This window comes from Streptomyces sp. NPDC047108, from assembly GCF_040643575.1.
Classification (GTDB): domain Bacteria; phylum Actinomycetota; class Actinomycetes; order Streptomycetales; family Streptomycetaceae; genus Streptomyces.
On record NZ_JBEYUP010000020.1, the window covers coordinates 57,672 to 111,491 of the forward strand.

Consider the following 53,820-nt stretch of genomic DNA (forward strand, 5'->3'; position numbering starts at 1 on the left):
GCGCCACCACCCGGGTGCCCTCCGCGATCCCGTCCCCCGTGACCTCGGCCATCCCCTTGGCGATCAGCCCGGTCTCGACGGCGACCACCCGCCCTCCCGCGATCTGCACCCCGTAGCCGCCCTCGCGGAGCGCGAGCAGCGCGGTGACCGGAACGGCGAGCACCCCGTCCCGGGACTCCGAGACGAAGTCCACCTGGACCGGGCCCGAGTCGAGCTTCCTCACCTGGTCCGGGTCCGTGAACGAGACGGTGACGGTCACCTTCGGCTCTCCGGGGCCGTCGTCCTCCTGCGCTTCGGCTCCGGTGCCGACGCCGGTCACCTTGCCGGCGGCCGAGTCGCCGTCCGGGAGTCGTACGGTCACCGGGTCGCCGCGTTCGACGGAGCCCCGCTCCGAGACGTCCACCGGTACGGTCACGGCCTTGGCGGTCGAGGTCACCCGCAGCAGCGGCTCGGAGACCGGGTCGCCCACCTGGGCACTGGCGCCGTCCACCCGGACCGCGCCCCTGGTGACCGCCACGTCACCGGGTTCGATCACACCGGTGGCCCGCACGCCGCGGGAGGTCTGCCAGCGTTCGATCGCGCGTTTCAGAGCGGAAGTGAGGACACCGTCACCGGACTTGACCTTCACCTGCTCGCTCACAGCGGCCTTGCGTGCCGGAGTCCCGGCACCCTCCGCCCCGTTCCCCTCCCCGGCCGGGTCACGCTCCGATCCGCTTGCGGAGGCCTGAGGGTCAGGGCTTCCTTCGCCGGATGTTCCCGCGTCGGCTCCGCGTGAAGTCCCTTGGGGCGAGGCGGGCTTGGACGGGACCGCGTCCTGGTCCTTCTCCCCGTCCGCCGGCCCCGCGCCTCCCTCCGGTCCCCCGTCTCCCGCCGGTCCTCCGCCGTCCGCCGGTCCTCCGCCGTCCGCCGGTCCCGCGCCGTCCGCCGGTTCCTCGCCGTCCTCCGGAGCGGTGACGCTGACGACCTGTCCCGGCGAGGGCTGGGCTCCGGTGTCGTACCCCAGCGCCCGTAGGTTGTCGACGATCACCTTCACGTCCCGCCCGACCGTGTTGCGGCCCGCGATACGCCGGTAGAGCGGCACGGTGCCGTAGAAGACCGGCACCTCGCGGTCGTCCACGCGGTACAGCGCCTTGCCCCGGGACACCGTGGTCCCCTCGGAGGCCAGCCACGTCACGATGCCGTCCCCGGAACCCTTGACGGTCCGCGGCTCGCCGTAGCCGAGTTGGCCGTCCAGCGTCCGGCTGTCGGACAGATCGGTCCGTACGACCTCGACCGTCTTCGCCTTCTGCTCCGCCTTGGAGGGAACCGAGCGGCCGCCCTCCCCCCACGGCACCCCCACCGCGATTCCGGCACCGGCCAGAGCCATCGCGAGCACGGCACCGGCGATCCGGACACGGCGCCCCTTCGGCGCACCGGCGTTGGCGACGGCGGGCTCCTCGTCCGTCCCCCTGACGGGCTCCCCTCCCGGGCGGATCACCGGGCGGATCACCGGGCGAACCCCGCGGCGGGCAGGCCAAGGGCCCCCGCTGCCGCGCCGCCGGAAGGGTGGCCGTCGACGCGTGCGCGGTCCCGGACGGGACGGCACACGACCGGCGCGGTGGTTCGAGACATGAGGCGGATCATGCAGACGACTCCAGAGTGACGCGGGCGGACCGCCGTGAACTCGTACGCATCCCGCGGTCGGAGGCGGTCACGGGCGAGCCCGGGGGCCCGACTTCGGGTACGGCCCCGACGATGCCGCACCGGCATCAGAGCGCTTTCAGCGAGATGTATCGGGATTGTCAGGACGGCGGGCCCGCCCGGAACACCGGCTTATAGTCGCCGCCATGAGCGCACAGATCCTGGTCGCCGAGGACGACGTCAGACAGGCACAAGTCCTGCGGATGTATCTGGAGTCGGAGGGTCACGACGCGGTGGTCGTGCACGACGGACGCTCGGCGATCGACGCCGTCCGCCGGCTCCGCCCGGACCTGCTCGTCCTGGACGTGATGATGCCGAAGGTCGACGGCCTCGACGTGTGCCGGATCCTGCGTCAGGAGTCGGCCGTTCCGGTCCTGATGCTCACCGCCAGCTCCAGCGAGGACGACCTCCTGCTCGGCCTCGACCTCGGCGCCGACGACTACATGACCAAGCCCTACAGCCCACGCGAGTTGATGGCCAGGGTCCGGACCCTGCTGCGCCGCATCGAACGCACCGCGCGACCGGACGACGGCGTCCTGCGCGTGGGCGCGATATCGGTGGACCCGCTCCGGCACGAGGTGCGGGGTGCGTCCGGGGAACTGGTCACCTGCACCCGTGGGGAGTTCACGATCCTGTCGGCCATGGCAGCCGAACCAGGCCGGGTGTTCACCCGCAAGCAGCTCCTGGAACGCACCCGCGGCTGGGACGTCTCCTCGACCGACCGCACCGTCGACATGTACGTCATGAACCTGCGCAAGAAGCTGGAACTCGACCCGCGCCGCCCCACGCATCTCCTCACCGTCTACGGGGTCGGCTACAAGCTGACGCCAGGACCCGACCCCGTCGGCACCTGACGTGCCCCGCTCCGGAGTTCCGCTGCGCACCAGCCTCTTCGCCCGGCTGCTCGCCGCGTCCCTGCTGGTCGCGCTCTGCTCCGTGGCCGCGACCACCTGGCTCGCCGTCACCACCACGACACGGGCGATCAGCACGGAACAGGGGCGGTCGTCGAAGGCCGATGCCCGCATCTACGACGCCCTCATCGGCTACGCGGCCACGCACACCGACTGGGGCGGGGTGCAGGACGTCGTGTCCGAGCTCGCGGAGGGGACCGGCAGGGCGATCACCCTCACCACCACCTCCCGTACCCGCATCGCGAGTTCGGAATCGACCATGCGCCTCCCGGCCAAGCCGTCCGCCTCCGTCGACCCGCTGCGACTCGACCCGGTCCTGTCCGACGAGAGCATCGGCCCGATCGACCCGCGGGCGGTGGGCCCGTTCCTCCTGGAGGCCAAGGACCGGGAGCTCATACGGGCGATGGCGCGCAGGACCAGCCACTGCCTCGCCACCAGGCACATTTCCACCAGGACCGTCCGCCTGCCCAGCGGGCGTACCACGGTCCAGGTCACCGGTGGTGCCGACGACGAGGACTCCGGAATGATCCCGGTCCCCACGCCGGAACCCGACGGCCGGCCGAGCATCGGGAACTGCGGTCTCGACCTGCTCAAGGAGCCCCTGCCGCAGGAGAAGCGACCCCTCTCCAAGGTTGCCGAACGGGCTTCGGAGTGCCTGAAGCAGCAGGCCAGACCGCCCGTCGTGGTCTTCGCCGACTTCTCCTGGCGCTTCCGTTCGGACGGAGCCTCGGAGAACTCCGACCGCGCCGCGCAGGAGTGCGTGAACGAGGGCCGCCGAGCACAACTGCGGCCCCATGTCTCCCCTTCCGCGCTGCTGTTCGTCTCCGATCGCGAACATCCGGACACGACGGCCATCGATCTCTCGACGGCGAACACCGCTCGGATCGCGGGCGCCGCGGGCATCGTCCTCACCGTCACCTGCGCCGTGACCGTCCTGCTGGGCATGCGGCTGGTCCGCCCGCTGCGCGCCCTGATCACGGCCGCCCGGCGCCCGGCGGACGAGACGGTACGGGTCCCGGTGCTGACCAAGGACGAGATCGGCAACGTCGCCGCGGCCTTCAACGACCTCGCCGAGCGCAGGGAGACGCTGGAGCGGCAGCGCAGGGCCATGGTCAGCGACGTGGCGCACGAGTTGAGGAGCCCGCTGACCAACATCCGCAGCTGGCTGGAGGCGGCCCAGGACGGCCTGACCCCGGCCGATGATCAGTTGCTCGCGCTCCTGCTGGACGAGGCGCTGCTGCTCCAGCACATCATCGACGATCTGCGCGACCTCGCCGCGGCCGAGGCCGGAAGCCTCGTCCTGCACCGCGAACCGCTGTCCGTCCGTCAGGTCCTGGAGCAGGTGGCGGTGGCGCACCACGGGGCCGCCGGGCCGGCCGGGGTCGAGCTGACCATCGAGGCCGCCGAGGAACTCGAGGTGCACGCCGACCCGGTGCGGCTGCGCCAGGTGATCAGCAACCTCGTCTCCAACGCGATCCGGCACACCCCGAACGGGGGTCGCGTCGTCCTCCGGTCCCGCGTGGAGGACGGCGAACTGCTCGTGGAGGTCGCCGACTCCGGAAGCGGCATCGAGCCGGAGGATCTGCCGTACGTCTTCGACCGCTTCTGGCGAGCGGACAAGTCCCGCAACCGCCAGACCGGCGGCAGCGGCCTCGGCCTGGCCATCACGCGCAAGCTGTCCGAGGCGCACGACGGATCGGTCTCGGTGATCAGCACGACGGGCACGGGCTCGGTGTTCACGGTCCGGCTGCCGCACGGCGATGCCGGATGAACCAGGCATCGCTGAACGGGCCCGGCGCCGCAGCATCCTCGTACGAATACGCAGCGAGTCGCCCTCAGGATGACGACCAGGGCAGCGGATCAGGACGCCTGAACCACCACCACCCGTGTGACGCGCACGCCGCCTTCTCGCCGAGCAGGAGTCTGATGACCAGTCCTTGGGTGTCCTCCACGGTGTGTGCGGCGAAGATGCTGTCCAGTTGCTGGAGAGCGGAGTGAAGGGCTTGAGCCGACTGAGGCGGCAGGTGACCGTGGAGCGCTTCGAGACCGTCCCTGGCCTCAAGCCGTTCCCGGTAGAGATCCGATGGGCACCAACCGGATCCGGACCAGCCGGAGGCGAGATGGTGTACGAGTTTCTCCCAGGCTGCGAGTCGGGTACGCGCGTACCAGGTGGGGCTCTCTGAACCCTCCCCTTGTGCTGGGATGTTCTGCTCGCCGACGACGGGCGGCACAGGGGCATCGAGCTGTGCAGCGATCCTGTCGGTCAACGGCGTGGCGATGCGCAGCTCGCGGACGACTTCCGGGATGCGCGTCACCTGAGCAGCGGGCAGTTGCTGTACGGGAGCTTCCACGGCTTCCACGGTGTACACGGGGTTCTCCTCGTCCGAGACGAGGAGCCGTGCGCGTGCGAACCGTCCCTCAGGTGTGGCGACCCAGTACGCGCTGGGCGGCTCTTCCTCGGCGGAGAAGAGGACAGCGGCGTGAGTCCAGGCGGCCAACTGTGCTGCCATGTCCGCTTCGGAGGGGTGCTGGGGCGCCTGGTCCTGGACGTAAACGTCCAGCGACCACACGAGGTCCCCTCGTACGGCGGTGTATTCGCACGAGACCAGGGCGTCCCAGTTACGCCCGTCTGGATCCCCGTACGCGTCGGCCACGTCCACCTCCGGCGCGGGAACGCCCAGAATGGCCGACAGCGCCGGCCCGAGCCGTTCGAGGGTGGCTTCGTGGGTCACCAGGATGTTGTAGGTCATGGGTGGATCCCGTGGTAGATCTTCAATGCCTTCTGGACTGCTTCGGGATTGTTCACGAATCTGGGATTCTTCGTGAGCTGCGGCGCCGCGGACAGATCGCCTTTGGCACGGGTCACCTGTTGGAGCGCGGCGTACTCGTTGCGGTCAAGGCTCACAATGCCAGGGCCACGGTCGGGGTAGACCGTCCCGTTTTCCTCCACACCATAGGAACGGCCATTGATCTCATAGCGCCCAGTCGCGTTGTTGTACGGGGCACGGCCGCGGGCGATGTCACTGATGTCTTGCGCCACCTGCCGCTCGTTCCCACGCAGAATGACGCTGTTCCGTGCCTTGACTTCACCGTGGCCAGACCCCGAGACCGTATGCCTCGAATGCGGGTAGCGCAGATTTTTTCCGGCCCCCGGCCCCGGAACATCTTCGGCTACCTGCCAGGGCCCCCTCCCGGGCCCGGTTCCAGAGGTCCCGCCGCTGGTCCCGGACGAATTCGACGAGTCGCTGCCGCTCGATTCGTTGCCACCATCACCGTGCTGGGCGCCCCGTGCCATGAGGAGAACACCAGCAGTGCCCAGTGCGGCGGCTTGGGCAGCTTCCACGGTCACCGCGCTTGCCACCATGCCGCCTCCGGCAAGGGCAAGTCCGCCGGGCGGGAACAGCATGATCAGGGCAGCGAGAGCGAGGAGGGTGAGAGCGATGCCCGCGTACAGTTCGAGGTTCTCCAGGGCTGCCAGGAGCATCGCCAGCGGTTCGACAGCTTCGCCGTCGAGCGGGGTGCCCCCGTGGTGGGCAACGAGGAGCAGAGCTGTGGTGAGGGCCGCTCCCACGGCGGCGAACACCCGTAGCCGGAGCAAGGCTTGAGGCTCCGCGAGTGGTTGGCGTGATGTGACCGACCAGGACCGCAGCAGGAGCACGAGTTGGACGAGCATCCACACGAGGCCGGCCATTCCGAACCAGAGGAGCAGGCGTGGGCCGTTGCCACTGGTGAAGATCTCCTGGAGGTCTTTGGTCGCGGTGAACGACCCGATGCCGAGGAAAACCAACGACGGCGCCATGAGGACGAGGGGCATGACCAGGAGCGGCCAGCGGCGGCGCCTCGGAGAGCATGCACGAGCTGCTTTGAGATCGGCTCGTATTCGCGCCGTGTCCCAGGCAGCCCCGTGGTTGCTCGCATCCATGCGCGTCGCGGTGTCGGCCACTGCCTGGTGGAGGGCCTCAAGCCGATCAGCGCGGGTACGTCCGGCGGCGTAGAGGAGTGCCCTGCGCATACGGGCGAAACGCAGCGCGATCAACATCGTCAACGGGAAGCACCACGTACCGAACCCAGCGAGAACCTCGCTCCCTGAGCGACCGGCTCGCTCGGCATGCAGGAGCACTGCGGGCATGGCCTGCTTACCCCGCCGCAAGTGACCGAAGTCGAGGGCCATGGCAAGAGCCAGGCAGCCCAAAGGCACATAGGCGACCATGTCGTCGGCGGTGCCGAGCAGGGAGGTTGCCCAGCCCGGTGGGTGGGCGCCCCGACGGCCAACGTAGTTCACCAGCGTGTGGTGACCCGTCGCGTACACGATCGGCAGCAAACCGACCAGCCGACGGTAGCTCCCGCCCCGCAGGAGCAGCCCGACACCGAACGCTCCGGTAGCGCCCCAGGCGAGGTGAAGGCTGGTGCCCAGACTCGGTTCGGTGAAACTGATGTCCAGGCTGCCCAGCGAGGCGGGCAGCCAGGTGGTCAGCACGGTGTGCCAGTCGGGTATGTAGGTGGAGTTCAAGCTCAGCCCACCCGACAGCATCCACCCGCCCCGCGGGTACTCGCTCGCCCGTTGGGCGTCCAGAAGATGACTCAGGAGGACTTCGTACAGTCCGAGTCCGGCGCCCGTGGCAGCCCCGAGGACGACATAGTCGGCGAGGCCCAGTTGGTAGCGGATCTTGATGTTGAGACCGGCGACTAACAGGGGCGCGAGCTTGGCCAGTTCCTCCACTGCGGGGACAAGGGTGTATGCCCCCTGTCCCATGGCCTCCGTCAGCGGTTGTGTGGCGCTCGACGCGATGGAATGGGCATAGCCAAGTTCGATGAGGGCGGCGACGACTCCGCTGCCGTAGACACCGACGGCGACGGCGAGAAGGACAGTCGACAGACGCAGCGATCGCACAGGAGTTGCGATCAAAGCCAGTTGCAGCACCCCGTAGATCGCCGCTGCAACCATGACGATCGACACACAAGCCCCCGCTTGGCCACGGCATCACGGACAGGAATCACGACACTACAAGGTGAGCCATTGAGTGCCGCCAAGAGGCTCAAGGGTGGCCGGCTGGACGAGGCACTGCTGCTCCAGCACGTCGTCGACCTCCGAGTTCACGGTCCGGCTGCCGCGCGGGGCGGCTGAGGCAGCCGGTTCTCACGGACCACCGCCCGCACGACGTCAGTCGCCCCGCCGCGCACTTCGACCGCGTCTGCTTCCGCTGCCCTACGGGCTCGGTGGAGTTGAGGAGGTTCTGGCTAGCGCGCCGGCCGGAAGCGGACGTCGAGCTCCGCGTTCGGAGGGCCGTCGTGGACGCGCTCGAGACGCACGGGTACGCCGCCGGGATTGTCGAACAGCCGGATTCCGTCGCCGAGCAGGACCGGCGCGATGTGCAGGTCGATCTCGTCGATCAGGCCGCGCTCGATCAGCTGGGCTCCGATCGAGGGCGAGTGCACCTCGACGTTCTTGCCGCCCGCGGCGTCCAGCGCGATCCGTACGGCCTCGGCGACGTCGCAGCTGAGGAATGTGACGTCGTCGGCCGGGACGGCGTCCTCCGGGTGGTGGGTGAGGATGAAGATCGCGCCCTGCCAGAGGTCGCCGCCGCCGTAGGGGCGGGCCCCGGGAAACGCGTCCCAGCCGTCGCGGCCTCCGAGCACGGCGCCGGTGGTCGCGGCGTACTCCTCGACCAGCCCGGGCCTGCCGGAGATCCCGGACATCCAGTCCATCGCGTGATGCGGCCCGGCGACGAAACCGTCGAGCGACATCGTGAAGTGCCAGAGCACCTTGCCGGCCGCGGTCTGCGGTTCTGGGTGCGGTGTCGTGTCCATACACGGTGAGACGACACCGGGCGGCGGAACTCATCGGTGCGTCCGCATCTGCGGCACCCGCAGATCGGCTGACCCTGGCGCGTATGCGAAAAGCCCAGCTCAGACACTGTCTGAGCTGGGCTTCGGTGGAGCCGCCTAGGGGAGTCGAACCCCTGACCTACGCATTACGAGTGCGTCGCTCTGGCCGACTGAGCTAAGGCGGCGGGCTGCGGATGCGCCTGGTCCCGCGGTGCGTGACCTGGTGCCGCAACGGCGCCAAGTCTACACATTCAGCCGGGGTGCCTCGCACCCCGGCCGGGGCGGTGAGGGCCACTGCAGGGCGGTATAGGAGCTATGTCCCGAATATCGCCCACGGCCCGCGCCGCACCCCCTACGTGCAGCGCGTGCCGTCCTTCGGAGCCTTGCCCTCCAGCAGATAGGTGTTGATCGTCGAGTCGACGCAGTCGCTGCCGCGCCCGTACGCCGTGTGCCCGTCGCCCTCGTAGGTCAGGAGCGTGCCCGAGCCGAGCTGCCCGGCCAGGGCCTGTGCCCAGCGGTACGGGGTCGCCGGGTCGCGGGTCGTGCCGACCACCACGATCGGGGCCGCGCCCTTCGCCTCGATGCGGCTCGGACGGCCGGTCGCCTCGACCGGCCAGTACGTGCAGTTCATCGCCGCCCACGCCAGGCCCGTGCCGAAGACCGGGGACGCCTTGCGGAAGGACGCCAGCGCCTTGCGCACATCGTCCGGACCGCCGAACGCGGCAGGCAGGTCCAGGCAGTTGACGGCCGGGTTGGCGAACATCAGGTTCTCGTAGGAGCCGTCGGCGTCGCGCTCGTAGTAGAGGTCGGCCAGGCGCAGCAGCCCGGCGCCGTCGCCGTCCATCGCCGACTGCAGGGCACTGCGCAGCTCGGTCCAGGCGCCCTCGTCGTACATCGCCGCGATCACGGCCGTCGTCGCCAGGGATTCGCCCAGCTTGCGGTCCTCGTCCGTGGGGACGGGCTCCTTGTCCAGCTCGGTGAAGAAAGCCTGCAGGCGCTTGCCTGCGTCCTTCGCCGTGCCCTTGCCGAGCGGGCAGTCCTCGCGGCGTACGCAGTCCTCCGCGAACGCCGTGAAGGCGGTCTCGAAGCCCGCCGTCTGGTCGCGGTTCATGGTCAGGGCGGGCAGGGAGGGGTCCATCGCCCCGTCCAGGACGAGACGGCCGGCGCGCGACGGATACAGCCCGGCGTACGTGGCGCCGAGGAACGTCCCGTACGAGGCGCCGACATACGTCAGCTTCTTGTCGCCGAGGGCGCCGCGCAGCACGTCCATGTCCCGGGCCGCCTCGATCGTCGAGACATGGCCGAGGACCGAGCCCGAGCGGTCCCGGCAGCCGGCCGCGAAGTCCTTGAAGGTCGAGACGAGTTCATCGACCTCCTTCCGGTCGTCGGGCGTCTGGTCGACCTGGGTGAAGGCGTCCATCTGCGAGTCGGACAGGCATGTGACGGGCGCGCTGCGGGCGACGCCGCGCGGGTCGACGGCCACCATGTCGTACCGCGCCCGCACCGGCTCCGGGTAGCCGATACCGGCGTAGCTCTGCAGGTACCCGATCGCGGAGCCGCCCGGTCCGCCCGGGTTCACCAGCAGGGAGCCGAGCCGCTTGCCCGGGCCGGTCGCCGTCCGGCGCGAGACGGCGAGCTTGACGTCCCGGCCCTCGCCCGGATTCACGTAGTCCATGGGCACCTTGAGGGTGCTGCACTCGAACCCTTCGATGCCGCATTCGCGCCAGCGCAGCTTCTGGTCGTAGTACGACGTGAGCCCGGCGGGCACGCCCGCGGGCAGCGGCTGCAGGACGGATACGGCGTCGGCCTTCTTCTGCGGCTGGCGGTTCGCCGCTTTGGGCGACGCGGACGAGCCCGACGACGAACTCCCGGAGGAACAGCCGGACATCAGAAGGCCCGCGACCGCGAGGACGGTCCAGGAGGTGCGGAGCAGACGACTGGGTTCCATGCGGCGATCCCTCGTTCAGTTCTTCGCGTGGGGTGTTCGGAGCGTATCCGTCCGGACACCGTCCATGCGTGGTCCGTCGTCCTCGTACGGGTGAGAGCGTGTCCGGGGCGCCACGGCGCGCGGGCGCCTGCCGTCCCGCACGCGTCATCCCTCGCGGAGGGCCATCGTCATGGCCTCCACCGCCAGCAGCGGCGCGACATTGCTGTCCAGCGCCTCGCGGCAGGCGAGCACCGCCTCGATGCGGCGGAGGCTGCGCTCCGGGGTGGACGAGCGGGCGATGCGCTGGAGGTCGTCACGCATTTCGGTGTTGGCGACGGCGACGGCGGAGCCGAGCTGGAGGGCGAGGACGTCGCGGTAGAAGCCGGTGAGATCGGTGAGCGCCAGGTCGAGGCTGTCGCGCTGGGTCCGGGTGGCGCGCCTCTTCTGCCGGTCCTGCAGTTCCTTCATCGCGCCCGCGGTGCCGCGCGGGAGGCGGCCGCCGGTCCCGGACGCCGCTCCCAGTGCCGCCCGCAGCTCCTCGGTCTCCTTCGCGTCGACCTCCTCCGCCATCTGCTTGGCGTCCTCGGCGGCGGCGTCGACCAGCTCCTGGGCAGCCTTCAGACAGGCGCCGACGTCATCGACGCGCAGCGGCAGGCGGAGCACGGAGGCGCGGCGGCTGCGCGCCCGCTCGTCCGTGGCGAGCCGGCGGGCCCGGCCGATGTGGCCCTGCGTGGCAGCCGCGGCGGCCCTGGCCACCTCGGGTTCGATGCCGTCGCGCCGCATCAGGACGTCGGCGACGGCCTCCACCGACGGCGTACGGAGCGTGAGATGGCGGCAGCGGGAGCGGATCGTGGGCAGCACGTCCTCGACGGAGGGCGCGCAGAGCAACCAGACCGTACGGGGCGCGGGCTCCTCAACGGCCTTCAGCAGCACATTGGCCGCGCCCTCGGTGAGACGGTCGGAGTCCTCGAGGACGATCACCTGCCAGCGGCCGTTCGCGGGCGAGAGCTGGGCGCGGCGTACGAGCTCGCGGGTCTCCTTCACACCGATCGACAGCACATCGGTCCTGACCACCTCGACGTCGGCATGGGTGCCGACGAGGGCGGTGTGGCAGCCCTCGCAGAACCCGCAGCCGGGGGCGCCGCCGAGCGCGCGGTCCGGGCTGACGCACTGCAGCGCGGCGGCGAAGGCCCTGGCGGCGGTCGGTCCGCCGGAGCCGGGCGGTCCGGTGAACAGCCAGGCGTGGGTCATCTTCGACGACCCGCGCTCCTCGGCGGAGTCGTCCTGCGGTGCGGGGGTCAGGTCGAGCGCCGTGCCGCTCTCCGCCTCCGCCTCGGCGGTGACGATGGCGTCGGCATCCCGGGCGGCGGCGGTGAGTTGCCCGGTCAGCCGCTCCTGCCCGACGACGTCGTCCCATACCGCCATGACTGCCCCTCGCCCCTGCCTGCCGATGCTGTCCGTGCCTGCGCTCGTGCCGTTACGCGCATGCGCTGTTGCATGCGTGTGCCGTTCCTCGTCCGGTGACGCGCGCGGTCGTCCCCGGCGGCACCCATTGTGGTCCACGGGACCGACAACCGGCGACGTCCGCCCCCGCCCCGCCGGTGACACGCCCGCCGGGATGTCACGCCCGCCGGGATGTCACGTCTGCCGGATGTCAGAAGACGGAGAGGCCCGTGAGCGTCGTGAACCGGTCGAGCGCCGCGACCCCCGCCACCGAGTTCCCGCGCGAGTCCAGCCCAGGGCTCCACACCGCGAGCGTGCACAGCCCGGGGATGACGGCGATGATGCCGCCGCCGACGCCGCTCTTGCCGGGCAGCCCCACCCGGTACGCGAAGTCGCCCGCCGCGTCGTACGTCCCGCAGGTGAGCATCACGGCGTTGATCCGCTTGGCCTCGCTGAGGGACAGCAGCCGCGAGTGGTCGGTCCGTACCCCGTGACGGGCCAGGAAGAGCCCGGCGGTCGCGAGGTCGGCGCAGCTCAGTGCGATCGAGCACTGCCAGAAGTAGTGGTGCAGCACGGTCGGTACGGGATTGCGCATGTTGCCGTAGCTCGCCATGAAGTGGGCGAGGGCGGCGTTGCGGTCGCTGTGCGCGAACTCCGACTCCGCCACCTCCGCGTCGAAGCCGAGCTCCGGATTGCCGCTCTCCTCGCGCAGGAACTCGAGCAGTTCGCTGCTCGCGTCGCCGGTCAGGCTGTGCAGGTGGTCGGTGACGACGAGGGCGCCCGCGTTGATGAACGGGTTGCGCGGTATCCCCTGCTCCTGCTCGAGCTGGACGAGGGAGTTGAACGGGTTGCCGGACGGTTCACGGCCGACGTGCGCCCAGAGGTCCTCGCCTCCCCGGGCCAGCGTGAGCGCCAGGGTGAAGACCTTGGTGATCGACTGGGCGGAGAACGGCTCGTGCCAGTCCCCCACGCCGTGGACCTGCCCGTCGATGCCGGCGACGGCCATACCGAAACGGCGGGGATCCACCGATGCCAGAGCCGGTATGTACTCGGCGGGGCGGCCGCCACCGATCTGCGGTGCGACGTCCTCCGCCACCTGCTCCAGGATTTTCCGGTAGTCCAGCGCGGCTCGGCTCACGGCCTCATTTTCCATCGCGCGACGGCGGGGCGGCACGGCGGGCCGCGGCGCCGCGCCAGACCTAGGGGAACGCCTAGGACCTGCGGGAACGCCGAACGCCCGGGGCGTGGTGCCGTGCCCCGGGCGTCAGGCGTTCCGTTCCGCGTCAGCGGCCCCTGCGGCGGCCGTTGCTGTCGTCCTCCTCCTCGCGGGGGCCGAGCAGTTCGTCGGCCAGGCTCGGGAGGTCGTCGAGCGGCGTCTCCTCGGCCCACTCCGAGCGGCGGCGACGGGGGCGGTCCCCGGAGGCCGGGTCGACCTGGGGCATCTCGCGCGTCCGCTCGGCCTCGCGCGGGGCCGGAGGCTCCGCTGCGCCGTCCTCGTCCCGGAAGAGCCACGGCGGTACGCGGTCGGCCGGGTCCCCCGAACGCTCCTGCCCGCCCGCGGCGTCCTCGGGCCGTACCGGCGGGAGGACCGCCGTCTCGTCCGCGCTCCCCGGGGCCGGGGGCTTCGGCAGGACGGCCGTCTCCTCGGCGTCCGAGCCCTTGCCCTGCCCGGTGCCGCCCTGCGGCTCGTCCGAGCGGACGGGCCGCAGCACCGCCGTCTCGTCGTCGCTCCTGGAGGGCCGCTCGCCGGAGGCACCGGCGTCCTTACGGTCCACCCGCGGGGTCGGAACGGTCTGCGCGGGGTCGGCGGGAATCTGACCCGGCCCGCCCTGGTCCCCGCGGTCGCTCTCGCCGCCCGGAACCGGCGTCTCCACCGTCGGATCCTCGTCCGCCGCCCGGGACTTGGCCGCGGCCGCGGCGGCCGCGGCGGCCTCCGCCTCCAGGCGCGCCTCCTCCGCCCGCAGCAGGGCTTCCTCCGCCTTGCGCTGCTTCTCCTGGCGGCGGACCTCGGCCTCTTCTCGCAGCCGGGCCTCTTCCTCGGCCCTGCGGCGCAGCCGCTCCTGCTCGGCCCTGCGTGCGGCCTCCTCGGCCTCACGCCGCTTGCGCTCCTCCTCGGCGGCCTTGCGGGCCTCCTCGGCGCGCAGCCGCGCCTCCTCCGCCTGACGCTCCTCCTCGAGGCGGCGCGCCTCCTCGGCCTCGCGGCGCTTGCGCTCCTCCTCCTCGGCGCGCAGGCGGGCGAGCTGTTCCTGGCGCTCGCGTTCCAGGCGCTCCTCCTCGGCCTTGCGCGCGGCCTCCTCGGCCTCACGCCGCTTCCGCTCCTCCTCGGCGGCCTTGCGGGCCTGCTCGCGGGCCTCGATCTCGGCCTCGGACAGCGGCAGCATCTGGTCGAGCCGGTGCCGTACGACGGTGGTGACCGCCTCCGGCTCCTGCCCCGCGTCGACGACGAGGTAGCGGGCCGGGTCGGCGGCGGCGAGCGTCAGGAAACCGGCGCGCACCCGGGCGTGGAACTCGGGCGGCTCGGACTCCAGCCGGTCGGGCGCCTCGGTGAACCGCTCGCGCGCGGTCTCCGGCGCGACGTCCAGCAGCACCGTCAGATGCGGGACGAGGCCGTCCGTCGCCCAGCGCGAGATCCGGGCGATCTCGGTCGGCGACAGGTCACGGCCGGCGCCCTGGTAGGCGACGGAGGAGTCGATGTACCGGTCGGAGAGCACGACGGCGCCGCGTTCGAGAGCGGGCCGCACGACCGTGTCGACGTGCTCGGCGCGGTCCGCGGCGTAGAGCAGGGCCTCCGAGCGGTGGGAGAGACCGGCGCTGGAGACGTCGAGGAGGATCGAGCGCAGCCGCTTGCCGATGGCCGTCGCACCCGGCTCGCGGGTGACGACCACCTCGTGGCCCTTGGCGCGGATCCACTCGGCGAGCACCTCGACCTGGGTGGACTTCCCGGCGCCGTCACCGCCTTCGACGGCGATGAAGAAGCCGGTGGCGGCCGGTGCCTGCTCGGGCTCCCCGCCGCGCAGCGCCTCGCGCAGGTCGCGGCGGAGCGGCACACCGGAGCGGTCGTCCGTCTTGCCGAGGACGAGCACCGCGAGGGGGAGCAGCAGCGCACCGACGAGCATGAGCGTGAACGCGGCGCCGCCGTGCGCGAAGACGAAGTCCTCGCCGGCGAGCCGGTGCGGCCCGATCGCCGCGGCGAGCAGCGGGGCGGCGATCGCCCCGAGCCCGACGAAGACGCGGACGACCGCGTGCAGATGCTCGGTCGTACGGAACTGGCGGCCCTCCTCGGTCTCCTGGTCGAGCAGGGTGTGGCCGGTGTGGGCGGCGACGCCCGCGGACGCACCCGCGATCAGCGTGACCAGCAGCACCGTCGTGGCGTCGGGGACCAGCCCGGCGACGAGCAGCGCGAGACCGGTGAGGGCGGTCGCGATCGCCAGCAGCCGGCGCCGGGAGAGCGCGGGCAGCACGCGCGGGGCCAGCCGGATGCCCGCGACCGTGCCGGCGGTCAGCCCGAGGACGAGCAGCGCGAAGAGCACCGGCCCGCCGTCCAGGTCGTCCGCGTGCAGCGCGGAGACGGCGACGGCGGAGGCGATGGCCGCGGCCACGGCCGCGCAGGTGAGGACGAGCAGCGGGACGGCGCCCGTACGGCCCTTCTCCGCGGTCGATCCGGTCCGGGGGCGGCGCAGTCCCTCGAGGGGAGAGCGCGGCCGGGGCGTCGCCCCGCCGGGCAGCTCGATGAACCAGAGCACCGACACGGACGCGGCGAAGAGACCGGAGGCGACGTACGAACCCAGGGCCGCCTGGTGCAGGTCGAACCACTCGATCCCGGCGGCCAGCAGCTTCCCGAGCAGCGTGACGACGACGAGTCCGGCGGCGGCGATCGGCAGGGTGACGAACGTCGTACGCAGCCAGAGGCGGCGCAGTGCGTCGCCGTGGTCGGGCAGCGGGCGGATCGCGGCGCCCTCGGCGGGAGGTGCGGGCAGCAGGGCGGGAGCGGCGCCGTCCTTGGCGACGGTCCAGAAGCGCTCGGCGACCCCGCCGACGAAGACGGAGACGAGAAGGATGGAGAGGGCGTTGTCGGGGGTCCAGTCGATCCACAGCGGCGCGACGACGAGGAGCAGGAGCCGCGCCACGTCCGCGCCGATCATGGTCCAGCGCCGGTCGAGCGGTCCGCCTTCACGGCGCCCGGAGCGCCCCGCTCCGGAAGACCCTGAGGACGCCGAGGACGACGCTGCTCGTCCCTTCTCCTTCCCCGGCGCGGTCAGCGACGACAGGGGTCCGAGAAGGACGGCCCCGAAGAGGACGGTGGCGACGAGTCGTGCCCCGAAGACAGCGGCGACGGCGAATGCGGCACCGCGATAGCCGCCCCCGAAGGAGCCCTCCGCGACTGCCGCCTGAAGCGACAGAAGGAGGAGCACCAGCAGACCGAGAGCGTCTCCGATACCTCCGACGAACTGTGCACTCCACAGTCGTCGCAGCGGGGGGAAACGCAGCAGGGCGCGTACGGCGCGCTCGCGTGAATCTGCGGCAAGGGCGTCGGATGTGGGGGTCACGACCGTTGGCTGCTCGGCTCGCGTCATCCCGTCAGCCTATCGGTCGTGGCCGAATCCCTGACGGCCCCTCCCGAACATGTGCCCGTACGCGGTGCCCGCCCGGCGTCAGCTGCCCGGCGGGCCCGGAATCCCTCAGTCCTCGTTCTCCACGGGAGCCTTGGCCGTGGCGGTCTTCTTCGCCGCGCTGCTGGCGGCCGCCGTGGCCTTCTTCGTCGTCGTCTTCTTGGCGGTCGTCTTCTTCGCCGTCGTCTTCTTGGCCGCGGCCTTCTTCGCCGGAGCCTTCTTCGCGGCGGTCTTCTTGGCCGTCTTCTTCGCGGTCTTCTTGGCCGGGCCCTTGGCGCGCTTCTCCGCCAGCAGCTCGTAGCCGCGCTCCGGGGTGATCGTCTCGACGTCGTCGTCCCGGCGCAGCGTCGCGTTCGTCTCGCCGTCCGTGACGTACGGGCCGAAGCGGCCGTCCTTCACGACGACCGGGCGCTCGCTGACCGGGTCGGTGCCCAGCTCCTTCAGCGGCGGCTTGGCCGCGGCACGACCGCGCTGCTTGGGCTGCGCGTAGATCGCCAGCGCCTGCTCCACCGTGATGGTGAAGAGCTGCTCCTCGCTCTCCAGCGACCGCGAGTCCGTCCCCTTCTTCAGGTACGGGCCGTAGCGGCCGTTCTGGGCGGTGATGTCGTTGCCCGACTCGGGGTCGGTGCCGACGACGCGCGGCAGCGACATCAGCTTGAGGGCGTCCTCCAGCGTCACCGTATCGAGCGACATCGACTTCAGGAGTGACGCCGTCCGCGGCTTGACCGCGTTCTTGCCGGTCTTCGGGGTGCCCTCGGGCAGGACCTCGGTGACGTACGGGCCGTAGCGGCCGTCCTTGGCGACGATCGCGCGGCCGGTCTCCGGGTCGGCGCCCAGCTCGCGCTCCCCGCTGGGCTTGGCGAGCAGTTCCTTCGCCAGCTCGACGGTCAGCTCGTCCGGCGGCAGGTCGTCGGGGACGTCCGCACGCTGCCCCGGCTCGCCCTCGGTCTCCGACGGCTTCTCGACGTACGGGCCGTAGCGGCCGACGCGCAGCAGAATGCCCTCGCCGACCGGGAACGAGGACACCTCGCGGGCGTCGATCGCACCGAGGTCGGTGACCAGTTCCTTGAGGCCGCCGAGGTGGTCGCCGTCGCCGTTCCCCGCCTCGGCGGCAGCGCCCGCGGCGCTCTCGTCCGAGCCGAAGTAGAAGCGCCGCAGCCACGGCACGGCCTGGGCCTCGCCCCGCGCGATGCGGTCGAGGTCGTCCTCCATCTTCGCGGTGAAGTCGTAGTCGACGAGCCGGCCGAAGTGCTTCTCCAGCAGGCCGACGACGGCGAAGGAGAGGAAGGAGGGGACGAGCGCGGTGCCCTTCTTGAAGACATAGCCGCGGTCGAGGATGGTGCCGATGATCGACGCGTACGTGGACGGACGGCCGATCTCCCGCTCCTCCAGCTCCTTGACCAGGCTGGCCTCGGTGTAGCGGGCGGGGGGCTTGGTGGCGTGGCCGTCGGCGGTGATCTCCTGGGCGGACAGCGGGTCGCCCTCGGAGACCTGCGGCAGCCGGCGCTCGCGGTCGTCCAGCTCCGCGTTCGGGTCGTCGGCGCCCTCCACATAGGCCTTCATGAAGCCGTGGAAGGTGATGATCTTGCCCGAGGCGGAGAACTCGGCGTCACGGCCGTCGCTCGCCCGGCCGCCGACCTTGACGGTCACGGACTGGCCGACGGCGTCCTTCATCTGGGAGGCGACGGTGCGCTTCCAGATCAGCTCGTAGAGCCGGAACTGGTCGCCGGTCAGGCCGGTCTCGGCCGGGGTGCGGAAACGATCACCCGAAGGCCGGATCGCCTCGTGCGCCTCCTGCGCGTTCTTGACCTTGCCCGCGTACAGCCGCGGCTTCTCCGGCAGGTAGTCCGAGCCGTAGAGCTGCGTGACCTGCGCACGGGCCGCCGCGACGGCCGTGTCCGACAGCGTCGTGGAGTCCGTACGCATATAGGTGATGAAGCCGTTCTCGTACAGCTTCTGGGCGACCTGCATGGTCGACTTCGCGCCGAAGCCGAGCTTCCGCGAGGCCTCCTGCTGGAGCGTGGTCGTACGGAACGGGGCGTACGGCGAGCGGCGGTACGGCTTGGACTCGACCGAGCGGACGGAGAACGCCGTGTCCTGCAGGGCGTCGGCGAGCGCCCGCGCGGTGGCCTCGTCCAGGTGCAGCACCTGGGAGCCGCCCTCCCGTCGCCCACCACCGCCCTCAACGGACGCTTCGCGCAGCCCATTCTTGAGCTGCCCGTTCGCGCCGAAGTCGCGGCCCTGTGCGATACGGCGGCCGTCGACGGTGGTCAGACGGGCCGAGAAGGTGCCGGGGTCGGTGGCGTCACCGGCGCGGCCGGTGGCGAAGGACCCGGTCAGGTCCCAGTACTCGGCGGAGCGGAAGGCGATGCGCTCGCGCTCCCGCTCGACGACGAGCCGGGTCGCCACGGACTGGACGCGGCCCGCCGAGAGCCGCGGCATGACCTTCTTCCACAGCACGGGCGAGACCTCGTAGCCGTAGAGACGGTCGAGGATGCGGCGGGTCTCCTGGGCGTCGACCAGGAGCTGGTTCAGCTCGCGCGGATTGGCGACGGCCTCGCGGATGGCGTCCTTGGTGATCTCGTGGAAGACCATCCGGCGGACGGGGACCTTGGGCTTGAGGACCTGCTGGAGATGCCAGGCGATGGCCTCGCCCTCGCGGTCCTCATCGGTGGCGAGGAAGAGTTCGTCGGACTCCGCCAGCAGCTCCTTGAGCTTGCTGACCTGGCTCTTCTTGTCGGCGTTGACGACGTAGATCGGTTCGAAGTCCTGATCCACATTGACACCGAGCCGTGCCCAGGACTCGCCCTTGTACTTGGCCGGGACCTCGGCCGCGCCGTTGGGCAGATCGCGGATGTGCCCGACGCTGGCCTCGACGACATAACCCGGGCCCAGATAGCCCTTGATCGTCTTGGCCTTGGCGGGCGACTCGACGATGACGAGTCGACGGCCGCCGTTCGCGGTCTCGCTGGTCGGGGACACCTTCGCTCTTCTCTCCGGTCGACGCCTGGATGGTCTGGGGCACTGCGCTGACGCTGCGGAGTGTGACGGTACCTCCCGGCCCCGTGTCAAACGGGAAAAGCCCGCAACGCCACTCGAACGGTAACCCGACAAGCGTCCTGTCTGCCGCCCGGACCGAAACCTGGCGGGCGTCTGCTGGCAGGATGGCCCGCGGCCGTACTCACCGGCCACGCCCGAAAACCAGTTCCGCTCTCCATCATCGGGGGTTCTCGTGTCCGATCAGTATCCCTACGGTCCACCGCCGAACCCGCAGAACGGCGGATACGGCTACCCGCACGGCGGCCAGCCCGGCCCGGGGCAGTCGCCGTACGGCGGTGCCGCGCCCGGTTACGGCTATCCGCAGGGAGCCGCCGGCGGCGGCTACTCCGACCCCAACGCGCCCTTCGGATACGACCCTTACGGTCGTCCCTACTCCGACAAGTCGAAGATCGTCGCGGGTGTGCTGCAGCTCTTCCTCGGCACCTTCGGCATAGGCCGGTTCTACCTCGGCCACGTCGGCCTCGCCCTCGGCCAGCTCTTCACCTGCGGTGGCCTCGGCATCTGGGCGCTGATCGACGGCATCGTGCTGCTGACGAGCAACAACACCACCGATCAGCAGGGGCGCATCCTGCGTGGCTGACCAGCCGCGCACCGGCGGTGGCGCCGGGATCACGGCCGCGACCCGGACGGGATCCGTCCGGGCAGCGGCCGCGCGCGCGTTCAGGCATCCGGCCGCGCCGCCGCTCGTCCTCCTGCTGGCGGGCGCGGCGGCCGCGGTCCATCTGTGGGACCGGAACCCTCACGAATCCGGCCACCTCCTCCCGCGCTGCCCTTTCAACTGGGCGACGGGCATGCTCTGCCCGGCCTGCGGCGGCACGCGCATGGCGTACGACCTGATGCACGGCAGGATCGGCGCCGCTTTCCACGACAACGCCCTGCTTCTGCTGCTCGGGGTACCGGCCGCGGCGTATCTGTGCGGGCGCTGGCTGCGCGACGGGCTGCGGGGGCGGCGCTACCGGCCGACGCTGGGGCCGCGGGGCACCGCCGCCGTCCTCGGCACGGCCGTGGCCTGGGCCGTCACCCGCAATCTGATCGGCTGACGAGGACCGGCCTGGCGTCGGTCGCCCGCTGGCGTCGGTCGCCCGTGGCGGTCGCGGAGGGCAACCGGACAGGGGCGCAGAAAGCTCGGTGCCATCGGGCCGAACGGCTGACAGATCCTCCGCGGCGGCCTCCGCACGCGCGAATTCGCCTCGCGAGATCACCACTTGATCACGATCGCTGACACCCGGCAACCGAATCTCCGGACTCGGAGTCCTTTTCTGCACTGCCGCCCCACGGGCCCGCCGCCGCGGGATCCGCCGGGCGGCAGACGTCCCCGGAATGAAGATCCACGAGGAGCACTCTCCGTGTCCTACCCTTCCCAGCCTCCGTCCGCCGGCGCCCCGTACGGTGTCGCGCCCAACGGGCAGCCGTACTCCGAGAAGTCCAAGATCGTGGCCGGCCTGCTGCAGCTCTTCCTGGGCGGCCTCGGCATCGGCCGTTTCTACACCGGCCACACCGGCATGGCGATCGCCCAGCTGCTCACCTGCGGTGGCCTCGGCGTCTGGTCGCTGATCGACGCGATCATCTTCCTCGTCAGCGACACCCGCACCGACAAGGACGGCCGTCTGCTGCGGAGCTGACCTGGGCGTCGCGTCCCACGGACGAAGCACGGGCCCGCGTTCCGGATCTCCGGGGCGCGGGCCCGTGCCGTCGGAGCACGGGGCCGCCTTCAGCCCACGGTCACGCCTCGGCGGCCGCGTCGCGCGCCGGGTCGCCCGCCGGGTCCGCGACCGGGTCGAGGAAGCCCTGCTCGACCAGCAGCCGGATCGACTCGGGCGTACGGTCGCGCAGCAGCACCGGGTCCTCGCCGACGAGCTGGGCGATGGCGTCGAGGATGCGGCCCGCGGTCAGCGTCCCGTCGCACACGCCCGCGAAGCCCGCGCCCACGGTGTCGACCCGCGTCGCCCGCCGCATCCCGCGGTTCTGGCGCAGCACGACGTGCTCGGGGTCCTCCGCCCCCGGCAGCCCGACCTGCTCCTGGACCACCTCGTCCGCGAGCCGGAAGCGGCCGGCGAGCAGCGCCGCGTCGTCCGTGTCACGCAGGAAGTCCTGGCGCTCGAAGTGGCTGTGCACCCAGGCGCCGAGGGGCTGTTCGACCGGGTGCGGCCACTCCTCGGTGACCACGGAGGGGCGGTCGGCGCCGGACTTGCGCAGCGTGATCCACCCGAAGCCGACGCCCCGGGCCTTACGGGCCTCGAACTCGTCCAGCCAGGCGTCGTAGCGGGCGGCGTACTCGGCCGGGTCGCCCCGGTGGTCGCCCGCGTCCCGGAGCCACAGCTCCGCGTACTGCGCCACGTCCTGCACCTCGCGCTGCACGATCCAGGCGTCGCAGCCGGCGGGCACCCAGGACGCCAGCCGTTCGCGCCAGTCCTCACCCTCGATGTGCTGCCAGTTGGCGAGGAGCTGCAGGTATCCGCCGTCGGCGAGGTGATCGGCCGACCGCTGGACGAGCGCCCGGCACAGGTCGTCGCCGCCCATCCCGCCGTCGCGGTAGGTCAGGCGCGCACCGGGCGAGATGACGAACGGCGGGTTGGAGACGATCAGGTCGTACCCCTCGTCGCCCGCGACCGGGTCGTAGAGCGAGCCCTCGCGCAGGTCCGCCGCGGGCGCCCCGGAGAGGGCGAGGGTGAGGCGCGCGAAGCCGAGGGCGCGCGGATTGACGTCGGTGGCCGTGACCCGGGTGGCGTGCTGGGCGGCGTGCAGCGCCTGGATGCCGGAGCCGGTTCCGAGGTCGAGCGCCCGGGCGACGGGGGTGCGGACGGTGATGCCGGCCAGGGTCGTGGACGCCCCGCCGACGCCGAGGACGAGCTGGGAACGGTCCACGCCCGTCATCCCGGTCGTGCCCGCGCCGATGCCCCCGGCGCCCCCGACCGCACAGCCGAGATCGGAGACGATCCACCAGTCCTGGCCCTCCGGCCCGCTGTACGGGCGCACGTCGACGCTCGCTCGCACCTCCTCACCGTGCTGCACCAGCCATCCGTCGGCCACGCAGTCCTCGACGGGCAGCGCCGTGCGCGCCCGCTCGTACGGGACGGCGGCCTGCAGCAGGAACAGCCGGACCAGCGACTCCAGCGGCGAGTCACCGCGGGTCGCCCGCAGCGCCGGCACCGTCTCGCTGCGGGCGAGGGCGGCGTACGCGGGCGCGCCGAGCAGGTCGAGCAACCCGTCGGCGGTGAAGGCAGCGGATTGCAGCGCCTCGCGCAGCCGGGAGGTGCGGTCGGCGTCGGGCGTGGGGAGGGTCTGCGTACTCACCGCATCATTGTCGGGCCTGCGGGCACGGGCCCGCGCACGCCGGGCCAGGACCGGACGGTCAGGACCCCTTGGTGGGCGTCGCGGCGGCGGGGCGCTTGCAGCCGGACTGCTTGCTCATCGCCGTGCCGATCTCGCCGGACTGCAGCTTCTTGATCGCATCGTCCCCGACCTTGTTGACCTTGCCGAGTTCCTCGGCAACGCCCTTGAGGCCCTCGGCGAAGTCGGCCTGGTCCTTGGTCTTGAGCTTGTCGACCGAGTCCTTGAGGTCGGCGTACGCCTTGGAGGTGGCGTCGAGCTCCTTGACCGCGTCCGACTGGACCTTCTCGCCGCCGTCGACCGGCGGGACGCCGGCGTTCTCGACGGAGTCGGACATGGCCGCGTAGGCGGCGGAGATCTCCTGGAAGGCGGCCGAGTCGGCCTTCTTGATGTCCGCGGGCTTGCCGTCGGCTGCGGTGGACGTGATCGACTCGTTCGCCTTGGTGATCTTCGTGAGCTGAGGCTGGACCTCGTCACAGACCTTCTTGGCGTAGCCGTCGACCTCGCCGTTGTCGTCACTGCAGCCCGAGAGCGCCATCAGCAGGGCCGCGCCACCCGAGAGTGCGGTCACAAGCTTCTTGTTCACGATCGGTCCCTTCCGTGGCCTACGGCCCCGGAACATACACGGCGGGGCGGGTGCCGCGCCCCTGGGCACAGCACCCGCCCCGCCCGGCGAACGACCCTCGGGCCACCCGCCGAACCGACCGAAAACGCCTGGTCAGCTAGGAGACCACGGCCGGGTCACCGGTGGTGTCACTGGCCTGGTTCTCGGCCTTGCCGGAGTTGCCTTCATCACTCACGGCGATGCCGCGCCGCTTGGAGACGTAGACCGCTCCGACGATGATCGCGATGGAGAGCAGCGCCACCACGACACGGACGCCGACGCTGGCGTCGTCGCCGTAGCTGAACTGCACCACCGCGGGGGCGATCAGCAGCGCCACCAGGTTCATGACCTTGAGAAGCGGGTTGATCGCCGGTCCTGCGGTGTCCTTGAACGGGTCGCCGACGGTGTCGCCGATGACCGTCGCCGCGTGGGCCTCGCTGCCCTTGCCGCCGTGGTGGCCGTCCTCGACCAGCTTCTTCGCGTTGTCCCAGGCACCGCCCGAGTTGGCGAGGAAGACGGCCATGAGGGTGCCGGTGCCGATCGCGCCCGCGAGGTACGAGCCGAGGGCGCCGACGCCGAGGGTGAAGCCGACGGTGATCGGGGCGAGGACCGCGAGAAGGCCCGGGGTGGCCAGCTCGCGCAGCGCGTCCTTGGTGCAGATGTCGACGACGCGGCCGTACTCCGGCGTCTCGGTGTAGTCCATGATCCCGGGCTTCTCGCGGAACTGCCGACGGACCTCGTAGACGACCGAACCGGCCGACCGCGACACGGCGTTGATCGCCAGCCCCGAGAAGAGGAAGACGACCGCCGCGCCGAGGATGAGGCCGACGAGGTTGTTCGGCTGCGAGATGTCCAGGCTCAGGCCGAGCTCCCCCGCCTTGGCATCCACATCCGCGACCGCCGTGGCGATCGCGTCCCGGTACGAACCGAAGAGGGCGGCCGCGGCGAGGACGGCCGTCGCGATGGCGATGCCCTTGGTGATCGCCTTGGTGGTGTTGCCGACCGCGTCGAGGTCGGTGAGCACCTGGGCGCCGGCGCCCTGGACGTCACCGGACATCTCCGCGATGCCCTGCGCGTTGTCGGAGACCGGGCCGAAGGTGTCCATCGCGACGATGACGCCGACGGTGGTCAGCAGACCCGTACCGGCGAGGGCCACGGCGAACAGCGCGAGCATGATCGACGTACCGCCGAGCAGGAACGCGCCGTACACGCTGAGACCGATCAGCACCGCCGAGTACACGGCGGACTCCAGACCGATGGAGATACCCGCCAGCACGACGGTCGCGGGGCCGGTCAGCGAGGTCTTGCCGATGTCCCTGACGGGGCGCCGGTTCGTCTCGGTGAAGTAGCCCGTGAGCTGCTGGATCAGGGCGGCCAGGACGATGCCGATCGCGACGGCGACGAGCGCCAGCAGCCGGGGGTCGCCGTCGTGGGCCGCGATGGCCGAGTCGGTGACGCCCTTCAGGTCCGCGTAGGACGAGGGGAGGTAGGCGTAGACGGCACCGGCCACCAGCACCAGGGAGATCACCGCGGAGATGAAGAAACCACGGTTGATCGCGGTCATGCCGCTGCGGTCGGAGCGCCGCGGGGCGACCGCGAAGATACCGATCATCGCGGTGACCACACCGATCGCCGGAACGAGCAGCGGGAAGGCGAGCCCGGAGTCGCCGAAGGCGACCTTGCCGAGGATCAGCGCGGCGACGAGCGTCACGGCGTACGACTCGAAGAGGTCGGCCGCCATACCGGCGCAGTCACCGACGTTGTCGCCCACGTTGTCCGCGATGGTGGCGGCGTTGCGCGGGTCGTCCTCGGGGATGCCCTGCTCGACCTTGCCGACGAGGTCGGCGCCGACGTCCGCGGCCTTGGTGAAGATGCCGCCGCCGACACGCATGAACATGGCGATCAGCGCCGCGCCCAGACCGAAGCCCTCGAGCACCTTGGGTGCGTCGGCCGCGTAGACCAGCACGACGCAGGAGGCGCCGAGGAGACCGAGGCCCACCGTGAACATGCCGACCACGCCGCCCGTGCGGAACGCGATCTTCATGGCCTTGTGGGACACATCGGTGAGGTCCTTGGCCGGCTCGCCCTCGGCGGGGGTCGCCTCACGCGCGGCCGCCGCGACACGCACATTGCTGCGCACCGCCAGCCACATGCCGATGTATCCGGTCGCCGCGGAGAAGGCGGCACCGATGAGGAAGAACGCGGAACGCCCTGCGCGCTGCGTCCAGTTGTCCGCGGGAAGCAGCATGAGCAGGAAGAACACCACCACGGCGAAGATGCCGAGTGTGCGCAGCTGCCGGGCCAGATAGGCATTCGCGCCTTCCTGGACGGCCGCGGCGATCTTTTTCATGCTGTCGGTGCCTTCGCCCGCGGCGAGCACCTGGCGTACCAGCACCACGGCGACGGCGATCGCCGCGATCGCCACCGCCGCGATGACCAGCACAATCAGGCGATTTCCGCTGGTCAGAACGGCGGCTGCGAGTGATGAGGTGTGGTCCTGCTGTAGAGGGGTGAAGGGCCCCGCCATTCGTCCTCCTTGACGTTTGGCACATGGGCGCGCGCAGCCAGTCCTTGCGACTCCTTGTGACAAGAACAGCCGCCACGCTCAGGCGTCCTGAGCTCAAGATGTGGACGGATTCTAGGGAGGGGGACTAGATCAAAAAAGGGCGCGACAAGGGGAATTCGCCGAGACCGGTGAACGGACCAGCGAAGATCAAATAAGCGGCCCTCACAGAATTCACCAGGACGAAGGAAAGTGATCAACGTGCTGACGCCAGGGAAATGATCTACGGAATCACCGGAAAAGGATCTACGACCCGTATGACCGGCCTGATCAGAGCGGTGACGAGGGGGCGCACGGCGGTGCGCGACGGGGGCACGAAGGCGGCGCGTCACCCCGCTGACGGAGGCCACCCGAGCTCCGGATGGCGGCCGTTCGGTGACGGACGGGACGGCCGCGAGCGCTGAGGACGGAGGGTGCAGGAGGGCCGGATGTTGTCGGAGCACCGGGGATGACCCGTGACCCGCGGTGAGCGCGTGCGGCTCGGCCGCCTGTGGGAGGACGCTGGGGGGCCTGGCGGTGTAGCGGGGCGTACGGACAGCAGTGGGGCACCGGGGCGGCGCAGAGGCAGAGGCCCCGGGCCGTACGGACGGACGCCTGCGCGGCGGTGTCCCGGAGCGGCAGGTGTGCGGGGGCGGCGGAGGCCGCGAGCTAGCCGACCGCCGGGCAGCCGGGGGTGTCGCGTACGGACAGCGGCGGGGGCCGGGACCAGGGCCGCAGAGGAGCGCGGACGGCTACACGGCGGAAGCCGGCGGAGGCTGCGGGCGTCGGACGGCTGCACAGCGGGGCGCGCGGCTGCCGAGCCACGTCGCGTACGGGACGGCTGCGGGCCGGGGCCACGTCGGCGTACGGACGGCTGCGCGGGCCGGGGCCACGGACGGCGAACGACTCACCGCCCCGCGCGCACCCGTACGCGTACACGACAAACCCGCCACTCGGCGTTGTCGCCGATCGGCGGGTTGTGTGCGACCGATGGTGCTCGCGGACGGCTGTGACGCGAGCAGTGCCCGCATCGCCGCGTGAGCCGCAAGGCGAACCCCGCGACCCCGCCGCTCCCTCTACGGGAGCGAGTCCGGCGTCGTCGGCCAGCTCATGCGGATGAGACCGCCGACTTCCCCGGCGGTCACTTCCACGTCGTCGACGAGGCCGCTGATGACAGCGAGCCCCATCTCGTCCTCCTCCTCGGCGGAGCCGTCCTCCGCGGGCGGTTCGCCGTTGTGGGAAGCGGGCGCCGCACTTATCGCGTGCGGCGCCTCGTCACCCACCTCGATGGAGAACTTCTTCTCGTCCTCGATCAGCACGACCTTGACCGGGGCGGACAGGGCGTTGCTCTGGTGAAGACTCACGGCCCGTGTACAGGCCTCACCGACAGCGAGGCGCACCTCGTCCAGCACGGCCTCGTCGACTCCCGCCCTGCGCGCGACCGCGGCCGCCACCAGGCGCGCGGTTCTGACGTGCTCGGGCAGAGCGCTGAACAGCAGCTCAACGGTGGCCATGCCATCCCCCTCGATCGTGCGGGCTTGCTTCTCAAGGGGGGCCGGGCAGAGCCCGGAGCCCCCCGGTGACTCCCGTACGGGTGACGTCGTCAGTCGGTGGCGGCGACGGCGTCGTCGACCGAGGTGTGAATCGGGAACACCTTGGTCAGACCCGTAATACGGAAGATCTTGAGAATGCGCTCCTGGTTGCAGACCAGGCGGAGCGAGCCCTCATGGGCACGCACCCGCTTCAGGCCACCGACCAGCACGCCGAGCCCGGTGGAGTCGAGGAAGTCGACGCCCTCCATGTCGACGACGAGGTGGTAGCTACCGTCGTTGACGAGCTCGACAAGCTGCTCGCGCAGCTTGGGCGCGGTGTATACATCAATCTCGCCACCGACCTCGACGACCGTGCGGTCGCCAACGGTCCGGGTCGACAGGGACAGGTCCACGGATCCTCCAGCAGCTTGCATCGAGCGGTCGCCCCCCATGGATCGGCAGCCGCGATGGCATTCAATCACTTACCAGCAGGCGTGCACGACGCCTTCAGCCCATTGTCCGTCACGCCAGTGACACACTCGTTGCCGATGGCCGACATTCAACTCCCGCACGGCGCGGGCCTGCGCCCATCCCCGCGCTCGGTCCTGGACCGGCTTGCCGCTGGGGCCGATCGGGCTGCGCGCATCACTCATACGGAGCACTTGCCCCCGCGTGCAGGCCGTCATGCGGACTGGCCGACGGAGATCCGAAAGGAAGTCACCGAGGCCATCGGGCGCGCCGGAATCGGACAGCCCTGGGAGCACCAGGCGCGTACGGTCGAACACGCACTGCGCGGCGAATCCGTCGTGGTCGCCACCGGGACGGCCTCCGGCAAGTCCCTCGCCTACCTGACGCCGGTCCTCAGCAGCCTCCTGGACGGCTCGGAAGCCCCCAACGGGCGCGGTACGACGGCCCTCTATCTCGCGCCGACCAAGGCGCTCGCCGCCGACCAGCGACGTGCCGTCTCCGAACTGGCCGCCCCGCTCGGCAGCGGCGTACGCCCCGCGGTGTACGACGGGGACACGCCCGTCGAGGAGCGCGAGTGGGTGCGTCAGTACGCGAACTACGTGCTCACCAACCCCGACATGCTCCACCGGGGCATCCTCCCCGCCCACCCCCGCTGGTCCTCCTTCCTGCGCGCCCTGCGCTACATCGTGATCGACGAGTGCCACACCTACCGCGGTGTCTTCGGATCCCATGTGGCGCACGTGCTGCGCCGGCTGCGGCGCCTCTGCGCCCGCTACGGCTCGGACCCCGTCTTCGTCCTCGCCTCCGCCACGTCCGCCGACCCCGCACAGGCCGCGACGCGCCTCACCGGTGTCCCCGTGGCCGAGGTCACCGACGACGCGTCGCCCCGCGGCGAGGTGGTGTTCGCCCTCTGGGAACCGCCCCTGACCGAGCTTCACGGCGAGCAGGGCGCCCCTGTGCGGCGCACCGCCACGGCCGAGGCCGCGGACCTGCTCACGGACCTCGCCGTCCAGGGCGTCCGCTCAGTGGCCTTCGTGCGCTCGCGGCGCGGCGCCGAGTTGATGGCCCTGATCGCCCAGGAGCGACTGGCCGCCGTGGACCGCTCGCTGCCCGCGCGTGTCGCGGCCTACCGAGGCGGCTACCTCCCCGCGGAACGCCGCGCTCTGGAGCGGGCACTGCACTCGGGCGAACTGCTGGGCCTGGCCGCCACCACGGCGCTGGAACTGGGCGTGGACGTCTCCGGCCTCGACGCCGTACTCCTCGCCGGGTACCCGGGCACGCGGGCGTCCCTGTGGCAGCAGGCAGGCAGGGCGGGCCGCTCGGGGCAAGGAGCCCTCGCCGTGCTGGTGGCCCGCGACGACCCGCTGGACACCTATCTGGTCCACCACCCCGACGCGCTCTTCCGCCGACCAGTCGAATCCACCGTGCTCGATCCCGACAACCCGTACGTTCTCGCCCCCCATCTGTGCGCGGCCGCCGCCGAGCTGCCGCTGACGGAGGCCGATCTGGCACTCTTCGGGCCGGAGGCCCCGGACCTCGTTCCGCAGCTCGAGCAGCGGAAGCTGCTGCGCCGCCGCACCTCCGGCGGGAACACCGCCTGGCACTGGCCACGCCGCGAGCGGGCCGCCGACCTCACCGACATCCGCGGAGCGGGCGGCACGCCCGTCCAGGTCGTCGAGGCGGCCACCGGCCGACTGCTGGGCACGGTCGACGCGTCAGCCGCCCACTCGGCGGTCCACGACGGCGCGGTCCACCTCCACCAGGGCCGGACCTACCTGGTGAAGAGCCTCGACCTGGAGGACTCGGTGGCCCTCGTCGAGGAGGCGAACCCGCCGTACTCGACCACCGCCCGCGACACCACCGCCATCTCCGTCCTGGAGACCACGACGGAGATTCCGTGGGGCGACTCACGCCTGTGCTTCGGCTCGGTCGAGGTCACCAACCAAGTCGTCTCCTTCCTGCGCCGGAAACTGATCACGGGTGAGGTCCTGGGCGAGTCGAAGCTCGACCTCCCGCCCCGGACCCTGCGCACGCGCGCCGTGTGGTGGACCGTCACCGAGGACCAGCTCGACACCGCGCGGGTGGCCCCCGAACAGCTCGGAGGCGCCCTGCATGCCGCCGAGCACGCATCGATCGGCATCCTCCCGCTCTTCGCCACCTGCGACCGCTGGGACATCGGCGGCGTCTCCGTGCCCCTGCACCCGGACACCCTCCTGCCCACGGTCTTCGTCTACGACGGCCACCCGGGAGGGGCGGGCTTCGCCGAGCGGGCGTTTCACACCGCTCAGCGATGGCTCCGCGCCACCCGCGAAGCCATCGCCTCGTGCGAGTGCGACGCGGGCTGCCCGTCGTGCATCCAGTCCCCGAAGTGCGGCAACGGCAACGAACCGCTCAACAAGCGAGCCGCCGTCCGTCTTCTCACCACCCTCCTTTCGGACGCGTCCCCGGAGACACCGGCTGGTGCGGAAGGCGAGGGGCTGGGTACGGAGGACCAAACCCCAGACGCACCAACGCGGGAATGAGCTCCCTGGCGGCGCTCCACCTGCCGGGCGACAGGGCCGTGGCTGGCCCCGACTGCGAGTCCCGAAGTGCCGGTTTCGACTGCCCGAACTCGTAGTTCCCAACTGCGGGATCGCACAGCCTGATCCCGAACTTCCGGTCCCGGTCCACCTATTCACGGTCTGCCTGCCCAGGAGGGTGAGGTGCCCTCACGGTCGGAGCGGCCCAGCAATCGGAGTGGGCAACTCCTCGCCGGTCACCCCTCGCTGGCCTCATGGGTGCAGTCCCTACAGGAGGCGTCCTTCGCGTCGGGCGGATCCCGGCCCTCAGCCGTCCCCGGCCCGTGCGATGCGCCCGGATCGATGTCCCGAGCGGCAGGGCCCGCCCGCGCACGTACGCGCGAAGCGAACGGGCCCGACACTGCCTCTGCCGTGAGGTCGGCAATCTCACCGATGATCGCGCAGCGCACCACCCTGGCGCCCTGAGCCGCCGCGACACGCCTCGCCTCGTCGCACGCCGGCGACTGCCCCTTCAGGGCATGGTCGGCGGCTGCGAGAGCAGCCAAGTCCGCTGCTCCGCCTGCCCGGTGGCGCGCCACGACGACCTGGCCGAGGCTGAGGATCACCGCGAACACCGCACAGAGCGCGGTTGCCAGCACAGCCGTCCAGACGGTGGCGGAGCCCCGGTCGGGGGAACGTGCGCAGCGTCCCGCTGACCCACGGGCGCGCACGGAACCGTCCTGGGCCGCGAACCTCCCCATGCGCCCGCCCAGATGCCTCTGCCTCCTCATCGATTCACGCCGTCTCATCGGGCCGCCTCTCCCGTGTCTTCCGCTAGGGCGGCGGCCTCGGCGTGCAGCCGGACCGACAGGGGCCCCGGCCCTGCCGTAGCCGCCTCGACCCGTACATGCACGAGTCCGCCCTCACGCCGGATGGCCACTTCCGCCCCGCGCGGCGCAGCCGATCGGGCGGCGGCGACGGCAGCCGCCCTCGGCTCCGACCGCGCCGCAGCCCTCGCCCCGGCCCGGGCCGCGTCCACGCACTGAATCTGGGACGCCGCCGCCATCAGCCCCCAGATCAGGACCACAGCGAACAACGCCAGGGCCGGCAGCGCCACTGCCGCCTCCGCCGTGACATATCCGCGATCGGATCCGCCCCGCCGCCCCGGACGACTTGAGCACCCAGCGCGGCCGCCTCGGCCTGAGCGCCTAGAACTGGGCATCGAGGGCTTTCCCGATGACTGACTCCAACGCGGCGGACACCGTCCCGCTCGTCACCACCTTGTAGAGGACGGCGGCGAATCCACAGGCCGCGACCGTCCCGACCGCGTACTCGGCCGTGGTCATCCCAGCCTCCCGCTCCCGCCGAACCCCGAACCGAGCTCGCACCCAGGCACCGATCTTCGTGAACATCCCAACCCCCATGTGTCCTGCTGCTCGTACTGCTCATTGCTGCTTCGTGCGCTTCCGTAAGGCCCGCCGACCGCCCTCCCCTTCGCTGCTACGCCATTCGCTGCTCCGCCGGCCGTCAGCCGTCAGCCGCCGCTCAGCAGCCCGCTCGTGAGTCCGAGCAGGACAGGTGCGACGCCCACGGTCAGAAAGGCGGGGAGGAAGCACAGCCCCAACGGCCCGGTGGCCAGGACCGCCGCACGGCGCGCCCTCGCGGTGGCCGCTCGCGCCTGCTCGGCCCGGCAGTCTGCGGCCAGTCGGCTCACCGGCTCCACGGCAGGGACGCCCGCAGCCGTGGACCGCTCCAGGCAACGCGCCAACCCCCGGGCCCCAGGGAGATCGCCCAACCTCCCCCAGGCGGAGGCAGGTTCGCCGCCGAGCCGCAACTCGGCCGCGGCCTGCGCGAGGCGTTCTCCGACAGGGCCGCCCATCGACGCCCCCACCACAGCGGCCGCTTCGCGTGGTCCGGCACCGGCAGCCATGCAGGCCACCAACAGGTCCGCGGCCAGCGGAAGGTGCTCCCGCACGGCGGCACTCTCGTCCGGCCCGCCGCCGTTCGTTCGCTGCTTCCACCACTTCCGTATGCCGAAGGCGGCGACGAGCCCCGCGATGCAGCCGGGGACCCCACCGACCAGCACGAATACGGTCACCCATGCCGCCACCGGCGGCCACCGGTCCCGCAGGCCCGCCGGGCCTCCCGCGCTCAATCGCCCCAGTCGGCCGCGGACGATCTGCCGTAGCCGGGAAGGCGGTTCCGGCGCATCCAGCAGAGCCGCCAGCCTCCGGCGGGAGAGCCGCTCCCTCTGCATTCCGCATATCGCCGCGTACAGACAGGCCACTGCCACGACAACCGCCGCAGTTGCCCCCAGGCTGTGGACAAACTCCCTCATCCCGCCTCCCTTCGAGCTGTTCCGGTAGCGGACCTCACGATGTGTGCCGTCCAGGTCAGCCCCGCGCCTTCGAGGACGACGCCCAGCGCCAGGCACGCCCAGCCCGCCGGGGTGTGGAGCAGGACGCGCAACGGCTCCGCTCCCAGCGCGCTGCCCATCAGCAGCCCGAAGGCCGGAAGCAGGGCGAGCAGCACAGCGGTGGATCTCGTACCGGCGAGCTGCGCGTGCAGTTCCTCGCGCTGCTCCCGTTCCGCGCGGAGCGCGGTGGCCACGCGTTCGAGCCCGGCCGCCAGTCCGGCTCCCCCGTCCGCCGCGACCTGCCAACAGGCCGCGACGCCGATCAGGCCCTCCGCGCCCGGCCGCCGGGCCGCCTTCCGCAGCGCCTGCGGCACATCCCCGCCGAAACGTGCCGCCGCTCGCAGCGACGCCTCCGCCCCGCCGTTCAGACCCGCAGCCGCTTCGTACAGCGCAGCGTTCGGCTGCTGCCCGGCTCTCAACTCGCCCGCCACGACGGCGCACAGCTCGATCACCTCGGTGGCCGTGCGCTCGTGGACGCGTCGGCGCTCCCTGCCACGCAGCCACCGCCGCACAACGGGCAGCGCCGCCGGAGCGGCAAGCAGGGGCAGCAGGGATTCGCCGAGCAGTGCGAGCGCCACCCCCGCGGGGAGGCACCACAACTCGAGCCCGATCCGCCCGCCCCACCGGGCCTGCCACCTCGCCAGCAGTCGAGCAACTGCCGTCCCCCACCAAGGAGTACGCGCCTCCCTGCCGGAGGCCGCCCCGGCCCCCGTGGCGTCGGCGAAGAGCAGGCGCGCCCTGCGCAGGTCCGGATCGCGCCGGGACAGCGCCCACACGGCGAGGCCGGCGCAGAGTGCTGCCGCATAGGCAGGGGCTGCTTCAACTCCCGTGCCACCGGCTGTCAGTCCACTGCTCCCGGTCACGGCGCACCCCCGCTCCGCGCACACAGGCCCTCCAACCGGGCCCACCCCTGCTCCTTCAGGAATCCACTCGCGCCCCACGACGCCGCCGGCACCGTTCTGACGAACCCGGCCCCGTCCCGGGCGAGCACATGCACCTCCGCAATGCGACGGCGCCCCGTCCGGTCCCGTACGAGATGGATCACCGCGGACAGAGCGGCCGCCAACTGGCTGTGCAGCGCTGCCCGGTCGAGGCCGGCGGTCGAGCCGAGTGCTTCGAGTCGCGCGGGCACATCCGCGGCGGCATTCGCGTGCACGGTCCCGCATCCGCCCTCATGGCCGGTGTTGAGCGCCATCAGCAGGTCCAGGACCTCGGGCCCCCTGACCTCACCGACCACCAGCCGGTCGGGCCGCATGCGCAGCGCCTGCCGCACCAGGTCCCGCAGCGTGACGCGCCCGGTGCCCTCCTGGTTCGCCGGGCGCGCTTCGAGCCGCACCACATGCGGATGGTCGGGCCGCAACTCCGCTGAGTCCTCGGCCAGAACGATCCGCTCCTCCCGGCCGACGAGGCCCAGCAGGGTGCTGAGGAGCGTGGTCTTGCCGGAGCCCGTCCCGCCGCTGATGAGGAACGACAGCCGCGCGTCCAGCATCGCCGCGAGCAGCCGTTCGCCTCCCGGCGGCACCGTGCCGGCGGCGACGAGCTCGGCCAGGCCGAAGGCACGTGGCCGCACCACCCGCAAGGACAGGCAGGTGGAGCCGACGGCCACCGGGGGCAGCACCGCGTGCAGCCGTGTCCCGTCCGGCAGTCGGGCGTCCACCCACGGCCGGGCGTCGTCCAGCCTCCGCCCCGCGACGGCTGCGAGACGCTGCGCCAGCCTGCGGACGGCACCGGCGTCGGGGAAGCGCACGTCCGTGCGCTCCAGGCCGAGACCACGGTCCACCCACACCTGATCCGGCGCGGTGACGAGGACGTCGGTGACGTCCGGAGCGGCGAGCAGAGGCTCCAGCGGACCGCTGCCGACCAGCTCCGACCGCAGCCGGGTGACCACACCGAGCACCTCGGCGTCGCCCAGGAGCCGCCCCTGCTCCCGTAACACGGCGGCCACACGCGCCGGTGTGGGTTCGGCGCCGGTCTCCACGAGCCGGGACCGTACGGCGTCCACCAGCTTCGGCGACAGGGCGGCACCCGCAGGACTCGTCACGCTCATCCCGTCACACCCCTGCCCAGGCCGGTCGCGCTTCCCGCGGAGGCCCTCCGGGAGCGCTCGCCACCCGTGGCCGAGGCGGCACCCGCATCCGGCAGAGCCTGCGCCCAGAACCGCGAGCTGAACGTCGCGAGCGGCCCCTTCACATTGCTCCCGGGAGGAGCACCGGCACCGAAGGCGCCCAACAGACCCGGCTCCGCTGCAAGTTCACCCGCGAGGGGCAGGTCCAGCAGCCGCGCGATCTCCTCGTCGTCGAGCCCGGAACCGCACGGGCCACGCACCACGACCCGCAGATCCCGCACCACCAGCCCCACCGAGGACGCCACCCGATGCGCCGCAGCGACGGCCCGCAACTCGGCGGGCACCACGAGAAGCCCGACGTCGAGCTGGGTGAGGGCTTCGGCCACCCCGTCATCCACCCGGCGGGGCAGATCGACGACCACGGCCCCGCCGCGCCGTCGGGCGGCGGACAGGACCGCACGCATCGCCTCCGGCGGAACCACGACCGACTCGCCGCGATCCCAGCTCAGGACGCGAAGCGAGTGCAGTTCGGGCAGCGATTCCTCCAGTGCCCCGCCGCCCACCCGGCCTCGTGATTCGGCGAAGGCAGGCCACCGCAGGCCCTCTGCCGCCTCGCCGCCCAGCAGGACGTCGAGACCGCCTCCCAGCGGATCGCCGTCGATGAGCATCGTGCGCCGCCCCGAGCGGGCCGCGCCGAGGGCGAGCGCGCAGGCCAGCGTGCTCGCGCCGGCCCCACCGCGCCCGCCGATCACGCCCACGGTCACGGCCTGGCGGCCGACGCCCTCCGCAGCGTCGGCGATCCGGTCCACGAGCCACGCCTCGGCATCGGGGAGATGCAGCACATGGTCCGCCCCGATGCCCACGGCCTGCCGCCAGACCTCGTGATCGTCGAGGTCCCGGCCGATGAGCAGCACCCCTTCCCGGCGCACCGCGCCGTGCAGCCGGTGCACCGCGTCGTCCCCGACCAGGACCAGCGGCGCCCCCTCCCACCGCCCTCGCTCCGCGGGCATCCCCGGAGCGACCTCCGGCTCCGCGCCCGCCGCCGCGCACAGGCGCAGCAGATCGTCGAGCAGTCCCTCGTCCTCCGTGACGATCAACGGCCGGCCCGGCTGTGCGCCTGCGACCTGCCGCGGATCGGATGGTGTGGATCCCGTCACGGTCCCCGTCCCCTCTCACTTGCACTCTCGCACCGCGAACTCCGCGGGGAATCACCGTGCAGCGAGCCGTGAAATCGTGGGGATCTTGGTCAAATACTGTGGACAACTCGTTGGTTGTGAATAACCCGCTCACCTGTCCCGGCGACTCCCCTTGCGCACCCTCGCGGTCACGCTCCGTGACATGTCAGGGTGATCGACGACAGCGGCCACGACGGGCGCGGAAGGGCGGCGAGATCAGCGATGGACGGCGAAAATGCGTCCGGACATGCGACGACCCCCGCCGGGGGGGAGAGCGGGGGTCGTCCCCACGGCCGACTCGGGGGGGGAGGAGCCGGACCGGGTTAGCACGGTCGCGAACGATCCGTGACTTCCATGGTGTACCCGAGAGCCTTCTCAGGCAAACCCACGCGCCACAGCTTACGCCGAATGGCGGGCGCCTATGCTCACCCTCGTGGAAAACCACTCCTTGCCGCGCACAGCCGCCTTCTTCGACCTCGACAAGACGGTCATTGCTAAGTCGAGCACGCTGACCTTCAGCAAGTCCTTCTACCAAGGCGGCCTGATCAACCGCAGGGCCGTACTGCGCACTGCTTATACGCAGTTCGTCTATCTCATCGGCGGCGCCGACCACGATCAGACGGAGCGGATGCGCCAGTACCTCTCCGACCTGTGCCGCGGCTGGAACGTCCAGCAGGTGCGGGAGATAGTGGCGGAGACCCTGCACGAGCTGATCGACCCGATCATCCACGACGAGGCTGCCTCGCTCATCGAGGAGCACCACACCGCAGGCCGCGACGTGGTGATTGTCAGCACATCGGGCGCGGAGGTGGTCGAGCCGATCGGCGAATTGCTCGGCGCCGACCGCGTGGTCGCCACCCGCATGGTCGTCGAGGACGGCCGCTTCACGGGCGAGATCGCGTACTACTGCTACGGCCCGACCAAGGCGGAGGCCATCGCCGAACTGGCCGAGAGCGAGGGCTACGACCTCTCGCGCTGCTACGCGTACAGCGATTCGGTGACGGATGTGCCGATGCTCGAGGCCGTCGGCCATCCGCATGCCGTCAACCCGGACAAGGGACTGCGGCGCGAGGCCGCCGCCCGCGAGTGGCCGGTGCTCACCTTCAACCGTCCGGTCCGGCTGAAGCAGCGGGTGCCGTCGCTGTCCATGCCGCCCCGCCCTTATCTGGCCGTCGCGGCGGCCGTGGGTGCGGCCGTCGCGACGGCCGGTCTCGTCTGGTACGCGAGCCGTCGCCGCGCCGCCTATGCCCGTATTTGAAGTTAAAAGTAAAGATCTGTAGGCGGCCCTTCCGCTTAATCTGCGGCAGGAGTACAAAGAACGTAACGGCCCGCGAGACCAGGGATATCCGTGAGGATCTTCCCGTTGACGCACCAAGGCCCCACGGACCGCGCATGGAAGTCGGGCACCCACGCGACGCCGACCCGTCGAATACGGGCCAGCCGCACCAGGTGACGGGCAAAGTCCCGACCTGATGGGCAAATATCGAGCACGCACTGGTAACCGGACGGACATGCCAGCGGCGGTACCAATTGGTACCGCCGCAACTCTGTTTCAGGAATCACCGATTCCGGTGCCGGGCGTCCCGCACAGCGGGCCTCACTGCCGCCCACCGCCCCTGCCGGCCGTCCTGACACGGGCAACAGCCCTGGCTCAGGCGGCACCCCGCTGCAACGCCTCGCACACCGCCGTGCTCTCCCGGACCCCCAGCTCCACCGCGCGCCCACAGTGCGTGATCCACCGCACCATCCCCTCCGGCGTACCGGACGCGTAGCCCTCGAGCGCCGCGAGGTACGCCGCGGAGCCCAGCTCCGCATGCCCGACCTCCGCCGGGCAGATCGACTTGGGGTCCAGTCCGCTGCCCACGAGGACGATGCGCTCCGCGGCCCGCGCGACCAGTCCGTTGGACGACGCGAACGGCCGCAGCGCCAGCAGCTCTCCGTGCACGACGGCCGCCGTGACGAGCGCGGGCGCCTCCGTCCCGGCGAGCAGCAGATCCGCCAGTCCTTCCAGGCGGCCGGCCACCTCACCGGCATCCGGAAGCGGAAGCGTCACGAGCGGTTCATCGACCTGCTCGCCCGCCTGCCGCGGCCGGCCCACGGTGTCGTCCGGCGCCGCCCCGCCCTCCGCGACCAGGTGCAGCCGGGCCAGCGCCCGTACCGGGGACTGCCGCCAGACACCGAGCAACTGGCCCGCCTCGGCCGTCAGCCGCAGCGCCGCCCCAACCGTCCTCGGCTCGCCCTCGCCACCGAAGTCGCTGCGGCGGCGCACCTCTTCGAGTGCCCAGTCGGCGCCCGACAGCGCCGCCGAACCGCGTGCTCCGCGCAGCGCCGCCTCCGAGGTGACCTCGTTGCTGCGGCGGCGCATCACCCGGTGGCCGTAGACCCGGTCCACGGCTTTGCGCACGGAGTCGACGGAGTCGGCCACGCCCGGAAGACCGGCCAGAGTGGCGAGCGGATCGGCATTCGTACCCATGGGCAGGAGCCTACGCACCCTGCGGACCTGCCCCTCGAAGGAGTGGTCTTCCTCACGGAGATCACTTGTCGCGGGCGGAGGGCGGCCTAGTCTAGGTGAACATGAAGATCGCTTTCGTAGGGAAGGGCGGCAGCGGCAAGACCACGCTGTCCTCACTGTTCATCCGCCACCTCGCCGCCTCGGGCGTCCCGGTCATGGCCGTGGACGCGGACATCAACCAGCACTTGGGCCCCGCCCTCGGCCTCGATGAGGACGAGGCGGCGAAGCTGCCCGCCATGGGCGCCCGGCTTCCCTTGATCAAGGACTATCTGCGCGGCACGAATCCGCGGATCGCGTCCGCCGACACCATGATCAAGACGACCCCGCCGGGCGAGGGCTCCCGGCTGCTGCGGCTCCGTGAGGCCAACCCCGTCTACGCGGCCTGCGCCCGCCCGTTGGACCTCGAGGGCGGCACCGACGTCCGCTTGATGGCGACCGGCCCCTTCACCGAATCCGACCTCGGCGTCGCCTGCTACCACTCCAAGGTCGGAGCGGTCGAGCTCTGCCTGAACCACCTGGTCGACGGCCGGGACGAGTACGTCGTCGTCGACATGACCGCCGGCTCCGACTCCTTCGCCTCCGGGATGTTCACCCGCTTCGACACGACCTTCCTGGTGGCCGAGCCGACCCGTAAGGGCGTCGCCGTCTACCGCCAGTACAAGGCGTACGCCCGCGACTTCGGCGTCTCGCTGCACGTGGTCGGCAACAAGGTGCAGGGGCCGGACGACGTCGACTTCCTCCGCGAGGAGGTGGGCGATGACCTGCTCGTCACCTTCGGGCACTCCGACTGGGTGCGCGCGATGGAGAAGGGCCGGCCGCCGCGCTTCGACACCCTGGAGCCCGCCAACCGCGCGGCGCTGCGCACCCTGTTCGAGACGGCCGACGCGTCGTACGAGCGGCGGGACTGGGAGCGCTACACCCGTCAGATGGTCCACTTCCATCTGAAGAACGCGGAGAGCTGGGGCAACGAGAAGACGGGTGCCGACCTGGCGGCCCAGGTCGACCCCGCCTTCACGCTGGGCGAGGGTTCCGCCGCGCAGCGGACGCCCGCGTCTAGTCCCGCTCCTCAGCCCGCTTGACCGATGGCCGGGACTTCCGGGCCGGCGTGTCCTTGGCCGGACGCGTCCCCGCCGAACGGACCGCGACCGCCTGGGCCTCGACCGGCAGCCACTTGATCGCCGAACGGGACTTCGCCGGTGCCTTCCCGGCCTCGTGTGCCCGGGCCTCGCCCTTGGCCTTGGCCTTGCCCTTGGCCTTCGACGGCTCGTGCTGCCCCGAAGTCCTGTCCCCGGTGCCTTTCTCGGCCTTGGCGGCGCCCCGCTCCTCCGGCGAGCGGGGACGGTCGGACAGGCCGTGCGGTGACGATTTGGCCTTGGGCGTCGGCCCCTTGCCCGACGACCGCCCCGGCGACCGCTCGGTGACGGACGACGTGGCGCCCGCGGGCGCGACCGGGCGGTCGGACATGAAGAGGTCCCATCCCTCCGCCGGCTCCTCGCCGACCTCGAGGGAGCGCAGCCGCGCGAGGACGGCGGGGTCCTGTGCGTCCATCCAGTCGCTGAGCTGCTTGAACGTCACGCAGCGCACGCCGTCCCTGCGGCACACCCGCTTGATGGTGTCCTCCACGGCACGCATGTAGGTGCCGCCGTTCCAGGACTCGAAGTGGTTGCCGATGAACAGCGGGGCACGGTTGCCGTTGTAGGCCCGGTCGAAGGCGCGCAGGAGTCCGTCGCGCATCTGCTTGCCCCACACCTTGTGCCGCGACGGCTCGCCCTTGGTCGTCCCCGACTGGTTGGCGAGGAAGTTGTAGTCCATCGACAGCGTCTCGAACTTGCGCCCGGGGAAGGGGACTTCCTGCAGGGGGAAGTTCCAGATGCCGTTGATCTTGCCGGGCCAGACCTGACGGCCGCCGGAAGAGCTCGCGTCGTAGCGGAAGCCCATCTTCTTGGCCGCGGGGATCAGGTTCTTCTGCCCCTCGAGGCAGGGCGCACGGCCGCCGACCAACTCCTTGCTGTAGTCGAAGGGAAGCGGCGCCTGCTTCTTCAGGCCGGTGTTGGTCCGCCAGCGCTTCACGAACTGTTCCGCCTGCTCGATCTCGCTCTTCCACTCCTCGGACGACCAGGTTCCGACGCCGCCGTTGGGCCCGCAGAAGTGGCCGTTGAAGTGGGTGCCGATCTCGTTGCCCTCGAGCCAGGCGAGGCGCAGCTGTTCCACGGTGTCGCGGATGCCCTTGACGTCGTTGAAGCCGATGTCGGACGAGCCGCGCTCGTGCTGGGGCGGGGCGTAGATCTCGCGCTTCTCGTGCGGCAGCACGTAGACGCCGCTGAGGAAGTAGGTCATGCGCGCGTCGTATTTCTTGCCGACCTCGCGGAAGTGCGAGAAGAGCTTCTGGCTGTCCTCGCCCGCGCCGTCCCAGGAGAACACCACGAACTGCGGGGGCCGTTCACCTGGCCGCAGCTTGCTGACCGCGGGCTGGAGGGGCTGGCGTCCGGTGTCGGCCGTGGATCCGTCGCCGATCAGCCGGACTTTGGATGCGGCCGCCCCCTTGGGTACGGAGAAACGTTTCTGCTCGTCGCTCCGGTCCCGCTTGGCGACGACACCACCGGAGCAACTGCTGACCGCCAGGGCCATCGCCGACGTGGCGACACCCAGGAGCACCTTCTTCGGGGCTGCCATAGCACCTCTCCTCCTTGTCCGTGCGGACATCACCGCGACACACCGTCGCATGACCGAGACGGAGGATTTGTACGACAGGCTGAAGAACATACATATTCACTCTATTGACGTAACTCCAGGGCATTTTGACCCTCATGCACACTTTTACTCTTTACTTTGCGTTACGATTCTTTTACCGAGTGTTGAGGATTGCCATCCCGCCGCTGCATGCCGTGACCCACGGCCGCCTGATCGCGACCGCGCCGCCCCGGAGGAGACGGGAACCATGTCTGCCTGCTCGCCCACGCCCCTCGACGGCCCCAGTCCCGTGCACCGCTCCGCGCGGACGCACGGGCCCACCCCGACCGAAACGAAATCCGGTCCGCCGCCGCGGAGTTCGTCCTTCGGCTTTCGTATGCGGAGGCCCGGCGGCCGCTTCCCGGTCCACCCCGCCGATGTCTCGGCCTCGATCACGGTCTTCCTCATCGCCCTGCCGCTCTCGCTCGGAATCGCGCTGGCCACGGGCGCCCCGCTCCAGGCGGGACTGGTCGCGGCCGCGGTCGGCGGCATCGTGGCGGGTCTGCTCGGCGGAGCACCGCTCCAGGTCAGCGGACCGGCCGCCGGCCTCACGCTGGTCACTGCGGACCTGATCCATCTGTACGGGTGGCGCACCACATGTGCCCTCACCGTGATCGCCGGGGTCTCCCAAGTCGCCCTGGGGTGGGCGCGGGTGGCCAGATCGGCGCTGGCGGTCAGCCCGGCCATCGTGCACGGCATGCTGGCGGGCATCGGGGCCACCATCGCCCTCGCCCAGCTCCATGTCGTGCTCGGCGACAGCCCGCAGAGTTCGGCGATCGCCAACGCCATGGCGCTACCCGGCCAGTTGGCGAACCCGCACCCGGCCGCGCTGTCGGTCAGCGTGCTCACCGTGGCGACGCTGCTGCTCTGGCCGCGGCTGCCCGGGACTTGGGGCCGGGTCCTGCGTACGGCACCGGCGGCCCTCGCGGCCGTCGCGCTCGCGACGGCGTGCTCGGTCGTGGCGGGTCTGCACCTGCCGCAGGTCGAGCTGCCCTCCTGGCGCAGCCATGCGCTGCCCGAGGCGCCCCACGGAGCCGTACTGGGGATGATCGCCGCGGTTCTGACGGTCACGCTGGTGGCGAGCGTGGAGTCGCTGCTGTCCGCCGTGGCCGTCGACAAGATGACGGCGGCGCGGAAGGGAGCAGCCGACGTACGGGTGCCGCGCGCCCATCTGGACCGGGAGTTGAGGGGCCAGGGCGCGGCGAACATCGTGTCGGGACTCCTGGGAGGGCTGCCCATCACGGGTGTCGCCGTCCGCAGCACGGCGAACGTCTCGGCCGGTGCGGTCAGCCGCGCCTCGACCGTGATGCACGGCGTCTGGGTGCTGCTCGCCGCCGGGCTGCTGGTGAGCGTGCTGGAGCTGATCCCGCTGGCCGTACTCGCCGCGCTGGTCATGGTGGTCGGCGTGCAGATGGTCAAGCTCACGCACATCCGCACGGTCCGGCGTCACCGCGAGGTCCTGGTGTACGCGGCGACGGTGACGGGTGTCGTCCTGCTCGGCGTCCTGGAGGGCGTGGCGGTGGGCATCGCCGTCGCGGTGGCGGTGGCGCTGCACCGGCTGGCGCACACCCGTATCACGGTCGAGGAGCAGGACGGGGGTGCGTACCGGGTGCTGGTGCGGGGGCAGTTGACGTTCCTGGCGGTGCCGCGGCTGAGCCGGGTCCTGGGCCAGGTGCCGGACGGAGCGCGCGCGGTGGTCGAGCTGCACGGCTCGTTCATGGACCACGCGGCGTACGAGACCCTGCAGGGCTGGCAGGACGCGCACGCCGCGCACGGCGGTGCGGTCGAGATCACCGGCCGGGGGCGCCGGATCGCGGAGCCGGCCTCCGCGGCCGCGCACAGCTGCCGGCCCTGGACCCCGTGGCGCAACCACTCCTGTACGCAGCCCCCGGCGGCGACCGGGTCCGAGGGCGAGGGGAGCCGTGAGGGGAACCGTCAACTCGCCAGCGGGCTCAGCGCGTTCCAGCGGAACACCGCTCCCCTGGTCCGTGAGGAGCTGGCCCGCCTGGCGCGGGAAGGCCAGAGCCCGTCTCAGCTCTTCCTGACCTGTGCGGACTCCCGGCTGGTCACCAGCATGATCACGTCCAGTGGTCCGGGCGACCTCTTCACCGTGCGGAACGTGGGGAATCTCGTGCCACCGCCCGCGGCGGGGTCCGGGGCGACCGGCGCGGCTGTCGTGGTGCAGGGCGGAGACGACTCGGTGGGCGCGGCGATCGAGTTCGCGGTCGACGTCCTGGAGGTCCGCAGCATCACGGTGTGCGGCCACTCCGGCTGCGGCGCGATGAAGGCGCTCCTCGGCGCGATGCCGGACGACCGCGGGACATCGCTGGGCCGCTGGCTGCGGCACGGCCTGCCCAGCCTGGAACGGCTGACCGGCAGGCAGGGGACGCCGGGTCCCCGGATCGCCGGCCGGGATGCGACCGACCGCGTCGAGGAGCTGTGCCTGGCAAATGTCGTGCAGCAGCTCGAGCACCTGGCCGCGCACGAGTCGGTGGCGAACCGGCTGGCCGACGGTTCGCTGGAGCTGCACGGGATGTACTTCCACGTCGGCGAGGCGCAGGCCTATCTGCTCGACGAGAGCGGTGAGGTCTTCGCCCCCGTCGCGGCGACGCCGCCGGAGCCGGCGGAGGACGTCGCACGGGCATGATCGAACCGGCGCGTCCCTCGCTCACCTGGAATGTCAACAGGTCTAAACCAATTTATCCGGAAACCCTTGTCACCTGGCCCACTGACTGATGAGCTATGGCGTGGGAACAAGTCACCCCGGGATTGGGAGATGCCGTGAGCAACGAGAGCCTGGCCAACCTGTTGAAGGAGGAGCGGCGGTTCGCCCCGCCCGCCGGTCTCGCCTCCGCAGCGAATGTCACCGCGGAGGCGTACGAACGGGCCAAGGCTGATCGGCTGGGCTTCTGGGCCGAGCAGGCGCGCCGGCTGACCTGGGCCACCGAACCCACCGAGACCGTCGACTGGTCGAACCCGCCCTTCGCCAAGTGGTTCGCCGACGGCAGGCTCAACGTCGCGTACAACTGCGTCGACCGGCACGTGGAGAACGGCCTCGGGGACCGGGTCGCCATCCACTTCGAGGGGGAGCCGGGCGACACCCGCACCCTCACGTACGCCGAGCTCCAGCGCGAGGTCTCCCAGGCCGCGGGCGCCCTGACCGAGCTGGGCGTCCAGGCCGGTGACCGGGTCGCGATCTATCTGCCCATGATCCCGGAGGCGGTCGTGGCGATGCTGGCGTGCGCCCGCATCGGCGCCCCGCACTCCGTCGTCTTCGGCGGGTTCTCCGCGGACGCGCTCGCCACCCGCATCCAGGACGCCGACGCCCGCGTCGTCATCACCGCGGACGGCGGCCACCGCCGCGGCAAGCCCTCCGCGCTCAAGCCGGCCGTGGACGAGGCCCTGACCCGCCCCGGCACGGAGAACGTGCGCAACGTCCTCGTCGTCCGCCGCACCGGCCAGGACGTGGAGTGGACCGAGGGCCGCGACGTGTGGTGGCACGAGACGGTGGGGCGTCAGCCCGAGCAGCACACGCCCGAGGCGTTCGACGCCGAGCACCCGCTGTTCATCCTCTACACCTCCGGCACCACGGGTAAGCCGAAGGGCATCCTGCACACCACCGGCGGCTACCTCACCCAGACCTCGTACACCCACCACGCCGTCTTCGACCTCAAGCCCGAGTCGGACGTCTACTGGTGCACCGCGGACGTCGGTTGGGTGACCGGCCACTCGTACATCGTCTACGGCCCGCTCTCCAACGGTGCGACGCAGGTCCTCTACGAGGGCACCCCGGACACCCCGCACCAGGGCCGCTGGTGGGAGATCGTGCAGAAGTACGGGGTGACGATCCTCTACACCGCCCCCACCGCGATCCGCGCCTGCATGAAGTGGGGCGACGACATCCCGGCCAAGTTCGACCTCGGCAGCCTTCGCGTCCTGGGGTCGGTGGGCGAGCCGATCAACCCCGAGGCCTGGATCTGGTACCGCAAGAACATCGGCGGGGACAGGACTCCCGTCGTCGACACGTGGTGGCAGACCGAGACCGGCGCGATCATGATCAGCCCGCTGCCGGGGGTCACCGAGACCAAGCCCGGTTCGGCCCAGATCCCGCTGCCCGGCATCGCCGCGACCGTCGTCGACGACGAGGCCCGCGAGGTGCCCGACGGCGGTGGCGGGTACCTGGTCCTGACCGAGCCGTGGCCGTCGATGCTCCGCACCATCTGGGGCGACGACGAGCGGTACAAGGACACGTACTGGTCCCGGTTCGAGGACCGGTACTTCGCGGGCGACGGGGCCAAGAAGGACGACGACGGCGACATCTGGCTGCTCGGCCGGGTCGACGACGTGATGCTCGTCTCCGGCCACAACATCTCGACCACCGAGGTCGAGTCGGCGCTCGTCTCGCATCCGAAGGTCGCCGAGGCCGCGGTCGTCGGCGCGACCGACCCGCAGACCACCCAGGCGATCGTCGCCTTCGTGATCCTGCGCGGTACGGCCTCCGAGGACGAGGGGCTGGTCGAGGAGCTGCGCGCCCATGTCGCCAAGGCGCTCGGCCCGATCGCCAAGCCCAAGCGGATCCTGCCGGTGGCCGAGCTGCCCAAGACCCGTTCCGGCAAGATCATGCGGCGTCTGCTGCGCGATGTGGCCGAGAACCGCACGCTCGGCGATGTCACCACGCTCACGGACTCCTCCGTGATGGAGCTGATCCAGAGCAAGCTCCCGTCGGCTGCCAGCGAGGACTGACGGGGAGACGGGCCCGGGGACGGTCGTCACGGCCGGTGAGGGGCGCTCCGCCGTCGCGGAGCGCCCCTCACCCGTTCCGGCTAAGCTGAGCGGCAGTCGCGTCAGAGTTGCGACAAGAAGACAGGGTGTGCCGGGAAGTCTGGTCGGCAGGTGCTCGCGTCGTGTCCCGGCTCGAGGGCCTTCGCAGTCCCCGACCGGAGGATGAACCCCGTGGCCGCGCCCCAGACCCGCAAGTTCCTCGGCCGTCTCCCGCTCCCCGAGCGGACGTTCGTGGCGGAGGCGCTGCGGGCCGAGACCGTCGGCGGAGTTCTCCTGCTGACCGCCGCCGTCGCCGCCCTGATCCTCGCGAACACCCCGCTCAGCGGAGTGTACGAGGACGTCCGGGACTTCAGCTTCGGCCCGGAGGCGCTGCATCTCCACCTCTCGGTCGAGTCCTGGGCGCAGGACGGTCTCCTGACCGTCTTCTTCTTCGTCGCCGGTATCGAGCTGAAGCGCGAACTGGTCGCCGGTGAACTGCGCGACCCGAAAGCCGCCGCGCTCCCGGTCGTCGCGGCGGTGTGCGGCATGGCCGCCCCGGCGCTGGTCTACGCGGCCGTCAACGCGGGCAGCGGCGGGGACTTGGGCGGCTGGGCGGTACCGACCGCCACCGACATCGCGTTCGCGCTCGCCGTCCTCGCGGTCATCGGCACCTCCCTCCCGTCCGCGCTGCGCGCCTTCCTGCTCACCCTCGCCGTCGTGGACGACCTGTTCGCGATCCTGATCATCGCGGTGTTCTTCTCCACGGAGATCCACTTCCTGCCGCTCGGCCTCGCGCTGGCGGGCCTGGTCCTCTTCTGGTTCCTGCAGCGCAAGGGCGTCCGCGGGTGGTACGTCCATGTGCCGCTGGCCCTGGTCATCTGGGGTCTGATGCACGCCAGCGGGGTGCACGCGACCGTCGCCGGTGTCGCGATGGGCCTGATGCTGCGCTGCACGGTCAGGGAGGGCGAGAAGCAGTCGCCGGCGGAACACATCGAGCACCTCGTACGGCCGTTGTCGGCGGGCATCGCTGTGCCGCTGTTCGCCCTGTTCGCGGCTGGAGTGACGGTCTCGGGGGACGCCCTGGCGGACGTCTTCACCACACCCGCGCCGCTGGGCGTCGTCCTCGGCCTCGTCGCCGGCAAGACCATCGGCGTCTTCGGCGGCTCCTGGCTCGCCGCACGCTTCACCCGGGCCGAGCTGAACGAGGACCTTGAGTGGGCCGACGTGCTCGCCGTCGCCGCGCTCGCCGGTATCGGCTTCACGGTCGCGCTCCTCATCGGCGACCTCGCCTTCACCGACGACCCCGTCCTCGCCGACGAGGTCAAGGCGGCGGTGCTCACGGGTTCCCTCATCGCGGCGCTGCTGGCGACCGTGCTGCTCAAGCTCCGCAACGTCAAGTACCGCAAGCTGTACGAGGACGAGGAGCGCGACGAGGACCACGACGGCATCCCCGACATCTACGAGATGGACAACCCGGAGTACCACCTGCGGATGGCCGCCATCCACGAGGCGAAGGCCGCGGAACACCGCCGCCTTGCCGAAGCGGCCGCCGACCGAGGCACGAACGACGGCGGTCCGGCATGATCTGAGGGCGACCGGCCGTCCGGCACACTCGACGGAGCGAGCGGCCCCGGGCCCTGTGTACGCCAGCAGGGCCGGCAGAGCGGGCAACGGAAGCAGCGCAGGCAACGGAGAAGAGAAGAGGGATACAGCGATGAGCGCAGTCGAGCAGGACGGCGACCGCAGCCTCGGCCGGCTGGTGGCCCAGGCGACAGCCGATCTGTCCGCCCTGGTGCACGACGAGATCGCCCTGGCGAAGGCGGAGATCCGCCAGGACGTCAAACGCGCCGGCATCGGAGGCGGAGCGATCACGGCGGCCGGGATCCTGGCGCTGTTCGCCCTGCCGGTGCTGAGCTTCGCCGCCGCGTACGGCATCCACAATCTGGGCCTCGGGCTGGCCTGGTCGTTCCTGATCGTGGGCGCGGCGTATCTGCTCATCGCGGCGGTGCTGGGGCTCTTCGCCGTCGCCAAGTTCAAGAAGGTGAAGAAGCCGGAGAAGTCGATCGCCTCGGCCAAGGAGACGGCCGCGGTCCTGCAGCACGTACGGCCGCACCCCCGCCCGGTGGACGGCGGCCGCCCCGCCGACGCGACTGTGACACGCTCATCCGTATGACCGTCCCCGAAACCCCAGCCTCGGTCGTTCGGCCCGACGGCCCCTGGACCCACCGGAACGTGGCCGCCAACGGCGCCCGCTTCCATATCGCCGAGGCCGGCGACGGCCCGCTGGTGCTGCTGCTGCACGGCTTCCCGCAGTTCTGGTGGACCTGGCGGGACCAGCTCACCGCGCTCGCCGACGCCGGCTTCCGCGCCGTGGCCATGGACCTGCGCGGGGTGGGCGGCAGCGACCGCACACCCCGCGGTTACGACCCGGCGAACCTCGCCCTCGACGTCACCGGAGTGATCCGCTCCCTCGGCGAGCCCGACGCGGCGCTCGTCGGCCACGACCTGGGCGGCTATCTCGCGTGGACGGCGGCGGCGATGCGGCCGAAGCTCGTCCGGCGGCTCGCGGTCTGCTCGATGCCGCACCCGCGGCGCTGGCGTTCGGCCATGCTCGGCGACGCCCGTCAGACGGCGGCGGGCAGCCACATCTGGGGCTTCCAGCGGCCGTGGATCCCCGAGCGGCGGCTGACGGCGGACGGCTCGGCGCTGGTCGGACAGCTCATCCAGGAGTGGTCCGGTCCCCGCCCGCCCGAGGCGGAGGCGCTGGACGTCTACCGGCGGGCGATGAGTATCCCGTCGACGGCGCACTGCTCGATCGAGCCGTACCGGTGGATGGTGCGGTCGCTGGCCCGGCCGGACGGAATCCAGTTCAACCGGCGCATGAAGCGGCCCGTCCGCGTACCGACGCTCCATCTGCACGGGTCGCTCGACCCGGTGATGCGGACGCGGAGCGCTGCCGGGTCAGGGCAGTACGTCGAGGCGCCCTACCGGTGGCGCCTGTTCGACGGGCTCGGGCACTTCCCTCACGAGGAGGACCCCGTCGCGTTCTCGGCCGAGCTCATCAACTGGCTGAAGGATCCCGAGCCGGATCGCTGACGGCAGCTCAGATCGCGTCCGGGGGCCGTTGCGGGACAGCCCCGGACGCCGCTGTCGTACACCCTTCCTACGAACGCCAATTGCCGCGCGCATAGGCCGATTGGCGGTCCGTGAGGCGGTTACCGACCCTCCGTCACGGGCACGCTTCCTGGTATGGGTTGGACGCACGACTCCCATGACGCAGGGAGTACGGGGGCCTCTCCCCGGGACACCACAGTTCGCAGCCGCCGCGCCTCCGCCGCGCGCACAGCCCCCAAGGGGGTGATCGTCGCGGGACGCCCCGGCCGGGTTTCCGATCTTCAGCTAGGCATTCCGCGCATTCTCCGTCGTCGCGCCCGCTGGGTGTCGGCGCGGCTGCGCCATCCACGCGGCTGAGCCGCTCTTTCTCCGGATCACGGCGCGTCTCCGGGTCGCACACAGCGGTCCGGATCGCGTCGCGTTCCGGGATCGCATCCTGTTCCCGGAACACATCCCGCTCCGGGCGGCACGGCGTCACGGGTCGCTGTTCGCGTTCGGGGCCGCACGGCGTCACGGACCGCTTCGCGTTCCGGATCGCCTTGCTCGCTCCGGACACCAGGACCTGACGCGCCGGCTCGCCTGTACGGGGCCGGGTCTGACGCGCCGGCTCGCCGGTACGGGGGCTTGGGCCCGACGCGCGGGCTCGCCGGTACGGGGCGGGGCACGGCTACAGCGCGCACCCCTGGCTGTCCACCTGGCGCTTGGCCGTACGGCCCTTGACGATGTCCTCGCGCACCTCGTCGGCGGTCAGGGCGTACCCGGTGTTGGCGTCGTCGAGCGACTTGGCGAACACCACGCCGTAGACGCGACCGTCGGGAGTCAGCAGCGGTCCACCCGAGTTGCCCTGCCGGACGGTGGCGTAGAGGGAGTACACGTCGCGGCTGACCGTGCCGCGGTGGTAGATGTCCGGGCCGCTGGCGTCGATGCGTCCGCGGATGCGGGCGGCGCGGACGTCGAACGCGCCGTTCTCCGGGAACCCGGCGACGATCGCGCTGTCGCCCGTGCCGGCGTCGCGCTGGGTGAACTGCAGGGCAGGGGCGCGGAGGCCGGGGACGTCGAGGACGGCGATGTCGCGCTCCCAGTCGTAGAGCACGACCTGGGCGTCGTAGAGCTTGCCCTCGCCGCCGATCTGCACGGTCGGCTCCTCGACTCCGCCGACCACGTGCGCGTTGGTCATGACGCGGTTCGGCGAGAAGACGAATCCGGTGCCCTCCAGGACCTTGCCGCAGCTCCGGGCGGTGCCGAGGACCTTCACGATGCTGCGCTGGGCGCGGGTGGCGACCGGGCTGGTGGCCAGCTTGGGGTCGGGCGGAGCGACCGAGGTGATGGGCTCGTTGGAGAACGGGCTGAAGACCTGCGGGAAGCCGTTCTGCGCGAGGGCGGAGCTGAAGTCCGCGAACCAGGTGTTGGCCTCGCCGGGGATCACCTGCGATACGCCCAGCAGGATCTTGGAGTTGCGGACCTCCTTGCCGAGCGTGGGCAACGAGGTGCCGGCGAGGGCCGAACCGATGAGCCAGGCCACGAGCAGCATCGCGACGACGTTGACCAGGGCGCCGCCCGTCGCGTCGAGCGCGCGGGCCGGGGACCAAGTGATGTACCGGCGGAGCTTGTTGCCCAGATGTGTGGTGAACGCCTGGCCGACCGACGCGCAGACGATCACCACGACGACCGCCGCGACCGCGGCACCCGTACCCGGCGTCGCCTCGTCCGTGACCTGATCCCAGATCACGGGCAGGAGGTAGACGGCGACCAGACCGCCGCCGATGAAGCCGATCACGGACAGGATGCCGACCACGAAGCCTTGCCGGTAACCGACAATGGCGAACCACACGGCGGCGAGCAACAGAAGGATGTCCAGCACGTTCACCGAGATACCGTCTCATGCGCTCCAGTCGAGCGGGACGTGCTTGGTGCGGTCCCAGGGGCGTTCCCAGCCGGAGTAGTGGAGCAGGCGGTCGATCACACCGGCCGTGAAACCCCAGACCAGGGCATCGCGGACGAGGAACGCGGGGCCCTTGTGGCCACTCGGGTGCGTGGTGACCGCGCGGTTGGCCGGGTCCGTGAGTTCCGCCACTGGCACGGTGAACACCCGGGCCGTTTCGGCCGGATCGACCGGAGAGACCGGCGACGGCGCGCGCCACCAGCCGAGGACCGGGGTCACGACGAAGCCGCTCACCGGGATGTAGAGCTGCGGCAGGACGCCGAATATCTGGACGCCCGAGGGGTCGAGGCCGGTCTCCTCCCATGCCTCGCGGAGCGCCGCGCGCAGCGGTCCGACGGTCCGCGGATCGCCGTCCTCCGGATCGAGGGCGCCGCCGGGGAAGGACGGCTGGCCCGCGTGGGAGCGGAGGGTCCCGGCACGCTCCATGAGGAGCAACTCGGGGCGGTGGCCGTTCGCGGCCCCGGCGGCCTGGTCCGGCCCGCCGGTCGCGGCGGTCGCGGCGGTCGTGCCCTGGTCCGCCCCGCCGGTCGCGGCGGTCGTGCCCGTGCCCGGCCCGCCGGTCGCGGCGCCTGCGCCCGGCCCGCCGTCGCCGAAGAGGATCAGGACGGCGGAGGCGCGGCCTCCGGAGTCGGGCGGCAGAAAACGGCTGAGCTGTTCCGGCTCCACGGTCTCGGCGGCGCGTACGACCGGGTCCAGCCAGGTGGGCAGCCCCTCGGTGCTGACGGTGATCTCGCCGCCGAAGGCTCCGGAGAGCCCGGCGGACGCCCCGAAGGTCTCCTGGGGACGGCTCATGCGGCCCCCAGCGGCAGGGCGGGCTTGCCCGGGTAGTCGGACGGGGGCTTCAGCCGCTGCCCGGGGGCGCCGCCCAGCTCGTACTTCAGCAGTTTCCTCGCCTTCTCCGGGTCGGTCTCGCCTTCGCCGTACGCGGGGCAGAGCGGCGCGATGGGGCACGCGCCGCAGGCGGGTTTGCGGGAGTGGCAGACGCGGCGGCCGTGGAAGATGATCCGGTGCGACAGCATCGTCCAGTCGCTCTTCGGGAAGAGCGCGGCGATCTCGGCCTCGACCTTGTCCGGGTCCTCCTGCTCGGTCCACTTCCAGCGGCGGACGAGCCGGCCGAAGTGGGTGTCCACGGTCAGGCCGGGGACACCGAAGGCATTGCCCAGCACCACGTTCGCCGTCTTGCGGCCCACACCGGGCAGCGTGACCAGGTCCTCCAGGCGCCCCGGCACCTCACCGCCGAAGTTGTCCCGCAGGGCCGTGGAGAGGCCGATCAGCGACTTCGCCTTGGCGCGGAAGAAGCCGGTGGGCCGGATGATCTGCTCCAGCTCCTCCGGATTCGCCGCCGCCATGTCCTCGGGGGCCGGATAGACGGCGAAAAGGTCCGGGGTCGTCTGATTGACCCGGAGGTCGGTGGTCTGGGCGGAGAGGACGGTCGCGACCAGGAGCTGGAAAGGGTTCTCGAAATCCAGCTCGGGGTGGGCGTAGGGGTAGAGATCCGCCAGCTCGCGATTGATTCTGCGCGCCCTCCGGACGAGCGCGAGCCGGGACTCCGGTTTGGGTTTTGCGCTTTTCGCTACTTTTCTTCCCTTGGCAGGCTCGTGTTCGCCCACAGCGGAATTCCGCGACGCGCTCACCCGTACGGCCCCCTTGCCCTGTGCTCTCACCGGCGTATTGGACACCCGGCCAGCGTAAGGCCCGGCACCGACAAACGGCCTGGCCGCCGGAAATCCGCACCCCGATCGGACCCCTGCCGTATGGCTTCCGCAGGGCATGCGCCACACTTGTGTTTGATCACACAGTTTTACCGTCCGGCATCATGGGGACGACGGTCCCCTGTGCATGTCGACAAGGAGAGATCTCGTGGACGACGTTCTGCGGCGCGCCCCGCTGTTCGCGGCGCTCGATGAAGAGCAGGCCGCTGAGCTGCGCGCCTCGATGAGCGAGGCCACCCTGGCCCGCGGCGACGCCTTGTTCCACGAAGGTGACCCGGGCGACCGCCTGTATGTGGTCACCGAGGGCAAGGTCAAGCTTCACCGCACCTCCCCCGACGGCCGCGAGAACATGCTCGCGGTCCTCGGCCCTGGTGAGCTCATCGGCGAGCTCTCCCTCTTCGACCCCGGCCCCCGTACGGCCACGGCCAGCGCGCTCACCGAGGTGAAGCTGCTCGGCCTGGGCCACGGCGACCTCCAGCCGTGGCTGAACGCACGGCCCGAGGTGGCCACCGCGCTCCTTCGCGCCGTGGCACGCCGTCTGCGCCGGACCAACGACTCGATGTCCGACCTGGTCTTCTCCGACGTGCCCGGCCGCGTCGCGAAGGCCCTGCTCGACCTCTCCCGCCGCTTCGGCGTGCAGTCGGAGGAAGGCATCCACGTCGTCCACGACCTGACCCAGGAGGAGCTGGCACAACTCGTCGGCGCCTCCCGCGAGACGGTCAACAAGGCGCTCGCGGACTTCGCGGGCCGCGGTTGGCTGCGCCTGGAGGCGCGGGCCGTGATCCTGCTCGACGTGGAGCGGCTGGCCAAGCGCTCGCGCTGACCGCACCGCTCTCGCGCCCGTATCGCGAGAAGGGGCCCCACCGCCTGGTGGGATGGCCGCTACGGGCTTCTGGCTGCTGGTCGCCGCGACCCCGCGGACCCGGCTGCTCGCCCTGACGCCCGCGAGGACGGGCGTCAGG

At 71.4% G+C, this 53,820-nt stretch carries 40 protein-coding genes, 1 tRNA gene and 1 pseudogene (1 of these 42 cut by a window edge); 15 read left to right on the top strand and 27 right to left on the bottom strand.

Features of this window, described 5'->3' with window-relative positions:
• Positions 1 to 1,489: the 5' portion of a peptidoglycan-binding protein gene (locus tag ABZ822_RS27540; RefSeq protein ID WP_360859865.1), read on the bottom strand. It extends 8 nt beyond the left edge of the window; only the first 1,489 of its 1,497 coding nucleotides appear in the window; the start codon lies at positions 1,487 to 1,489; the stop codon falls past the left edge of the window.
• 337 nt (positions 1,490 to 1,826) lie between these two features.
• Here ABZ822_RS27540 and ABZ822_RS27545 point away from each other — a divergent pair, with 337 nt between their 5' ends.
• On the top strand, positions 1,827 to 2,534 hold the full coding sequence (locus ABZ822_RS27545) for a response regulator transcription factor (RefSeq protein ID WP_360859868.1): 708 nt from the start codon (positions 1,827 to 1,829) through the stop codon (positions 2,532 to 2,534).
• Position 2,535: 1 nt separating this feature from the next.
• On the top strand, positions 2,536 to 4,362 hold the full coding sequence (locus ABZ822_RS27550; protein WP_360859871.1) for a HAMP domain-containing sensor histidine kinase: 1,827 nt from the start codon (positions 2,536 to 2,538) through the stop codon (positions 4,360 to 4,362).
• 64 nt (positions 4,363 to 4,426) lie between these two features.
• On the opposite strand, the gene ABZ822_RS27555 is transcribed toward ABZ822_RS27550, so the two are convergent.
• From ABZ822_RS27555 to topA, 9 genes are all read right to left on the bottom strand, one after another.
• Positions 4,427 to 5,341, bottom strand: coding sequence for a hypothetical protein (locus ABZ822_RS27555; protein ID WP_360859874.1), 915 nt, complete (start codon positions 5,339 to 5,341; stop codon positions 4,427 to 4,429).
• Positions 5,338 to 7,548: a hypothetical protein gene (locus ABZ822_RS27560; protein ID WP_360859877.1), complete on the bottom strand. Its 2,211-nt coding sequence runs from the start codon at positions 7,546 to 7,548 to the stop codon at positions 5,338 to 5,340. The genes ABZ822_RS27555 and ABZ822_RS27560 overlap by 4 nt, the downstream gene beginning before the upstream one ends.
• Before the next feature lie 281 nt (positions 7,549 to 7,829).
• Positions 7,830 to 8,399, bottom strand: a complete 570-nt coding sequence (locus ABZ822_RS27565) for a dihydrofolate reductase family protein (RefSeq protein ID WP_360859880.1) — start codon at positions 8,397 to 8,399, stop codon at positions 7,830 to 7,832.
• 126 nt (positions 8,400 to 8,525) lie between these two features.
• Positions 8,526 to 8,602 (bottom strand) — tRNA-Thr (locus tag ABZ822_RS27570).
• A gap of 167 nt (positions 8,603 to 8,769) precedes the next feature.
• Positions 8,770 to 10,365 (bottom strand): alpha/beta hydrolase, encoded by a 1,596-nt coding sequence (locus tag ABZ822_RS27575; RefSeq protein WP_360859883.1) that lies wholly within the window; start codon positions 10,363 to 10,365, stop codon positions 8,770 to 8,772.
• 144 nt (positions 10,366 to 10,509) lie between these two features.
• Positions 10,510 to 11,769 (bottom strand): DNA polymerase III subunit delta', encoded by a 1,260-nt coding sequence (locus tag ABZ822_RS27580; protein ID WP_360859887.1) that lies wholly within the window; start codon positions 11,767 to 11,769, stop codon positions 10,510 to 10,512.
• A gap of 229 nt (positions 11,770 to 11,998) precedes the next feature.
• Positions 11,999 to 12,940, bottom strand: a complete 942-nt coding sequence (locus ABZ822_RS27585; RefSeq protein ID WP_360859890.1) for a glutaminase — start codon at positions 12,938 to 12,940, stop codon at positions 11,999 to 12,001.
• A gap of 130 nt (positions 12,941 to 13,070) precedes the next feature.
• Positions 13,071 to 16,361, bottom strand: coding sequence for a dTMP kinase (gene tmk, locus ABZ822_RS27590; RefSeq protein WP_360859893.1), 3,291 nt, complete (start codon positions 16,359 to 16,361; stop codon positions 13,071 to 13,073).
• A 105-nt stretch (positions 16,362 to 16,466) separates the two neighbouring features.
• Positions 16,467 to 19,379, bottom strand: a complete 2,913-nt coding sequence (topA, locus tag ABZ822_RS27595) for a type I DNA topoisomerase (RefSeq protein ID WP_360859896.1) — start codon at positions 19,377 to 19,379, stop codon at positions 16,467 to 16,469.
• A 250-nt stretch (positions 19,380 to 19,629) separates the two neighbouring features.
• On the opposite strand from topA, the gene ABZ822_RS27600 reads away from it, so the two are divergent.
• The 3 genes from ABZ822_RS27600 (at position 19,630) to ABZ822_RS27610 (ending at position 21,079) form a co-directional block, all read left to right on the top strand.
• On the top strand, positions 19,630 to 20,037 hold the full coding sequence (locus ABZ822_RS27600; RefSeq protein WP_360859899.1) for a TM2 domain-containing protein: 408 nt from the start codon (positions 19,630 to 19,632) through the stop codon (positions 20,035 to 20,037).
• Positions 20,038 to 20,065: 28 nt separating this feature from the next.
• A complete protein-coding gene (locus ABZ822_RS27605; RefSeq protein WP_360859979.1) occupies positions 20,066 to 20,497 on the top strand; it encodes a DUF2752 domain-containing protein in 432 nt (143 codons plus the stop codon).
• 168 nt (positions 20,498 to 20,665) lie between these two features.
• On the top strand, positions 20,666 to 21,079 hold the full coding sequence (locus ABZ822_RS27610; protein WP_360859982.1) for a TM2 domain-containing protein: 414 nt from the start codon (positions 20,666 to 20,668) through the stop codon (positions 21,077 to 21,079).
• 100 nt (positions 21,080 to 21,179) lie between these two features.
• On the opposite strand, the gene ABZ822_RS27615 is transcribed toward ABZ822_RS27610, so the two are convergent.
• The 5 genes from ABZ822_RS27615 to bldG all read right to left on the bottom strand — a co-directional run bounded on the left by ABZ822_RS27615 (position 21,180) and on the right by bldG (position 27,878).
• The gene (locus tag ABZ822_RS27615) at positions 21,180 to 22,751 is read right to left on the bottom strand and encodes a methyltransferase (protein WP_360859902.1); all 1,572 of its coding nucleotides are present in this window, start codon (positions 22,749 to 22,751) and stop codon (positions 21,180 to 21,182) included.
• Between the two features lie 58 nt (positions 22,752 to 22,809).
• Positions 22,810 to 23,373, bottom strand: coding sequence for a small secreted protein (locus tag ABZ822_RS27620; RefSeq protein WP_360859905.1), 564 nt, complete (start codon positions 23,371 to 23,373; stop codon positions 22,810 to 22,812).
• Between the two features lie 136 nt (positions 23,374 to 23,509).
• A complete protein-coding gene (locus ABZ822_RS27625) occupies positions 23,510 to 25,918 on the bottom strand; it encodes a sodium-translocating pyrophosphatase (protein ID WP_360859908.1) in 2,409 nt (802 codons plus the stop codon).
• Positions 25,919 to 27,009: 1,091 nt separating this feature from the next.
• Complete coding sequence (locus tag ABZ822_RS27630) at positions 27,010 to 27,447, bottom strand: ATP-binding protein (RefSeq protein WP_360859911.1); 438 nt, start codon at positions 27,445 to 27,447, stop codon at positions 27,010 to 27,012.
• An 89-nt stretch (positions 27,448 to 27,536) separates the two neighbouring features.
• Complete coding sequence (bldG, locus tag ABZ822_RS27635; RefSeq protein WP_055472740.1) at positions 27,537 to 27,878, bottom strand: anti-sigma factor antagonist BldG; 342 nt, start codon at positions 27,876 to 27,878, stop codon at positions 27,537 to 27,539.
• 54 nt (positions 27,879 to 27,932) lie between these two features.
• On the opposite strand from bldG, the gene ABZ822_RS27640 reads away from it, so the two are divergent.
• The gene (locus ABZ822_RS27640) at positions 27,933 to 30,455 is read left to right on the top strand and encodes a DEAD/DEAH box helicase (RefSeq protein WP_360859915.1); all 2,523 of its coding nucleotides are present in this window, start codon (positions 27,933 to 27,935) and stop codon (positions 30,453 to 30,455) included.
• Positions 30,456 to 30,688: 233 nt separating this feature from the next.
• Here the strand turns inward: ABZ822_RS27640 and ABZ822_RS27645 are convergent, their stop codons facing one another.
• The 7 genes from ABZ822_RS27645 to ssd form a co-directional block, all read right to left on the bottom strand.
• Positions 30,689 to 31,192, bottom strand: a complete 504-nt coding sequence (locus ABZ822_RS27645) for an Rv3654c family TadE-like protein (protein WP_360859985.1) — start codon at positions 31,190 to 31,192, stop codon at positions 30,689 to 30,691.
• Between the two features lie 44 nt (positions 31,193 to 31,236).
• Positions 31,237 to 31,653 carry a TadE family type IV pilus minor pilin gene (locus ABZ822_RS27650; protein WP_360859918.1) on the bottom strand — a complete coding sequence of 139 codons (417 nt, stop codon included), beginning with the start codon at positions 31,651 to 31,653 and terminating at the stop codon, positions 31,237 to 31,239.
• The gene (locus ABZ822_RS27655) at positions 31,640 to 31,843 is read right to left on the bottom strand and encodes a DUF4244 domain-containing protein (protein WP_360859921.1); all 204 of its coding nucleotides are present in this window, start codon (positions 31,841 to 31,843) and stop codon (positions 31,640 to 31,642) included. The genes ABZ822_RS27650 and ABZ822_RS27655 overlap by 14 nt, the downstream gene beginning before the upstream one ends.
• A 122-nt stretch (positions 31,844 to 31,965) precedes the next feature.
• On the bottom strand, positions 31,966 to 32,529 hold the full coding sequence (locus ABZ822_RS27660; RefSeq protein ID WP_360859924.1) for a type II secretion system F family protein: 564 nt from the start codon (positions 32,527 to 32,529) through the stop codon (positions 31,966 to 31,968).
• Positions 32,530 to 32,765: 236 nt separating this feature from the next.
• Positions 32,766 to 33,710: a type II secretion system F family protein gene (locus ABZ822_RS27665; protein WP_360859927.1), complete on the bottom strand. Its 945-nt coding sequence runs from the start codon at positions 33,708 to 33,710 to the stop codon at positions 32,766 to 32,768.
• Positions 33,707 to 34,894, bottom strand: a complete 1,188-nt coding sequence (locus ABZ822_RS27670) for a TadA family conjugal transfer-associated ATPase (protein WP_360859930.1) — start codon at positions 34,892 to 34,894, stop codon at positions 33,707 to 33,709. The genes ABZ822_RS27665 and ABZ822_RS27670 overlap by 4 nt, the downstream gene beginning before the upstream one ends.
• Entirely contained in the window at positions 34,891 to 36,069 is a 1,179-nt protein-coding gene (gene ssd, locus ABZ822_RS27675; protein ID WP_360859933.1) for a septum site-determining protein Ssd, read from the bottom strand. Before ssd ends, ABZ822_RS27670 begins: the two co-directional genes overlap by 4 nt.
• Positions 36,070 to 36,508: 439 nt before the next feature.
• Between ssd and ABZ822_RS27680 the strand changes: the two genes are divergently transcribed.
• Positions 36,509 to 37,345 (top strand): HAD family hydrolase, encoded by an 837-nt coding sequence (locus ABZ822_RS27680; protein ID WP_360859936.1) that lies wholly within the window; start codon positions 36,509 to 36,511, stop codon positions 37,343 to 37,345.
• 393 nt (positions 37,346 to 37,738) lie between these two features.
• Here the strand turns inward: ABZ822_RS27680 and ABZ822_RS27685 are convergent, their stop codons facing one another.
• On the bottom strand, positions 37,739 to 38,560 hold the full coding sequence (locus tag ABZ822_RS27685; RefSeq protein ID WP_360859939.1) for an oxidoreductase: 822 nt from the start codon (positions 38,558 to 38,560) through the stop codon (positions 37,739 to 37,741).
• Positions 38,561 to 38,661: 101 nt separating this feature from the next.
• Between ABZ822_RS27685 and ABZ822_RS27690 the strand changes: the two genes are divergently transcribed.
• On the top strand, positions 38,662 to 39,678 hold the full coding sequence (locus tag ABZ822_RS27690; RefSeq protein WP_360859942.1) for an ATP-binding protein: 1,017 nt from the start codon (positions 38,662 to 38,664) through the stop codon (positions 39,676 to 39,678).
• Positions 39,679 to 40,060: 382 nt separating this feature from the next.
• Here ABZ822_RS27690 and ABZ822_RS27695 read toward each other — a convergent pair.
• Positions 40,061 to 41,272 (bottom strand): annotated as a pseudogene (locus ABZ822_RS27695) (hypothetical protein); the annotation flags it as partial.
• Between the two features lie 394 nt (positions 41,273 to 41,666).
• Between ABZ822_RS27695 and ABZ822_RS27700 the strand changes: the two are divergent.
• The 6 genes from ABZ822_RS27700 to ABZ822_RS27725 all read left to right on the top strand — a co-directional run bounded on the left by ABZ822_RS27700 (position 41,667) and on the right by ABZ822_RS27725 (position 49,561).
• Positions 41,667 to 43,976 carry a SulP family inorganic anion transporter gene (locus ABZ822_RS27700; protein WP_360859945.1) on the top strand — a complete coding sequence of 770 codons (2,310 nt, stop codon included), beginning with the start codon at positions 41,667 to 41,669 and terminating at the stop codon, positions 43,974 to 43,976.
• Positions 43,977 to 44,110: 134 nt separating this feature from the next.
• Positions 44,111 to 46,072: an acetate--CoA ligase gene (acs, locus tag ABZ822_RS27705; protein ID WP_360859948.1), complete on the top strand. Its 1,962-nt coding sequence runs from the start codon at positions 44,111 to 44,113 to the stop codon at positions 46,070 to 46,072.
• A 210-nt stretch (positions 46,073 to 46,282) separates the two neighbouring features.
• Positions 46,283 to 47,674 carry a Na+/H+ antiporter NhaA gene (gene nhaA, locus ABZ822_RS27710; protein WP_360859951.1) on the top strand — a complete coding sequence of 464 codons (1,392 nt, stop codon included), beginning with the start codon at positions 46,283 to 46,285 and terminating at the stop codon, positions 47,672 to 47,674.
• A 130-nt stretch (positions 47,675 to 47,804) separates the two neighbouring features.
• A complete protein-coding gene (locus ABZ822_RS27715; RefSeq protein WP_360859954.1) occupies positions 47,805 to 48,263 on the top strand; it encodes a phage holin family protein in 459 nt (152 codons plus the stop codon).
• Positions 48,260 to 49,186: an alpha/beta hydrolase gene (locus ABZ822_RS27720; protein WP_360859957.1), complete on the top strand. Its 927-nt coding sequence runs from the start codon at positions 48,260 to 48,262 to the stop codon at positions 49,184 to 49,186. Before ABZ822_RS27715 ends, ABZ822_RS27720 begins: the two co-directional genes overlap by 4 nt.
• Positions 49,187 to 49,339: 153 nt before the next feature.
• Complete coding sequence (locus ABZ822_RS27725; RefSeq protein ID WP_360859960.1) at positions 49,340 to 49,561, top strand: hypothetical protein; 222 nt, start codon at positions 49,340 to 49,342, stop codon at positions 49,559 to 49,561.
• 310 nt (positions 49,562 to 49,871) lie between these two features.
• On the opposite strand, the gene ABZ822_RS27730 is transcribed toward ABZ822_RS27725, so the two are convergent.
• Genes ABZ822_RS27730 through nth form a run of 3 tightly spaced genes read right to left on the bottom strand, consistent with a single transcriptional unit; the run spans position 49,872 to position 52,756 of the window.
• Positions 49,872 to 51,071: a MarP family serine protease gene (locus ABZ822_RS27730; RefSeq protein WP_360859963.1), complete on the bottom strand. Its 1,200-nt coding sequence runs from the start codon at positions 51,069 to 51,071 to the stop codon at positions 49,872 to 49,874.
• 12 nt (positions 51,072 to 51,083) lie between these two features.
• Complete coding sequence (locus ABZ822_RS27735; RefSeq protein WP_360859966.1) at positions 51,084 to 51,938, bottom strand: CoA pyrophosphatase; 855 nt, start codon at positions 51,936 to 51,938, stop codon at positions 51,084 to 51,086.
• On the bottom strand, positions 51,935 to 52,756 hold the full coding sequence (gene nth / locus ABZ822_RS27740) for an endonuclease III (RefSeq protein WP_360859988.1): 822 nt from the start codon (positions 52,754 to 52,756) through the stop codon (positions 51,935 to 51,937). Before nth ends, ABZ822_RS27735 begins: the two co-directional genes overlap by 4 nt.
• 250 nt (positions 52,757 to 53,006) lie before the next feature.
• Here nth and ABZ822_RS27745 point away from each other — a divergent pair, with 250 nt between their 5' ends.
• The gene (locus tag ABZ822_RS27745; RefSeq protein ID WP_351508004.1) at positions 53,007 to 53,681 is read left to right on the top strand and encodes a Crp/Fnr family transcriptional regulator; all 675 of its coding nucleotides are present in this window, start codon (positions 53,007 to 53,009) and stop codon (positions 53,679 to 53,681) included.
• Positions 53,682 to 53,820 lie beyond the last annotated feature (139 nt).

What these genes read in the sequence shown, in the direction of transcription:
- ABZ822_RS27555 (WP_360859874.1), bottom strand. Translation starts at nt 5,341, where the DNA reads ATGACCTACAACATCCTGGTGACCCACGAAGCCACCCTCGAACGGCTC.
- ABZ822_RS27715 (WP_360859954.1), top strand. Translation starts at nt 47,805, where the DNA reads ATGAGCGCAGTCGAGCAGGACGGCGACCGCAGCCTCGGCCGGCTGGTG.
- ABZ822_RS27690 (WP_360859942.1), top strand. Translation starts at nt 38,662, where the DNA reads ATGAAGATCGCTTTCGTAGGGAAGGGCGGCAGCGGCAAGACCACGCTG.
- ABZ822_RS27670 (WP_360859930.1), bottom strand. Translation starts at nt 34,894, where the DNA reads ATGAGCGTGACGAGTCCTGCGGGTGCCGCCCTGTCGCCGAAGCTGGTG.
- ABZ822_RS27735 (WP_360859966.1), bottom strand. Translation starts at nt 51,938, where the DNA reads ATGAGCCGTCCCCAGGAGACCTTCGGGGCGTCCGCCGGGCTCTCCGGA.
- ABZ822_RS27680 (WP_360859936.1), top strand. Translation starts at nt 36,509, where the DNA reads ATGCTCACCCTCGTGGAAAACCACTCCTTGCCGCGCACAGCCGCCTTC.
- ABZ822_RS27655 (WP_360859921.1), bottom strand. Translation starts at nt 31,843, where the DNA reads ATGTTCACGAAGATCGGTGCCTGGGTGCGAGCTCGGTTCGGGGTTCGG.
- ABZ822_RS27585 (WP_360859890.1), bottom strand. Translation starts at nt 12,940, where the DNA reads ATGGAAAATGAGGCCGTGAGCCGAGCCGCGCTGGACTACCGGAAAATC.
- ABZ822_RS27630 (WP_360859911.1), bottom strand. Translation starts at nt 27,447, where the DNA reads ATGGCCACCGTTGAGCTGCTGTTCAGCGCTCTGCCCGAGCACGTCAGA.
- ABZ822_RS27645 (WP_360859985.1), bottom strand. Translation starts at nt 31,192, where the DNA reads ATGGGGAGGTTCGCGGCCCAGGACGGTTCCGTGCGCGCCCGTGGGTCA.
- ABZ822_RS27700 (WP_360859945.1), top strand. Translation starts at nt 41,667, where the DNA reads ATGCGGAGGCCCGGCGGCCGCTTCCCGGTCCACCCCGCCGATGTCTCG.
- ABZ822_RS27575 (WP_360859883.1), bottom strand. Translation starts at nt 10,365, where the DNA reads ATGGAACCCAGTCGTCTGCTCCGCACCTCCTGGACCGTCCTCGCGGTC.
- ABZ822_RS27565 (WP_360859880.1), bottom strand. Translation starts at nt 8,399, where the DNA reads ATGGACACGACACCGCACCCAGAACCGCAGACCGCGGCCGGCAAGGTG.
- ABZ822_RS27685 (WP_360859939.1), bottom strand. Translation starts at nt 38,560, where the DNA reads ATGGGTACGAATGCCGATCCGCTCGCCACTCTGGCCGGTCTTCCGGGC.
- ABZ822_RS27545 (WP_360859868.1), top strand. Translation starts at nt 1,827, where the DNA reads ATGAGCGCACAGATCCTGGTCGCCGAGGACGACGTCAGACAGGCACAA.
- tmk (WP_360859893.1), bottom strand. Translation starts at nt 16,361, where the DNA reads ATGACGCGAGCCGAGCAGCCAACGGTCGTGACCCCCACATCCGACGCC.
- ABZ822_RS27720 (WP_360859957.1), top strand. Translation starts at nt 48,260, where the DNA reads ATGACCGTCCCCGAAACCCCAGCCTCGGTCGTTCGGCCCGACGGCCCC.
- ABZ822_RS27580 (WP_360859887.1), bottom strand. Translation starts at nt 11,769, where the DNA reads ATGGCGGTATGGGACGACGTCGTCGGGCAGGAGCGGCTGACCGGGCAA.
- ABZ822_RS27725 (WP_360859960.1), top strand. Translation starts at nt 49,340, where the DNA reads ATGGGTTGGACGCACGACTCCCATGACGCAGGGAGTACGGGGGCCTCT.
- ABZ822_RS27625 (WP_360859908.1), bottom strand. Translation starts at nt 25,918, where the DNA reads ATGGCGGGGCCCTTCACCCCTCTACAGCAGGACCACACCTCATCACTC.
- ABZ822_RS27650 (WP_360859918.1), bottom strand. Translation starts at nt 31,653, where the DNA reads ATGCCCAGTTCTAGGCGCTCAGGCCGAGGCGGCCGCGCTGGGTGCTCA.
- ABZ822_RS27640 (WP_360859915.1), top strand. Translation starts at nt 27,933, where the DNA reads ATGGCATTCAATCACTTACCAGCAGGCGTGCACGACGCCTTCAGCCCA.